Source organism: Aeromonas sp. SER (genome assembly GCF_038739615.1).
GTDB classification, from domain to species: Bacteria; Pseudomonadota; Gammaproteobacteria; order Enterobacterales; family Aeromonadaceae; genus Aeromonas; species Aeromonas jandaei.
Window position 1 is genome coordinate 115,107 of record NZ_JBCGFC010000009.1, and the last position, 55,153, is coordinate 170,259.

The 55,153-nt window shown below is 59.2% G+C and carries 57 protein-coding genes, 6 tRNA genes and 1 pseudogene (1 of these 64 running past the window's edge); 36 read left to right on the forward strand and 28 right to left on the reverse strand.

The features are described 5' to 3' along the window. Window positions 1-161 precede the first annotated feature (161 nt). On the forward strand, window positions 162-911 hold the full coding sequence (locus AAHA41_RS14605) for a transporter substrate-binding domain-containing protein (protein ID WP_323070678.1): 750 nt from the start codon (window positions 162-164) through the stop codon (window positions 909-911). Between the two features lie 91 nt (window positions 912-1,002). Here AAHA41_RS14605 and aroC read toward each other — a convergent pair whose 3' ends face one another. Then, complete coding sequence (gene aroC, locus AAHA41_RS14610) at window positions 1,003-2,091, reverse strand: chorismate synthase (RefSeq protein ID WP_181224134.1); 1,089 nt, start codon at window positions 2,089-2,091, stop codon at window positions 1,003-1,005. Window positions 2,092-2,103: 12 nt separating this feature from the next. After that, window positions 2,104-3,039 (reverse strand): 50S ribosomal protein L3 N(5)-glutamine methyltransferase, encoded by a 936-nt coding sequence (prmB, locus tag AAHA41_RS14615; protein WP_104015044.1) that lies wholly within the window; start codon window positions 3,037-3,039, stop codon window positions 2,104-2,106. Between the two features lie 65 nt (window positions 3,040-3,104). Between prmB and smrB the strand changes: the two genes are divergently transcribed. Together smrB and AAHA41_RS14625 are read left to right on the forward strand one after the other, a co-directional pair. Next, complete coding sequence (gene smrB, locus AAHA41_RS14620; RefSeq protein ID WP_041207861.1) at window positions 3,105-3,629, forward strand: endonuclease SmrB; 525 nt, start codon at window positions 3,105-3,107, stop codon at window positions 3,627-3,629. Between the two features lie 57 nt (window positions 3,630-3,686). After that, window positions 3,687-4,982 carry a diguanylate cyclase gene (locus AAHA41_RS14625; protein ID WP_323070660.1) on the forward strand — a complete coding sequence of 432 codons (1,296 nt, stop codon included), beginning with the start codon at window positions 3,687-3,689 and terminating at the stop codon, window positions 4,980-4,982. Window positions 4,983-5,343: 361 nt separating this feature from the next. Here AAHA41_RS14625 and AAHA41_RS14630 read toward each other — a convergent pair whose 3' ends face one another. The 4 genes from AAHA41_RS14630 to AAHA41_RS14645 form a co-directional block, all read right to left on the reverse strand. After that, complete coding sequence (locus AAHA41_RS14630) at window positions 5,344-5,961, reverse strand: histidine phosphatase family protein (protein ID WP_323070659.1); 618 nt, start codon at window positions 5,959-5,961, stop codon at window positions 5,344-5,346. Window positions 5,962-5,992: 31 nt separating this feature from the next. Next, entirely contained in the window at window positions 5,993-6,379 is a 387-nt protein-coding gene (locus AAHA41_RS14635; RefSeq protein WP_323070658.1) for a GFA family protein, read from the reverse strand. Between the two features lie 463 nt (window positions 6,380-6,842). Next, entirely contained in the window at window positions 6,843-8,306 is a 1,464-nt protein-coding gene (locus AAHA41_RS14640) for a chitinase (RefSeq protein ID WP_323070657.1), read from the reverse strand. A 304-nt stretch (window positions 8,307-8,610) separates the two neighbouring features. Beyond that, a complete protein-coding gene (locus AAHA41_RS14645) occupies window positions 8,611-9,801 on the reverse strand; it encodes a methyltransferase (RefSeq protein ID WP_323070656.1) in 1,191 nt (396 codons plus the stop codon). A 216-nt stretch (window positions 9,802-10,017) separates the two neighbouring features. Between AAHA41_RS14645 and AAHA41_RS14650 the strand changes: the two genes are divergently transcribed. Continuing rightward, window positions 10,018-10,596: an alkylphosphonate utilization protein gene (locus tag AAHA41_RS14650; protein WP_041207866.1), complete on the forward strand. Its 579-nt coding sequence runs from the start codon at window positions 10,018-10,020 to the stop codon at window positions 10,594-10,596. Here AAHA41_RS14650 and AAHA41_RS14655 read toward each other — a convergent pair. Together AAHA41_RS14655 and AAHA41_RS14660 are read right to left on the reverse strand one after the other, a co-directional pair. Next, a complete protein-coding gene (locus AAHA41_RS14655; protein WP_143241659.1) occupies window positions 10,578-10,763 on the reverse strand; it encodes a hypothetical protein in 186 nt (61 codons plus the stop codon). The genes AAHA41_RS14650 and AAHA41_RS14655 overlap by 19 nt on opposite strands. 727 nt (window positions 10,764-11,490) lie before the next feature. Further along, a complete protein-coding gene (locus AAHA41_RS14660; protein ID WP_043850455.1) occupies window positions 11,491-11,769 on the reverse strand; it encodes a YcgL domain-containing protein in 279 nt (92 codons plus the stop codon). A gap of 107 nt (window positions 11,770-11,876) precedes the next feature. Between AAHA41_RS14660 and minC the strand changes: the two genes are divergently transcribed. From minC to mtgA, 5 genes are all read left to right on the forward strand, one after another. Then, window positions 11,877-12,602, forward strand: a complete 726-nt coding sequence (minC, locus tag AAHA41_RS14665; RefSeq protein WP_033112498.1) for a septum site-determining protein MinC — start codon at window positions 11,877-11,879, stop codon at window positions 12,600-12,602. An 18-nt stretch (window positions 12,603-12,620) separates the two neighbouring features. After that, a complete protein-coding gene (minD, locus tag AAHA41_RS14670) occupies window positions 12,621-13,433 on the forward strand; it encodes a septum site-determining protein MinD (RefSeq protein WP_033112499.1) in 813 nt (270 codons plus the stop codon). Window positions 13,434-13,435: 2 nt separating this feature from the next. Further along, the gene (gene minE, locus AAHA41_RS14675; protein ID WP_033112500.1) at window positions 13,436-13,705 is read left to right on the forward strand and encodes a cell division topological specificity factor MinE; all 270 of its coding nucleotides are present in this window, start codon (window positions 13,436-13,438) and stop codon (window positions 13,703-13,705) included. Between the two features lie 191 nt (window positions 13,706-13,896). Beyond that, the gene (locus tag AAHA41_RS14680) at window positions 13,897-14,223 is read left to right on the forward strand and encodes an HI1450 family dsDNA-mimic protein (protein ID WP_033112501.1); all 327 of its coding nucleotides are present in this window, start codon (window positions 13,897-13,899) and stop codon (window positions 14,221-14,223) included. Continuing rightward, window positions 14,208-15,005: a monofunctional biosynthetic peptidoglycan transglycosylase gene (mtgA, locus tag AAHA41_RS14685; protein ID WP_185227187.1), complete on the forward strand. Its 798-nt coding sequence runs from the start codon at window positions 14,208-14,210 to the stop codon at window positions 15,003-15,005. Before AAHA41_RS14680 ends, mtgA begins: the two co-directional genes overlap by 16 nt. Window positions 15,006-15,008: 3 nt before the next feature. On the opposite strand, the gene AAHA41_RS14690 is transcribed toward mtgA, so the two are convergent. After that, the gene (locus AAHA41_RS14690) at window positions 15,009-15,137 is read right to left on the reverse strand and encodes a hypothetical protein (protein ID WP_255933624.1); all 129 of its coding nucleotides are present in this window, start codon (window positions 15,135-15,137) and stop codon (window positions 15,009-15,011) included. Window positions 15,138-15,283: 146 nt separating this feature from the next. On the opposite strand from AAHA41_RS14690, the gene AAHA41_RS14695 reads away from it, so the two are divergent. After that, window positions 15,284-15,607, forward strand: a complete 324-nt coding sequence (locus tag AAHA41_RS14695; protein ID WP_041207870.1) for an HI1450 family dsDNA-mimic protein — start codon at window positions 15,284-15,286, stop codon at window positions 15,605-15,607. 43 nt (window positions 15,608-15,650) lie between these two features. Here AAHA41_RS14695 and AAHA41_RS14700 read toward each other — a convergent pair whose 3' ends face one another. Further along, the gene (locus tag AAHA41_RS14700; RefSeq protein WP_182927893.1) at window positions 15,651-15,962 is read right to left on the reverse strand and encodes a DUF1289 domain-containing protein; all 312 of its coding nucleotides are present in this window, start codon (window positions 15,960-15,962) and stop codon (window positions 15,651-15,653) included. After that, on the reverse strand, window positions 15,963-16,844 hold the full coding sequence (locus tag AAHA41_RS14705; protein ID WP_071909991.1) for a S1-like domain-containing RNA-binding protein: 882 nt from the start codon (window positions 16,842-16,844) through the stop codon (window positions 15,963-15,965). Window positions 16,845-17,037: 193 nt separating this feature from the next. Between AAHA41_RS14705 and AAHA41_RS14710 the strand changes: the two genes are divergently transcribed. The 4 genes from AAHA41_RS14710 (at window position 17,038) to AAHA41_RS14725 (ending at window position 19,406) form a co-directional block, all read left to right on the forward strand. After that, window positions 17,038-18,252, forward strand: coding sequence for a UPF0149 family protein (locus AAHA41_RS14710; protein ID WP_268017247.1), 1,215 nt, complete (start codon window positions 17,038-17,040; stop codon window positions 18,250-18,252). Between the two features lie 170 nt (window positions 18,253-18,422). After that, window positions 18,423-18,887, forward strand: a complete 465-nt coding sequence (locus AAHA41_RS14715) for a MarR family transcriptional regulator (RefSeq protein WP_033112507.1) — start codon at window positions 18,423-18,425, stop codon at window positions 18,885-18,887. A gap of 1 nt (window position 18,888) precedes the next feature. Then, window positions 18,889-19,077: a DUF4250 domain-containing protein gene (locus tag AAHA41_RS14720; RefSeq protein WP_041207874.1), complete on the forward strand. Its 189-nt coding sequence runs from the start codon at window positions 18,889-18,891 to the stop codon at window positions 19,075-19,077. Between the two features lie 152 nt (window positions 19,078-19,229). Further along, window positions 19,230-19,406, forward strand: coding sequence for a hypothetical protein (locus AAHA41_RS14725; protein WP_323069496.1), 177 nt, complete (start codon window positions 19,230-19,232; stop codon window positions 19,404-19,406). A gap of 111 nt (window positions 19,407-19,517) precedes the next feature. Here the strand turns inward: AAHA41_RS14725 and AAHA41_RS14730 are convergent, their stop codons facing one another. After that, on the reverse strand, window positions 19,518-20,105 hold the full coding sequence (locus tag AAHA41_RS14730; protein WP_042030597.1) for an FMN-dependent NADH-azoreductase: 588 nt from the start codon (window positions 20,103-20,105) through the stop codon (window positions 19,518-19,520). A gap of 213 nt (window positions 20,106-20,318) precedes the next feature. Between AAHA41_RS14730 and AAHA41_RS14735 the strand changes: the two genes are divergently transcribed. From AAHA41_RS14735 to AAHA41_RS14755, 5 genes and pseudogenes are all read left to right on the forward strand, one after another. After that, window positions 20,319-21,209: a DMT family transporter gene (locus tag AAHA41_RS14735; protein ID WP_042030652.1), complete on the forward strand. Its 891-nt coding sequence runs from the start codon at window positions 20,319-20,321 to the stop codon at window positions 21,207-21,209. Window positions 21,210-21,306: 97 nt separating this feature from the next. Then, entirely contained in the window at window positions 21,307-22,485 is a 1,179-nt protein-coding gene (gene purT / locus AAHA41_RS14740; RefSeq protein ID WP_323069499.1) for a formate-dependent phosphoribosylglycinamide formyltransferase, read from the forward strand. 129 nt (window positions 22,486-22,614) lie between these two features. Next, the gene (gene hxpB, locus AAHA41_RS14745) at window positions 22,615-23,274 is read left to right on the forward strand and encodes a hexitol phosphatase HxpB (protein ID WP_323069501.1); all 660 of its coding nucleotides are present in this window, start codon (window positions 22,615-22,617) and stop codon (window positions 23,272-23,274) included. An 11-nt stretch (window positions 23,275-23,285) separates the two neighbouring features. Further along, window positions 23,286-23,405, forward strand: a pseudogene (locus AAHA41_RS14750) (hexitol phosphatase HxpB); the annotation flags it as partial. Window positions 23,406-23,824: 419 nt separating this feature from the next. After that, complete coding sequence (locus AAHA41_RS14755) at window positions 23,825-24,028, forward strand: CPXCG motif-containing cysteine-rich protein (protein WP_033112514.1); 204 nt, start codon at window positions 23,825-23,827, stop codon at window positions 24,026-24,028. 61 nt (window positions 24,029-24,089) lie between these two features. Here AAHA41_RS14755 and AAHA41_RS14760 read toward each other — a convergent pair whose 3' ends face one another. The 3 genes from AAHA41_RS14760 to AAHA41_RS14770 all read right to left on the reverse strand — a co-directional run bounded on the left by AAHA41_RS14760 (window position 24,090) and on the right by AAHA41_RS14770 (window position 26,111). Beyond that, window positions 24,090-24,473 (reverse strand): hypothetical protein, encoded by a 384-nt coding sequence (locus AAHA41_RS14760; RefSeq protein WP_201909679.1) that lies wholly within the window; start codon window positions 24,471-24,473, stop codon window positions 24,090-24,092. 18 nt (window positions 24,474-24,491) lie between these two features. Beyond that, window positions 24,492-25,106, reverse strand: coding sequence for a riboflavin synthase (locus AAHA41_RS14765; protein WP_041207881.1), 615 nt, complete (start codon window positions 25,104-25,106; stop codon window positions 24,492-24,494). 102 nt (window positions 25,107-25,208) lie between these two features. Further along, the gene (locus AAHA41_RS14770) at window positions 25,209-26,111 is read right to left on the reverse strand and encodes a DMT family transporter (protein WP_323069507.1); all 903 of its coding nucleotides are present in this window, start codon (window positions 26,109-26,111) and stop codon (window positions 25,209-25,211) included. A 130-nt stretch (window positions 26,112-26,241) separates the two neighbouring features. On the opposite strand from AAHA41_RS14770, the gene AAHA41_RS14775 reads away from it, so the two are divergent. The 7 genes from AAHA41_RS14775 (at window position 26,242) to AAHA41_RS14805 (ending at window position 28,600) form a co-directional block, all read left to right on the forward strand. Then, a complete protein-coding gene (locus AAHA41_RS14775; protein WP_005352334.1) occupies window positions 26,242-26,448 on the forward strand; it encodes a YaeP family protein in 207 nt (68 codons plus the stop codon). Window positions 26,449-26,595: 147 nt separating this feature from the next. Beyond that, window positions 26,596-27,975 (forward strand): MATE family efflux transporter, encoded by a 1,380-nt coding sequence (locus AAHA41_RS14780; RefSeq protein WP_071909972.1) that lies wholly within the window; start codon window positions 26,596-26,598, stop codon window positions 27,973-27,975. Between the two features lie 138 nt (window positions 27,976-28,113). Next, window positions 28,114-28,190 (forward strand) — tRNA-Val (locus tag AAHA41_RS14785). A gap of 12 nt (window positions 28,191-28,202) precedes the next feature. Further along, window positions 28,203-28,279, forward strand: a tRNA-Val gene (locus AAHA41_RS14790). Window positions 28,280-28,296: 17 nt separating this feature from the next. Next, window positions 28,297-28,373: transfer RNA gene (locus tag AAHA41_RS14795), tRNA-Val, on the forward strand. 37 nt (window positions 28,374-28,410) lie between these two features. Then, window positions 28,411-28,487: transfer RNA gene (locus AAHA41_RS14800), tRNA-Val, on the forward strand. Window positions 28,488-28,523: 36 nt separating this feature from the next. Next, window positions 28,524-28,600: transfer RNA gene (locus tag AAHA41_RS14805), tRNA-Val, on the forward strand. A 133-nt stretch (window positions 28,601-28,733) separates the two neighbouring features. Here AAHA41_RS14805 and AAHA41_RS14810 read toward each other — a convergent pair. From AAHA41_RS14810 to fadR, 5 genes are all read right to left on the reverse strand, one after another. Then, window positions 28,734-30,575, reverse strand: coding sequence for a sigma 54-interacting transcriptional regulator (locus AAHA41_RS14810; RefSeq protein ID WP_323069510.1), 1,842 nt, complete (start codon window positions 30,573-30,575; stop codon window positions 28,734-28,736). Window positions 30,576-30,761: 186 nt separating this feature from the next. Then, window positions 30,762-31,646 (reverse strand): AEC family transporter, encoded by an 885-nt coding sequence (locus AAHA41_RS14815; RefSeq protein WP_201931271.1) that lies wholly within the window; start codon window positions 31,644-31,646, stop codon window positions 30,762-30,764. Window positions 31,647-31,658: 12 nt separating this feature from the next. Beyond that, complete coding sequence (locus AAHA41_RS14820; RefSeq protein ID WP_042030612.1) at window positions 31,659-32,216, reverse strand: YaeQ family protein; 558 nt, start codon at window positions 32,214-32,216, stop codon at window positions 31,659-31,661. Between the two features lie 175 nt (window positions 32,217-32,391). Next, complete coding sequence (locus AAHA41_RS14825) at window positions 32,392-32,532, reverse strand: TIGR02808 family protein (protein WP_071909966.1); 141 nt, start codon at window positions 32,530-32,532, stop codon at window positions 32,392-32,394. A 303-nt stretch (window positions 32,533-32,835) separates the two neighbouring features. Then, entirely contained in the window at window positions 32,836-33,549 is a 714-nt protein-coding gene (fadR, locus tag AAHA41_RS14830) for a fatty acid metabolism transcriptional regulator FadR (RefSeq protein ID WP_033115828.1), read from the reverse strand. A gap of 334 nt (window positions 33,550-33,883) precedes the next feature. Here fadR and nhaB point away from each other — a divergent pair, with 334 nt between their 5' ends. Together nhaB and dsbB are read left to right on the forward strand one after the other, a co-directional pair. Beyond that, window positions 33,884-35,464, forward strand: a complete 1,581-nt coding sequence (gene nhaB / locus AAHA41_RS14835; protein ID WP_323069515.1) for a sodium/proton antiporter NhaB — start codon at window positions 33,884-33,886, stop codon at window positions 35,462-35,464. Window positions 35,465-35,564: 100 nt separating this feature from the next. Continuing rightward, the gene (dsbB, locus tag AAHA41_RS14840; RefSeq protein ID WP_033115823.1) at window positions 35,565-36,086 is read left to right on the forward strand and encodes a disulfide bond formation protein DsbB; all 522 of its coding nucleotides are present in this window, start codon (window positions 35,565-35,567) and stop codon (window positions 36,084-36,086) included. A gap of 83 nt (window positions 36,087-36,169) precedes the next feature. Here the strand turns inward: dsbB and AAHA41_RS14845 are convergent, their stop codons facing one another. From AAHA41_RS14845 to uvrB, 3 genes are all read right to left on the reverse strand, one after another. Beyond that, complete coding sequence (locus AAHA41_RS14845) at window positions 36,170-36,817, reverse strand: DedA family protein (protein WP_033115822.1); 648 nt, start codon at window positions 36,815-36,817, stop codon at window positions 36,170-36,172. A gap of 179 nt (window positions 36,818-36,996) precedes the next feature. Continuing rightward, window positions 36,997-37,254 carry a DUF1232 domain-containing protein gene (locus AAHA41_RS14850; RefSeq protein ID WP_323069518.1) on the reverse strand — a complete coding sequence of 86 codons (258 nt, stop codon included), beginning with the start codon at window positions 37,252-37,254 and terminating at the stop codon, window positions 36,997-36,999. Then, a complete protein-coding gene (uvrB, locus tag AAHA41_RS14855; protein WP_042030616.1) occupies window positions 37,251-39,263 on the reverse strand; it encodes an excinuclease ABC subunit UvrB in 2,013 nt (670 codons plus the stop codon). The genes AAHA41_RS14850 and uvrB overlap by 4 nt, the downstream gene beginning before the upstream one ends. A gap of 133 nt (window positions 39,264-39,396) precedes the next feature. Between uvrB and AAHA41_RS14860 the strand changes: the two genes are divergently transcribed. After that, window positions 39,397-39,472: transfer RNA gene (locus AAHA41_RS14860), tRNA-Asn, on the forward strand. Window positions 39,473-40,234: 762 nt separating this feature from the next. After that, complete coding sequence (locus AAHA41_RS14865) at window positions 40,235-41,920, forward strand: aspartate:alanine antiporter (RefSeq protein ID WP_033115819.1); 1,686 nt, start codon at window positions 40,235-40,237, stop codon at window positions 41,918-41,920. Window positions 41,921-42,261: 341 nt separating this feature from the next. Here the strand turns inward: AAHA41_RS14865 and fabB are convergent, their stop codons facing one another. Beyond that, entirely contained in the window at window positions 42,262-43,473 is a 1,212-nt protein-coding gene (gene fabB / locus AAHA41_RS14870) for a beta-ketoacyl-ACP synthase I (RefSeq protein ID WP_323069521.1), read from the reverse strand. 90 nt (window positions 43,474-43,563) lie between these two features. Between fabB and mnmC the strand changes: the two genes are divergently transcribed. Beyond that, window positions 43,564-45,582 carry a bifunctional tRNA (5-methylaminomethyl-2-thiouridine)(34)-methyltransferase MnmD/FAD-dependent 5-carboxymethylaminomethyl-2-thiouridine(34) oxidoreductase MnmC gene (gene mnmC / locus AAHA41_RS14875; RefSeq protein WP_323069523.1) on the forward strand — a complete coding sequence of 673 codons (2,019 nt, stop codon included), beginning with the start codon at window positions 43,564-43,566 and terminating at the stop codon, window positions 45,580-45,582. A gap of 78 nt (window positions 45,583-45,660) precedes the next feature. Here mnmC and AAHA41_RS14880 read toward each other — a convergent pair whose 3' ends face one another. Then, complete coding sequence (locus AAHA41_RS14880) at window positions 45,661-46,281, reverse strand: DUF922 domain-containing protein (protein ID WP_323069526.1); 621 nt, start codon at window positions 46,279-46,281, stop codon at window positions 45,661-45,663. Window positions 46,282-46,463: 182 nt separating this feature from the next. Beyond that, entirely contained in the window at window positions 46,464-46,874 is a 411-nt protein-coding gene (locus tag AAHA41_RS14885; protein ID WP_232097909.1) for a hypothetical protein, read from the reverse strand. Window positions 46,875-47,124: 250 nt separating this feature from the next. Here AAHA41_RS14885 and dcuC point away from each other — a divergent pair, with 250 nt between their 5' ends. From dcuC to AAHA41_RS14910, 5 genes are all read left to right on the forward strand, one after another. Beyond that, on the forward strand, window positions 47,125-48,477 hold the full coding sequence (gene dcuC / locus AAHA41_RS14890; RefSeq protein WP_033115719.1) for an anaerobic C4-dicarboxylate transporter DcuC: 1,353 nt from the start codon (window positions 47,125-47,127) through the stop codon (window positions 48,475-48,477). An 89-nt stretch (window positions 48,478-48,566) separates the two neighbouring features. Then, a complete protein-coding gene (locus AAHA41_RS14895) occupies window positions 48,567-50,213 on the forward strand; it encodes a bifunctional UDP-sugar hydrolase/5'-nucleotidase (RefSeq protein WP_323069528.1) in 1,647 nt (548 codons plus the stop codon). 174 nt (window positions 50,214-50,387) lie between these two features. Beyond that, the gene (locus AAHA41_RS14900; RefSeq protein ID WP_323069529.1) at window positions 50,388-52,031 is read left to right on the forward strand and encodes a hypothetical protein; all 1,644 of its coding nucleotides are present in this window, start codon (window positions 50,388-50,390) and stop codon (window positions 52,029-52,031) included. A gap of 125 nt (window positions 52,032-52,156) precedes the next feature. Then, window positions 52,157-52,660 carry a M48 family metallopeptidase gene (locus AAHA41_RS14905; protein WP_156852895.1) on the forward strand — a complete coding sequence of 168 codons (504 nt, stop codon included), beginning with the start codon at window positions 52,157-52,159 and terminating at the stop codon, window positions 52,658-52,660. A 26-nt stretch (window positions 52,661-52,686) separates the two neighbouring features. Further along, window positions 52,687-53,550: a DUF2927 domain-containing protein gene (locus tag AAHA41_RS14910; protein WP_323069531.1), complete on the forward strand. Its 864-nt coding sequence runs from the start codon at window positions 52,687-52,689 to the stop codon at window positions 53,548-53,550. Window positions 53,551-53,677: 127 nt separating this feature from the next. Here AAHA41_RS14910 and AAHA41_RS14915 read toward each other — a convergent pair whose 3' ends face one another. Both AAHA41_RS14915 and AAHA41_RS14920 read right to left on the reverse strand, forming a co-directional pair. Then, window positions 53,678-53,929: a DinI family protein gene (locus tag AAHA41_RS14915; protein WP_033115714.1), complete on the reverse strand. Its 252-nt coding sequence runs from the start codon at window positions 53,927-53,929 to the stop codon at window positions 53,678-53,680. Window positions 53,930-54,016: 87 nt separating this feature from the next. After that, window positions 54,017-55,153: the 3' end of a DNA polymerase II gene (locus AAHA41_RS14920; RefSeq protein ID WP_323069532.1), read on the reverse strand. 1,293 nt of this gene lie beyond the right edge of the window; only the last 1,137 of its 2,430 coding nucleotides appear in the window; its start codon lies beyond the right edge, outside the window; the stop codon is at window positions 54,017-54,019.

Here is a 55,153-nt window from a genome sequence, read left to right on the forward strand (position 1 = left end):
CTTTTACTACTGCCCTATTAACATCAGACACAATAAAAACACTCTGTTGTCAGCAAGGCACGGAGATCAAAAAGATCAGGGATGATGAGGTTTATATGAAGAGGCAATCAGGCTTTCCCATCAGATGGCCACTCTGGCTTGCCCTGCTGCTGTTGTGGGCGATGCCGGCACAAGCCGACAAGCAGGTTTTCACCGTGGCCTGGAGCCACTGGCCCCCCTTCAGTCAGCTCAACAATAAAGGGGAACTGGCAGGGCTCGATATCAGCCTGACCCGCCAGATCCTCACCAAGGCGGGTTTCACCCCCAAATTTCGTGAAATTCCCTGGGCCCGGGCACTCCATCTGGTAGAGCATGGCCAGCTGGATGTGGCGATGGGCGCGCTGGCGCTGCCGGAGCGCGAGCAATACGCCCGCTTCTCCGCCCCCTATCGCCACAGCGCCTACGTGCTGCTCAGCAACGATCCCATTCCCGGCCAGCAGGATCGCTGGGCCGGTTACCCGACCCTCTCTGCGCTGTGCAACGCCAAGGGGCTCAAGATCGGCAAGCTGCGCGGCACCCGCCCGATGCAGCAGTTGGAAAACTGCCCGGCACTCAAGGAGGTAACCGAGTACAACGCCGACGACCGGCTGATCGATCTGCTGCTCGCCCGCCGCCTCGACGGTGTCATCATGGAGTGGCAATACGCCCGTTATCGCCTCGATCAGCTCGGCGCCACCGGCTTTATCAGCTGCCAGTTGCTGCTCCACCACCAGCCGGTCAGCCTGATGTTTGCCAAAGAGAGCATCAGCGATGAGCAGCTCGTCAGCATCGACAAGGCGATCGCTACCCTGCCCAAAACCGATCGCAACTTTCCGCCCCCCACATGCCGCCTGAGCGCAGCCCCCGCTGGCGATGAACCCCCGCTGCATTAACCCGAACAGACAAAACAAAAAGGCGACCCAAAGGTCGCCTTTTTCATGCTGGCCAATCAAGCGTTGATCAGCCAGTTGGTCGTTATGCCGATCAGCGCAGCTGCGGGGTATGGGTCAATACCCCCTGATTCTGGGCGCGGTGACGCAGCAGATGATCCATCAGCACCAGCGCCAGCATCGCCTCGGCGATGGGCACGGCGCGGATGCCGACGCAAGGATCGTGGCGCCCCTTGGTGATCATCTCGGTAGCCTCACCCTCGGTGGTGATGGTCTTGCCCGGTACCGTGATGCTGGAGGTAGGCTTTAAGCCTAAGCTCACCACGATATCCTGACCGGATGAGATGCCGCCCAGAATGCCGCCCGCATGGTTGCTGGCAAACCCGGCCGGGGTCATCTCGTCACGGTGCTCGGAGCCTTTTTGCTCCACCACCGCAAAGCCGTCACCGATCTCCACCCCTTTCACCGCATTGATGCCCATCATAGCGTGGGCGATGTCGGCATCGAGGCGGTCAAACACCGGCTCACCGAGGCCCACCGGCACATTGCGCGCGATGACCTGCACCTTGGCGCCAATACTGTTGCCCTCTTTCTTCAGGTCACGCATGTATTGATCGAGCGCTTCCAGCTTGCCCGCATCGGGGAAGAAGAAGGGATTCTGCTCGATCTGCGCGGCATCAAACGCCTCGGCCTTGATAGGGCCAAGCTGGGAGAGAAAACCGGTGATCTCGATACCGTGCACTTGTTTGAGGTACTTCTTGGCAATGGCTCCCGCCGCTACCCGCATCGCGGTTTCGCGGGCGGAGGAGCGACCGCCGCCACGATAGTCGCGCTGACCATACTTCTGGTGGTAGGTGTAGTCAGCATGGCCCGGGCGGAACAGATCCTTGATATCGGAGTAGTCCTTGGAGCGCTGATCGGTGTTCTCGATCAAGAGCCCGATGGACGTACCGGTGGTCCTCCCCTCAAACACCCCGGAGAGGATCTTCACCTCGTCCGGTTCGCGGCGTGGCGTGGTGTAGCGGGAGGTGCCGGGCTTGCGCCGATCGAGATCTCCCTGCAGATCCGCTTCGCTGATCTCCAGCCCCGGCGGGCAGCCATCGACCACGGCGCCCAGCGCCAGACCGTGGCTCTCGCCGAAGGTGGTTACCCGAAAGAGTTGGCCAAAACTGTTCCCTGCCATAGGCGCTCCTGCTTAGTTCTTGTAGATGGCAAAATGATCCTGATACTGCACCAGCTCGTCACGCGTCATCACGAACACGCCGTGGCCGCCGTTCTCGAACTCTACCCAGGTAAAGGGGATCTCGGGGAACTGGGATTCCAGATGGATCATGCTGTTGCCCACCTCGACCACCAGCACGCCATCATCCTTGAGGAAGTCGGCAGCATTGGCCAGCAGGCGCTTGGTGAGCTTGAGACCATCGCTGCCGGAGGCGAGCGCCAGCTCCGGCTCGTGACGGAACTCGTCCGGCAGATCCGACATATCTTCGGAATCCACGTAGGGCGGGTTGGAGACGATGAGATCGTACTTGTCGCCCGCCGGCAGATCGCGGAACAGATCGGAGCGGATCGGGATAACCTGCTGCTCCAGCCCGTGATCGTTGATGTTGCGCTCGGCCACATTCAGGGCATCGACGCTGATGTCGATGGCGTCAACTTCGGCGTCCGGGAACTCGTGAGCCATGATGATGGCGATGCAACCGGAGCCGGTGCAAAGATCCATGATCCGGGTCGGCTCCTGCTTGAGGAACGGTGCAAAGCGGTTGGCCACCATCTCGGCGATGGGAGAACGGGGAATGAGTACCCGCTCGTCAACGTAGAACTCCCAACCGGCATACCAGGCCTTGTTGGTGAGATAGGGCGCGGGAACACGCTCCTGCACGCGGCGCACGATCAGTTCGGCAATCCGGTGACGCTCGCTGCTGGTGAGACGGGAGTGGCGCATCGCCGGATCCACGTCCGGCGGCAGATGCAACGCGGGCAGTACCAGCTGCACAGCCTCATCCCAGGCGTTGTCGGTACCATGTCCGTAGAAGATACCGGCGTCGTTGAAACGACTCATGGCCCAGCGCAACATGTCCTGGATGGTGTGCATCTCGGCAACCACCTCATCGATAAATATCTTGTCCAAATCCACCTCCAAGTCGAGTAATATCCGGCCCGAGAATTTTATACAGCGAGCAAGACGAGTACCTGATGAAAAAAACGCCCTCACCGACAGACGAGGAAACCCAGCTGTTCCGCGATGCGATAAAAGGTACCCGGAAAATCAAGCAAGATACCATAAGGGCCGAGTTACGCCCGGTCAAGCAGAAACGCGAAATGCGCGAAAGCCGCGAATCCCTTGGGGTTGACCACTATTTCAGCGATGAGTATCAGCCCCATCTCGAGGACGATGGCCCGACCCGTTACGTGCGCGAAGATGTGTCGAAATTCGAGCTGAAAAAGCTCAAGCGGGGCAGTTATCCGCCGGAGATCTACCTCGATCTGCACGGCATGAACCAGCATCAGGCCAAACAGGAGCTGGCCGCCCTGCTCACCCTCTGCCAGAAAGAGAACATTCACGTCGCCTCGGTGATGCACGGCATCGGCAAACATATCCTCAAACAGCGCATTCCGAGCTGGCTGGCCCAGCACCCCAACGTGCGTGCCTTCCATCAGGCACCACGTGAATGGGGCGGCGACAGCGCCATTCTGGTCTTGCTGGATATCGAGGAGTAGCTCGTAAAATCGGCAACCTATACTGAATATCAATACGTTATTGACAGTGGAGGTTGCATGTTTACACGAGGCTCCCATGCCGACATCAAGTCATCCCTCGACGCCATCGGTGCCGCCGTGGCGGTATTCAGCCTCGACAAGGATGACCACTTTGTTCTGGTATCAGCCAACGACACCTTCGCCAAGGCCTTCGAGATCGAGGTGCTTGGCTGCATTGGCAAACAGCTCAACGAAATGTTTCCCCGCTACATCACCAGCAGCATCGAGCAGCCGATGCACGAGTGCGTGAGTCAGCAGACCGGGGTAGAGAGCGAACTGCCCATCGATAGCCTGTCCCGCACCAGCTGGTGGCGCTTTGTCCTCTCCCCCATCATTCCCGAACAGGCACGGATCAACCGGATCATCGTCACCGCCATCGACATCACCGCCAAGAAGCAGCTGGAAGATGCGCTCACCACCAGTCGCCGCCGCTTTGAAGCGGTCGTCAACTCCGCCTATGACGGCATCATCAGCGTCAGCAGCGAATCGCGGATCGAACTTATCAATACCGCCGCCTGCGAGATGTTCGGCATCGACGAGAGCTATCTTGGCAAACGGCTGGAGACCCTGCTGCCGCAACGGTTTCGCGCCAATCACGACAGTTACTTCAAGGCGTTCAGCAACTCCCCCATCAATTCACGCCCGATGCATGCCCGCGCCTCCGTGGTAGGGCTGCGCCGCGATGGCAGCGAATTTCCGCTGGAGGTAACCATCGCCAAGATCAATATGGGTCAGACCACCGAGATGACCGCCATCCTGCGCGACATCTCCGAACGGGCGCGGCTGGTGGAAGAGCTGAAGGTCGCCGCCACCACGGATCCCCTGACTGGTATTGCCAACCGGCGCCGTTTCGATGAGCTGGTCAACGCCGAGATGCAGCGCTGCCAGCGCTTTGGTCACACCATGAGCCTGCTGCTGATCGACATCGATCACTTCAAGGAGGTCAACGACAACTTTGGCCACCAGCAGGGGGATCAGGCGATCCTGAGTCTGGTCAACCGGATCGGCAAACAGCTGCGCGAGGTGGACATGCTGGGACGCTGGGGCGGCGAGGAGTTTATCGTGCTGCTGCCGGAGACCTCGCTGGAGCTGGCCTGGGCCAGCGCCGAGCGGATCAGACTGGCGGTGGAGTCGGCCCGCCATGCGCTATCCGGGGCGCTTGAGGTCTCACTCACCATCAGCATCGGGATCAGCGCCAGCAAAGGCCCCCTCGACAGCGTGGAGAAGATGGTCAGACGGGCCGACACCGCCCTCTATATGGCCAAGAAACAGGGGCGCAACTGCTGTCGCAAGGAGGAGCCGGAGCCGACCTGATGGCTCGGCCCCTCCTTCGGTCACGGCGGCTTGCCCCTCGGCCAGCCACAAAGAACCATTCATTCGTTATCGCAACCAGTTCGGAGCCACGCCACCTTGAGTGGCGTGATGCTTTTTACCCGCCCCCATACATAGATTGTTTCACTGGCGTAACAGAGTTAACCATCGCTTTTGCACAGATGAAATAATGGAGCTCGGCCACCGCGGCAGGTCTCTTATTGCGACAGCGCTTTGCCGCGACATTGCCCCCCTCCGATCACCCTCAGATAGCGGTCAAGCAGACTCCGAATGACCAGCAAACACGATGCAAAGTGAGCACAACCGGATTAAGGATGATCGGGAGTCACAAAGGTCGTTTCACTCATAGTCCACCGGTTGAGGGTGGTCGGCAAAATGGCAGAGGTTTATCCGGTGTCAAAGGTACCGGAAAATGCACCGTCAGCATGCCGCCGTTGGCCAACTGCCAATCGAAAAAGTCATCAAATCCGGCACTTGTCACGGCACGGATCACCTTGGCGACGACCCCATGTGCAACCAGCAGCACCCGCTCCCCTTGCGCGTTCGAGGTCAGTTCGAGCAGCCCTTGCGACACTCGGGCAACTACCTCATCCAGCGTTTCACCACCGGGTGGTGCCTCTGCCCAACGCCGGGTAATATTGCGCGCCCACAGCTCGGGATAACGCGATTTCGCCTCTGCCTGTGTCACCCCCTCAAACAGGCCGACATGCCGCTCACGAAAGGCTGGCGCAAGCTCCACTGGCAAATCCAACTGGCGAGCGAAGATCGCAGCACTCTCTCTGGTTCGCAGCAGCGGCGAAGCCAGCAGCCGATCGAACGGGGCCTGAGTGGCCGCTATCTCGTCAGCCAATCGGGCAATGTGCCTCTGGCCACTCTCATTAAGCCCGATATCCAGCGCGCCCTGATACCGTCCTTCCGCATTGGCTTGCGTCTCGCCATGGCGGATAACAACCAGCTCCATACCAACCTCCTTTGTTGGGGTTACCCTGGTTTTACTTCCCTTTGGGATAACGGGGATGCTCGTCCTGGATCGGCAACCATGGCAGCTGGCTGTCGGTATGGATGTGGTAGGTTGGCGCAACAGCATCCGGATTATCGAGGGAGGCGATGGCCAACGTGAGATATTCAGGGTACTGGATGCTGCGATACGTGAGGGTGGAGCCACACTCGGTGCAAAATCCCCGGCGGATAAAGTCTGAAGACGCATACTCGGTCGGTTTGCCGCATAACCACTGCACCTGTTCGGCGTGAAAGTCCATCCAGGCCCCGACCGGTGCCCCCGTGGTACGCTGGCAATCCCGACAGTGACAAAAATCGGCCGCAAAAGGTGCAGTCAGCACCTCATAGCGGATCACCCCGCAATGACAACCGCCCTTCATCTTGCCCCCTTTGTTGCAATTTTGCACAAGCCAAAGAGCTTACCAATATAAACCGATCGTTCACATCAATTTTCTCAATGGAATAAGCGAAAAAGTGCCGAGATAAAAATGCGCTATATAGCAAGACCTCACCATGTTGGTGATAAATGATAGTTTACCAATAGGGGGATTACTCCCCTCGCGTGCAATGAGAGGATTCATTTAATGATGAAGAATGAATTAGCCCGCAGTGTGTAAAAATTATCAGTTGACGCCAATTTATGGAGCTAACCAATCGACATGTAAAACGGCTACCCCTCACTTCTCCCAACACCATTTTATTTCAATTTTCAGATAAAAATCGTTCTATAAACCAAGACTAAAGCACCATTGAAAATACAAGATAATATTCGGCGATATAATTTTTGAATTAACGAGGAGAGGGAGCCCCCCTCTCCTCTCTAATTGTCAATATCACGCCACCTTATTTGGCAGGCACCACAACCCAGGGGCTACCTTTGGCGGGATCATCCCCCTGCGTCCACCATTTGGCCTGATAGACAACACCTTTGTAGCTCACCTTGCTACCGGCGGTATAGACCTTGGTCGCTTCCCAGGCCGGGTTGCCGCCGATGGGCGGTTCGCTCGGATCGACCGGCGGCGGGGTCAGTTTGTCCACGACCCGTACTTTCGGCCAATTGGCGTGGGAGCCGTAGAAGTTGGTCACGCACTTCTGGTAATCGCCCGGCACCAGCGCCGAGTAGGCGGTCTGGAAGCCAACCAGCTCACACTCGAAGGAGTAGCCGCCCGGACGATCCGGGTAGTATTTCCAGTTGCCATCCCAGTTGGTGTAGAGCACGTCGGTGGCACCGTTGAGGTTGAGGCTGCCATAAGGCGTCTGCTGCCAGCAGGTATTCTTCTCATCGGCCTTGACCGGGATCTGGTAGTGATTGGCCAGCCCTTCCCAGTAACGAATACGGTTGACCGGCTGCCCCTTGTCCTTGTTCTGTTCGCCACACTCGATGCCGCCATTGATGACGTTGATGGTGGTGCCAAAGCCATAGCCGATACCGGCATCCACTTCCCGTTTGGAGGGTACCCAGGTGCGGTCAATCACGTGCAGCATGGCCGGCTTGGGCGCCTGTGGCGTCAGGAAGAACCAGATGGCCGAGGCGAGGTTGAGCCAGGAGTCGGCCACCAGCCCCGGGTTGTTGAGCAGCACGGAGGCATCGCCATCGAACATCGCCTCGGAGAAGGCGCCGTAGTTGAAGTGGTAGGAGAGCTGCTTGGCACCGCGGCCAAAGTAGCCTTGTCCGGTACTGCAGGGCCACTTCTTGTTTTGCCAGTCGTTCTGACCGCAGCCGGTGGTGTAGCCGGTCTGTCCCTCTGACCAGCCCATCTCGCGCACATGCACCAGCGCCTGCTGCCACTCTTCCAGCCCCAGCGGGTTGTCGGAGACATTGTCCTTGGAGATATGCCCCCCCGTCTCCTGAGAGAAGTGGGCAAAGGCGGTCACGATGGATTTTTTACAGATCGCATCGGAATCGCGCCCGTCAGTATATTCGCCACAAAAAGCCGGGAATTTACCGATAGCACGCAAGAACCGGACATAGGTGTATTCCGGCGCTGCCATCTGGGTTAAATAATCCCATTCCGACTGGGGAAATACCCGTTCAACCCGTTTTACGTTGTCAGGGTTGCTTGCCAACCCGGGTTCAATGGCATCGACTATTTTATTGGATCGGGTCGCCAACGCCTTGGCCCAAATTGCATACATGGGATTGGCTGTCTTGGCTTTTTCCACGGCAGCCACATCAGAGGCAGCAATAACATATCCACCGGGGTTCTGCGGATCGGGTTGAATATTCATGGCTGCGCTCATTGCACTATAACTTGGCAATGCGCAGGCAGCCGCAATCAACCAGGCACAACGCTTGGGTTTGAACATAAATCACAGTCCTTGTTTGAATATAGGGCGCTACAAGAGTAGGTGTTTTATTAACTAAATTCACGATGAGAATTAAGAAATAAAACAGATTTGTGAGCCATTTCACCTTGTCAGGAAAATTAGCAACGAACCGACATAAAGAACTCATACGAAACAATTTTTGACAAGGTGGCACCAGTAAAACTGGATCCGCGCGAGTGGATGGAGTGGCTACCACCCGTACATTTTTTTAGACGCAAAAAATGGCTGACAAGAGGAGCTTGTCAGCCATTTGAAACTATCAAGCAGCAGGGAGGCTAGCGACTCAGGATTCTGCTTTCACCGCGCGGATCAGAATGTTGCGCGGCGTCATCGGTTTGGCGCAGAACTCCCCCACCTCGACCCGATAACCCTGCTCTTGCAGGAACAAGGCTCTATCGAGGGCAAGCCAGATCTCGAGGGGACGACGAAACAGGTGACGCACCAACTCCATCCGGGCGACAGCACCAAAACGCGCCTCCCCTTTGGCCACAAAGGCGTCGTAGTCCAGTCCGCTCGGCAACGCGATCCCCTTGCGCTCGGCAGCCCAGTCGCAAAATGCCGCGAAACTGCCGGTCAGCAGGCTCTTTTGCATATTGGGCACCGGCAGATACTCATCGATCCCGCGCACTTCCCGTTGCAGGCAATCAAAGGCGAGCCGCCACACCACCTCCTGCTCACGCAAGCGGGTGATCCGCGCGCCGCCGGTCACCGTCTCCTGCAACGGCAGTTTGAGATCGGCCTTGGCCAGACGCAGCGCACTGCCCTGAGCGGCTTGAGAGAGAGGACGGTAATCCGGGGTGCGGATCAGATGGTAACAGCAGGGGGAGATGGTCACCCCGCGGGCACTGCGCTCGGCCACTTGCGCCAACAGATGGGTGTGCAACTCGCCACAGGCATGCAGTGCCATGGCGTGGTGCTCGGGCGCAATAAGCTCGGCAGACTCGGGAGCAAAGGCATCGGCGCAGCAGAAGGTCATGGTGGCGCCATCACGCTCAGCCAGCTGACGACCCTCTTCACAGAGCTGCTCTTGCAATTCGAGGCTCAAGACCGACGCGTGACGGTGACGTGACACCAGTCGCCCAAGATGCCCCTTGCCGGCACACCACTCCAGATAAGGTCCCTGATGTGCGGGCAGGCTGGCAGTGAAGGCCTCGATTTGAGCCTGCTTGCGCCCCGGCATATGCAGCGCCATTTCCTTGCTGCAACTGATAGGCTCGGGGGTAAAAGGCTCAAGCTGACTGAGTTGCAGCAATGCCTCGCCATCGGCAATCCAGGGGGAGAGCAACGAACCAAGGGCCGCCATGTCGCCATCAAGCTCAGCCAGTTGCTCCAGCGTGAGAGCATCGAGCTGTGCCGCCAGCTCCGGCGCCTTGTTGGCAAAGGGCATGGTCAGGTGATGATAGGGCTGATATTGCCACCAGCGCCGATGGCGGATCAGCAGCTGATCCAGTTGTTGAAAGCGTTGCGCCAGCACAGGAGCCTCTATCCGGCAGTCAAAAGGAGGCTCATTCTAGCGATCCCGCTTCAAATTGCACTCCTGCTGCGCAGTAAAGTACCGTTCAGGGGTGTAGCCTGACCCGGCTTGCTACCCGACCTGACAAAATGCGGGGTTTTATGCTATATTCCGCCCCCTCTTTGATGCGCCCCGCCCGATGCGGGTCGTTTTACTACCAACCAGGGGATCAATAACATGACCATCAACGCCATCCTGCAAGCGCGCGCAGGCGCCAAGTGTGAACTGTGCGGCGCCGAGCAGGCACTGACCGCTTTCGTGGTACCCCACTCCCCCGCCAGCGATGATGATCACAGCGTGGCCATCTGCGATACCTGCCGCGGCCAGCTGGAGCAGCCGGAGACCGTGGTTGTCAACCACTGGCGCTGCCTGGGCGACAGCATGTGGAGCCAGGTACCGGCCGTTCAGGTCATGGCATGGCGCCAGCTGAAAGCCCTCTCCGCCCAAGGCGAAGTGTGGGCTCAGGACATGCTGGACATGATGTATATGGAAGAAGAGACCAAGGCCTGGGCCGAAGCGGGCATGGCTTCCGAAGATGACGACAGCGTGCCGACCGTTGACTCCAACGGCGCCGTGCTGCAAGAGGGCGACTCCGTTACCCTGATCAAGGATCTGGACGTCAAGGGCGCCGGCTTTACCGCCAAGCGCGGCACTCTGGTCAAGGGCATCCGCCTGACCAACAACCCGCTGCATATCGAAGGCAAGGTCAACGGTGTGCAGATCGTGCTGGTCGCCGCCTACCTGAAAAAGGCGTAATACCGCTCGGCAACTTGTGCCGACGACAATAAAAGGATGGCCAGCCGCCATCCTTTTTTATTTGCCGCCGCTTTATGGGCCGCGCAGTTATCAGCTGTACAGAAGTAATTTTCAGCCATCGCCAAACCGCCTATTTTCGCCAATACCACATGTTGCAAACCAGCCATACACCTGACCCATATTTGTACGTTGTGGTGTGCAGCTATGTGGCTCTCTCCCCTTTTATCCTGAAGCACACCTCCCCAGAGCCCGCTGTTGCGCCGGTTTGATTACGCCAACCTAGTCACACTTACTGTCACGCTTGCCTTGACCACTATTGGCTGATAACAGCAAGGCTTTGCTCGCCTGCCCGTATAGGCTCACAAGCGGAACGCTCTCGTCCAACAGGACTCTTATCAGATGGCGGTAATATATTGGTGGCCAAGCTCTTTTTCCTCGATGGCTGGCAAGCTCGTCTCGCAAGGCTGCTCGCGCGGGAAATTGGCTAGAAACAGCTGGGCTATTTTGTGAGCAAGGACAAAAATTGACTAAAAGCAGGTCATGAATGCTTGACTTTATATTTTAAAAAAGAAGGAGAAACGAGGTAAGGCGATAAGAAAATAACGGTGTAAATAACCCCTCCCCCAATCGATGGAACAGCTCGAAAAAATTGGTGCAAGTGTTGTGCTCGCTGTTGTGCTCGCTAAAAGTAACCCCGTGGACGGGTCGGCAATATATCGGGCAGATGACCAATATTGTCCGGTTAAACACCCCCGTTAATTTGTCATCAGTTGTTCAGGCACTGAACATAAGCGATGAATCGCAAGGTAGAAAATGGCGATAACCGGATAAAAAACAGCCCCGTCACACGCTCTGTTGCGACGGGGCCGTCTTGATGGTTTCAGGCGGGAGAGGTCACGCCCCCTTTTTCTGGCGGGCCTTGTGCTCTTCCAGCAGGTTCTCCGGCGGGGGCGGCACCTGCAGGTAGAATCCCTGCATGGTCAACGCCTCCATCACCTTGCCGACCTCGGCCAGCCCGAGGGGTTTGGCCGGGTCCAGTTTGGTCATCAGCACCAGCTCGGGACGACCAAAAACCGCCATCAAGGGGGCCGGTACGCGGGAAAAGTCCTCTCTTCTTTCAACAAAAAGGTAGGTCTCGGCTTTTTTGCGACTTTTATAGACTGCACACAACATGGAAATTGATATAATCCGACGAGTTTATTGCCTCTGATGGGGGCAAACTATAACATCAGGAATTGAATAACAATAACGGATTAGCATCTCTGCCTCGGGGAAGATTCATGGTTGAGCGCGATAACGAATTGAAAGGGACCACCTTCACTATTTCTGTGTTGCATATCAGCGATGGCGAGCCAGAGCGGATCCGTCAGTTGTTGGCGGAAAAAGTGGCTCAGGCGCCCTACTTCTTTAATTGCGCACCGCTGGTGATCAATGTTTCCCGACTGGAACAGATCCCCGACTTCGAACAGCTCAAGGAGCTGGTGGAGTCGGAAGAGTTTGTGCTGGTCGGCATCACGGGCGCGCGAAGTGAAGAGATGAAGACGGCGGCCAAGGCGGTGGGCCTTGCCGTAATGGCCTCGGGCAAGAGTCGCAAGAGCGATCCCCAACCTGAGCCAGAGCCGGTGGTGGCACCTGCCGCCCCCGTTACGCCCCCTGAGCCGGAGCCGGCCCCCCTCATCCCGACCCGGGTGCATGTGGGCCCGGTGCGCTCCGGCCAGCAGATTTATGCTGCCGGCACCTCGCTTGTGGTGCTGGGCTCAGTCAGTCCGGGGGCCGAAGTGCTCGCCGATGACAGCATTCATATATATGGCACCCTGCGTGGCAGAGCCATAGCCGGAGCCCGCGGCAATACCCGGGCCCGGATCTATTGCCAGCAATTACAGGCCGAGCTGCTCTCCATCGCTGGCACATTCCAGCTTAGCGATGCATTGCCGGCAGGCCTCATCCAGCAACCGGTCCATATCCGGCTGGATAATGAACAACTCCGTATAGACCGTATCAAATAGAGTTACAAGGAAGCGAGAATGGCGCGAATCATAGTCGTTACATCGGGTAAAGGTGGCGTTGGCAAGACCACAACCAGCGCGGCCCTGAGTACCGGTTTAGCCCAGCGTGGCCACAAAACTGTGGTCATCGATTTTGACATCGGTCTGCGAAACCTGGACCTCATCATGGGCTGCGAGCGCCGCGTGGTGTATGACTTCGTCAACGTCATCAACGGTGAGGCCAACCTCAATCAGGCCCTCATCAAGGACAAGCGCAGCGAGAACCTCTATATCCTGCCGGCATCCCAGACCCGTGACAAAGATGCCCTGACCAAAGAGGGTGTCGAGAAGGTGCTGGAGCAACTGGCCGAGATGAAGTTTGACTACATCGTCTGCGACTCTCCGGCGGGGATCGAAGCGGGCGCCCTGATGGCCCTCTACTTTGCCGACGAGGCGATCGTCACCACCAACCCGGAAGTCTCTTCCGTGCGTGACTCCGACCGGATCCTCGGCATCCTCTCCTCCAAATCCCGTCGTGCCGAGCGCGGTGAAGACCCTATCAAGGAGCACCTGTTGCTGACTCGCTACTGCCCGACCCGCGTCAATCGCGGCGACATGCTGAGCGTGCAGGACGTGCAGGAAATCCTGGCCATCCCGCTGCTCGGGGTGATCCCGGAGTCACAGGCTGTGCTGCGTGCCTCCAACTCGGGCGAGCCGGTCATTCTGGACAAGGAGTCCGATGCCGGTCAGGCCTATGATGATGCGGTTTCCCGTCTGCTCGGTGATACCAAGGAATTTCGTTTTCTGGAAGAAGAAAAGAAGGGCTTCTTTAGCCGACTGTTCGGGAGTTAAACATGTCATTATTGGATTATTTTCGTTCCAACAAGAAACAGAACACCGCACAACTGGCCAAGGAGCGGTTGCAGATCATCGTTGCTCACGAGCGTTCATCCAGGGGGGGGCCGGATTACCTGCCCCAGCTCAAGCAGGATATCCTCGACGTGATCCGTAAATACGTCAACATCGATCCGGACAAGATCACCGTCCAGATGGATCAGAAGAGTGACGAGCTCTCCGTTCTCGAGCTCAACATCACCTTCGCCGATGACAACAAGAAGGGATGAGCTGACGCCATATGCGTGACCCCTTCCCTCAATGAAGACCGGATCCCCTGGCTGGATCCGGTTTTTTATTGCCTCAACCTGGCGAAGTGCCTGCAACCGGCTCGCCAAGGGGTCTGGCGACAGCTAGAATAGCGCCGCCTTCGCTTGCATCGGCCAGCGAGGTTTCTTCTCTTTTTTCTGGAACAGAACTTATGTCCTTGAATGACGAAATGCACAGCGTCGAAGAGCTGCTCGACACCGCCCTTGAACTCTTTATGGAGCTGGCCTCCGACAACCTGCCGGAGCAGGAGATCATCCGCTTCAATCAGGAGTTCAACGATCGCGGCCTGCTGGCAGAAACCGATCCGGCCGACGACTGGGAAGCGGATGTGGGTTTTGCCGTGAGCGATGCCGAGTACGCCGAGATCTGGGTTGGCCTTGGCAACGAGCAAGAAGAGTACGAGCACCTGTTTGCCCGCATGCTGCTCTCCCGCCGTGTTGACGAGAAGTTCTGCCACATCGAATGGCTGCCCCAATAATTCCGGATCCCGATGATCCGAGCCAGTATGTCTGGGAGTCTGACTCTGACGCCCGGCAGATGGCGCCTGAAACCCCGGCCCCCTCATTGGGGCGCCGTGTGTTGAAGTGGGTTGGCAAGGCCTTGCTGGCCGGGCTTGTCTGCTCGGTCGTCTCCGTCTTGCTGCTGCGCTTTATCGATCCCCCCATGTGGAGCTGGCGCATCGAGCGAGCCCTCTTTCCGCCTGCCAAAGTGGCACAAGTGCGCCACGAGTGGGTGGATCTGGAGTCCATCTCCAAAGAGCTGCAACTGGCGGTGATTGCCGCCGAAGATCAGCGCTTTGCCGACCACAACGGCTTTGACATGGATGCCATCAATGCAGCGCTCAAGCACAACCAGCACAGTGAACGGGTACGGGGTGCCAGCACGCTGAGCCAGCAGACCGCCAAGAATCTCTTTATGTGGAGTGATCGCAGCTTCCTGCGCAAAGGGCTGGAAGCCTGGTTTACCCTGCTGATGGAGCTGGGCTGGGACAAATCCCGCATCCTCGAGATGTATCTGAACATTGTGGAGTTTGGCCCGGGTATCTATGGCGCTGAAGCCGCAGCCAACTACTACTTCGGCAAACCGGCCAGCCGGCTGACTCGCTACGAGGCCTCCCTGCTGGCCGCCGCCCTGCCCAATCCCTGGCGCTATCGGGTCAAGCCCCCTTCGCCCTATGTGCAAAAGCGGGCGGTCTGGATCCGCCGTCAGATGGGGCAACTGGGTCAGGTGACCCTCAACCGGGTCTATCAGGCCAATTGATCATCAGGCGCCACCGGATTTTACCGGTGGCTCCTGCCCCGCCTCTGCCGGCTCCTGATTGAGGGGCAGAGAGTGCCACCACCAGCTCTCCCGTCGTCGCTTGATCTGCTGTCGTCTTGTCCGTAACCGCATCGCGTCGCCCCCACGCCTATTCACCCGCCACTTAACCATACCCCCGATATGACCGATTGGACAGGTCGTACCCCGCGGCGTACTGGTCTGGCCGCCACGGCCAATAATTGTTACAGTAGCGGCCTCGATGTATCTGGAGTGATTTCATGGAACAGCGTACCCCGGATCAGCTGGTCGAATGGGCCTATGATCAGTTTCTTGAGCAGGCCGCCGACATGCTTGCCCCCGAACAAATCGTCGATATCACCCTGGAGTTTGAACAGCGTGGCGCCGTGGAGGCGACCCTGCCCAATGCCGACTGGTCGGCAGAGCTGGGTGAGCCGGTTGATATGGAGCGCTGGGTCGAAGTGTGGGTGGGTCTGCTGGATCATCAGGAGGAGTTCGAGGTGATCTTCGCCACCTTCCTCCTGCCCCGCCTGATCACGGAAAATCAGGTTTATGTGCGCTGGCACCGCCAGCAACAGGCATAAAAAAGGCGCCATCGGCGCCTTTCTTTTTTCTGGCTTCCCATGCTCAGGGCTGCGCTGCGATGGCCTTGGCCAGACAGCGACGGCACCAGCAGGCACTGGCCGCCGTCATCGGCAAAGTCGGCAACTGACTGCACCAGCACTGCTCGATGGTCATCCCGGCAGAGACGGCGCAATAGGCCGGTTCACCACAGCCCGGACAACAGTGGGTGCTCCTGGTGCCATCCAGCTCGGCCATCACTGCCAGCTGGGCATCGCTCTCCATCGCCGACCAGTGACCGATCTCGGTCAGGGTGCGACCGCAGCCAAGGCAGAGGCCATCCTTTGCCTTGCACAGCCCGATGCAGGGACTCGGCACTTACTCCTGCTCCCCGCTCTGGGCAGCAGACCCCGCCTCGGTCAGGGTGATGGCATTGTCTTCAATGACGATCTTGCCCTGCTTGTAAAGGCCGCCGATCGCCTTCTTGAAAGTGCCTTTGCTCATGGCAAAAAGCTTGTAGATGAGCTCGGGTTCGCTCTTGTCACCCACTGCCAGACTGCCACCCTGCTTTTTCATCCGGGCCAGAATGCGCTCGCCGGCATCGTCCACCTTGGCCATACCCGGCTTTTGCAGGGTCAGATCCAGCTTGCCATCGTCGCGCACCTGCTTGACCCAGGCGGTCTGCGGACGGCCCGTCATCACCCGGCCGAACACTTCGTTGCGAAACAGCATACCGGGGTACTGGCCGTTGACGATCACCTTGATGCCGAGGGGAGAGTGTTCACCGGGCAGAGCGGTCACCTCGTCTCCCGCCTTGAAGGGGGGCTTGGCGGTGCTCAGGAAGCGCTCGAGGCGGCTGGTACCCACCATGCGCCCCTCGTTGTCCAGCATCAGACGCACCAGATAGACGTGACCCACCTGCATCGGCTTGTTCTGCTCGCGGCTTGGCACGAACAGATCCTTTTTCATGCCCCAGTCGAGGAAGGCACCGATCTTGTTGGCGTTGACCACCTTCAGACCGGCAAACTCGTCCACCATGGCAAAAGGCTTGTCGGTGGTGATGACCGGCTCGCAGTCGGCATCCAGATAGAGGAATACCTGTACGCTCTCCCCCTCCTTGATCCCCTCGGGAAGCTGGCGCTTGGGCAGCAGCAGCTCGCCGTATTCGTCGGCTGCCAGCCAGGCGCCGCGATCTTCGAGTTCAACGACGGTGAGGGTGTTCATCTTGCCAATCTGTATCATGGTGCTCTCTTTTTTCATTACCCGGACGGGCCGGCTGGATCACGGCCCCTATGGCCGCGCATGTTACCCCAAGAGGGGTGATCCGGCCTAGTCCCCTCGCCTCACTCTGACCGGCCGATGGCGATATAATCGCCATTCAACCGTCCCTTTGCTGCAAATACCCCCACATTTAGGTAGACTTCGCGGCTGCTCAAATCCAGAGGAACTGTCGATGAACCCATCCACTCGTACCCGTCATCTCAATCAATGGATCCAGACCCACAGCCAGCAGGCGATGACTTATCCCGCTCTGCACGGCTTTTTGTGTGCCCGTCTGGTCGGGCCGGATGCCCCTGACTGGCAGGCCCCGCTGGCCGGTCTGTTGCCCCATGACGCCGAGCTGGATGAAAAGAGTGGCGAGGCCCTCACCCATCTGATCGCCGAGCTGGAAGCGCAGGCAGATGAAGCCCAGCTGGCCCTGCCGAGCCAGTGCCGCCTCCCCACCGACAACCCGCAGCAGGTCTTTGAACAGAGCCACCCGCTCGGGCAGTGGTGCTACGGCTTCAGTCAGGGCTTTGCCACCTGGCCCAAGCCAAAGGATTTGAATGACCCGACTACCCAGTATCGTTTCAGTCTGGCCGCCGAGCTGAGCCTGTTTCGCGACAAACAGATGGCGCAGATGCTCTATAGCGCCGCCGCCAGCGAACTCCCCTTTGTCGAGTTCTGCAAACGCCAGCGCCAGAACATGAAGACAGCCCTCAACCAGCTGCTCCAGCTCGATCAGTATCAGGCCGCGCCGAGCGCCGATGTAGCCCTCGACAGCGAGCAGGCCCAGCAGTGGCAACGCTGGTTCGAGCTGGCGGATAACTGCCGGGACCACCAGGCCCGCCTCGGCTGGTTCGAGAAGATCATCGCCGATGCCAACCCGCTGTTTGATGCCAGTTTCTGGCAGCAGCTGGGTGGCCACGGCTGGAGCGCGCCGGAAGTCCGCCCCTTGCTGGCAGCCCGCGCCGGTCGTGCCGACTGCCTGCTGCGCCTTGGCAAGCTGGACGAAGCCAGGGAGGAGTATCTGGCACTGCTGGCCATCTGTATTCCCGACGAGCTGGGTTGCCGCTACAACCTCTCCTCCCTCTATGCCCTGCAGGGCGACTGGCAGGCGCTGGCCGAGCTGCTGGTACGTTTCGACGAGGCCTCCAGCTGGTTGCTCTACAACCGCGCACTGATGATCTTTGCCTGCGAAGGGGCGGATGCCGCCCGACCCCATCTGCTGGCCGCCATCAATGCCAACCCGCACGTTCCGGCCTGTCTGCTCGGTCAGCGCAAGCTGCCAAAGCAGGAGCCGATGAGCTGGCAGGCGGGCAGCCGCGATGAGGCAGCCCTCTACACCATGCACACCCGCGAGGCCTGGCTCAAGCAGAGCGCCCTGCTCTGGCTGCGCAAGGGCTGACCACTTCCGGATTAAAATCCCGGCGAACTGACCCGGTTTTTGTCTGATGGCGTGCGTCACCGCACATTTCATCGCAACCGGGTCAGACAAACTCGCTTGAGTTTCGTATCATCAATGTCAAAGTATCAAAAGAAACTGCATCTGATGCAGCCGTCACAGCAGGGTGTAATATGTCAAAAATCATAGCGTTACTCGCTCACTACCCGCCCTATCAGTTGGTACATGCCGCCGAAATGCTACGGGATACCTTCGAGCAGTTTTACGAACAGCGTTACCAGCTGACCGTCCCCCAGTGGCGTCTGATGATGGTGCTCGGCCCCAACTACCCCATCAGCCAGAAAGAGCTGGTCGAGGCGAGCGGCATGGACAAGGTGCGCATCTCCCGCGAGATCCGCCGTCTGGCCGAAAAAGGCATCATCTTCACCGAAAACAGCGAGCAGGATAAGCGCATCAGCCTGGTCTCCCTGACCGATAGCGGCCTCGCCCTGTTCCAGCAGCTCAAGAGCGAAGCGGGCAGCTGGCAGCATACCCTGACCGACTACCTGCCCAGTGAATCCCGCGAGGCAATCCGCCAGCATCTGCACAGCGTCAGCGCGGCCATCGAACAGCTGCACTCCCTCGACAAGGAGAAATAGGATGGATCTGAAGAAATTTGCCACCATGGACGTCAACATGCTGCTGAGCCTGATCAATATGCAGCTGCGTGATCGTTACGATGATCTGGAAGACCTCTGCAAGGCGCAGGATCTCGATCAGGCGGCACTGGAAGCACGGCTGGCCAGCGGTGATTTTCACTACCAGCCAGAGCAAAAACAGTTCAGATAGGGATCGGGATCACAACGTCAGCAGCCACAGTGGCACCGGGGCCAAAACCTGATATGGTCACTCAAGCCTCGGCAGTGCGATGAACGGATACATCACACTGTCATACGAGGGCACTACTCTTGCTGCCAGTGAGCAAACCCAAGGATGATCCCATGACGTTGAACCGCGAACATTTCCTGATCATGCTCTGCATGCTGCTGATGATCAGCCTCTTCACCCCGCAGATCCCGCAAAGCGTCGAACAGTGGCTCACTGCGCTGATGGTTGGCTCCCTCGCGGCTGTGGTGTTGATGCTGATACGGGGTTGCCGCCGCTTTATGCTGGAGTAGTCTCTGCACCTGCCAGCGGTTCCCGCACGCAACAAGCGTGAAAAAACAAACGCAGCCTGATGGCTGCGTTGTTGTTTATGGCGGAGCGGATCGTCCTTGCTGGCAAACGGTTTAGATAGCCAGCGTCTCGAGCTGCGCCTTGGCGGCTTCAATCCCCTTGCTCTGGGCATCCGGGCCCATGCCCATCCCCTCGGCGTAGATGAAATCCACCTCCTTGATACCGATGAAGCCCAGCACGGTGCGCATGTAGGGGGTCACCAGATCGGTGGCACTGCCAACGTGCATGCCGCCGCGGGGGCTGATAACCAACGCACGGGTGTTCTCAACCAGGCCGACCGGGCCGGTTTCGGTGTAACGGAAGGTGACGCCGGCACGAGCAACCAGATCGATCCAGTTTTTCAGCTGGGTCGGGATGTTGAAGTTGTACATGGGGGCGGCAATCACCACCAGATCGCTCGCCTTGAGCTCTGCGATCAGCTCGTCGGACTGGGCGATCACCGCCAGTTGACGTTCATTGAGGTTGTCACCACCGCGCAGGCCGGAGGCCAGCTCGCCATCCAGCACCGGCAGGTTGAGGGCCGCCAGATCACGCACGGTGACGGCATCATCCTGATGGTCAGCCAGGAAGCCGTCGATCAGGGCGTTGGATTGGGAATATTGACCCAGGATGCTGGATTTGAGAACGAGGATATTGGCCATGGTGAAACTCCATTTGGTTGTCGGTTGAACAGCTGCGCTGTCGATAGAGGTCACTCTAAACATTGCGCTTCTTTGCTGATAGCGAAAATAGATGCTCAACTTGTTCAAAAATTTTGATATTGGTTGATTGCGCGGCAACGGGCGCATCAACCCTTGGCAGAACAAACGATTGCCGCTATGATCCGCCGCACTTTTTTCAGTGACCCGGATCCCATGGCCCACTCGCGCAGCCACTCCCCTTTCGCCGGTGCAGTCTGGATGATGGTGGCAGGCCTCTGTTTCGCCGCCGTCAACAGCCTGAGCCAGTATGTCAGTTTCAAGCTTGGCCTCCCCTCGACCCAGGTTGCCTTTCACCAGTACCTGATCGCCCTGATCTGCCTGCTGCCCTGGCTGATCCGCCACGGTTTGCGCCAATCCCTGATGACCAACCAGCTGCGCCTGCATCTGTTGCGGGTCGCTCTGGCAGTGATCGGCATCCAGTTCTGGCTCTGGGCGCTGGCCGAACCCGTTCCCATCTGGCAGGGTATCGCCCTGCTGATGACGTCACCGCTGTTTGCCACTCTGGGCTCCGCTCTCTTTCTCAAAGAGCAGGTGAGCCGCGCCCGCATCGTGGCTACTCTCTCCGGCTTTGTCGGCGCCATGCTGATCCTCGCCCCCTGGAATGATGATTTCAGCTGGGCCTCTCTGCTGCCGGTGGCAGCGGCGCTGTTCTGGGCAGGCTACTCCTTGCTGGTGCGCTATCAGGCGGCGAGCGAATCGTCCCACACCATCGTCGTCTACCTGCTTATTTTCAGTACCCCGTTCAACGCCATGCTGGCGCTGCCGGAGTGGCAATGGCCAACGGAAAGCCAGTGGTTGCTGGTAGCCGCATCCGGCGTGTTGTCGGCTCTGGCCCAGATGTCCATCGCCCGCGCCTACAGCGTGGCGGAGGCCTCCTTCATCCAGCCCTTTGATTTTGCCAAGCTGCCGATGAACGTACTGGCAGGCTGGCTGGTGTTTGGCTGGGCGCCGCCCGGCCGACTGTGGCTTGGCGCCGCCATCATCATTGGCGCCATCACGTTGCTGACCCATCTGGAGCAGCGCGCCCGACCATCCGTTTCCTGAGGTACGCCATGCGTGCCTCTTTTTTTGCCCGCTATTCCCGCAATCACGTGTGCGATAGCGATCATCAACAATGACCAACGACATCAGGAGAGATCGTATGTTTGGAACCGCAACCCGCCCCGGCGCCACCCGCGCCCTGCTGCTGGGCTCCGGCGAACTCGGCAAGGAAGTGGCCATCGAGTTGCAGCGCTTCGGCATCGAAGTGATCGCCGCCGACCGCTATGCCAACGCCCCCGCCATGCAGGTGGCCCATGCCGCCCGGGTGCTGGATATGCTCGATGGCGCCGCCCTGCGCGAGCTGGTCGCCGAGATCAAACCCGACCTCATCATCCCCGAGATCGAGGCCATCGCCACCGATACGCTGGCAGCCCTTGAGAAGGAGGGAGTCAAGGTAGTACCCAATGCCCGCGCCACCCAGCTCACCATGAATCGGGAAGGGATCCGCCGTCTCGCCGCCGAGACCCTGGGCCTGCCCACCTCCCCCTACCGCTTTGCCCAAAGCAAGGAGGAGTTTGTCGCCGCCGTCGAGGCCATCGGCATGCCCTGCGTGGTGAAGCCGGTGATGAGCTCGTCCGGCAAGGGACAGAGCGTGCTGCGCGATCTCGCCAGGCTCGATGAGAGCTGGACCTACGCCCAGGAGGGTGGCCGCGCCGGTCGTGGCAAGGTGATCGTCGAGGGCTTCGTTCCTTTCGAGTACGAGATCACCCTGCTCACGGTACGCGCCGTCGATGGCATTCACTTCTGCGAGCCTATCGGCCACCGGCAGGAAGATGGCGACTACCGCGAATCCTGGCAGCCACAGGTGATGAGCGAACTGGCGCTGGCCCGTTCCAAAGAGGTAGCGGCCAAGGTGGTTGAGGCCCTCGGTGGTTACGGCCTGTTCGGGGTCGAGCTCTTCATCAAGGGCGACGAGGTGTGGTTCAGCGAAGTTTCGCCGCGCCCCCACGACACCGGCATGGTGACCCTGATCTCGCAGGATCTCTCCGAGTTCGCGCTGCACGTGCGCGCCATTCTGGGGCTGCCGGTCGGCACCATCACCCAGTGTGGGCCGAGCGCCTCTGCCGTGGTGCTGCGCGAAGGGCACAGTCAGGATATCCGCTATCAGGGGATTGGCGAGGCGCTTGCCAAGGTGCCGGGTGCCCAGCTGCGACTGTTTGGCAAACCGGAGATCGCCGGTCGCCGCCGTCTCGGTGTGGCACTGGCCCGGGGTGAAGATTGCCGCGAGGCGGTCGAGCAGGCCAAAGCCGTTGCCGCCAGCGTCGAGGTCATTTTCTAAACGCTGTTTTTTCACCGCACCGAAACAAACGTTTGCCGATGTGATCGGGCGCAAGGGGCATGGCAATGCCCCTTTTGCATTTGCTCGTCAGGCTTATAATCCCCTCTTCAAATTTGTCAGGAGTACAAGATGTTAGCTGCCGTGATCTTCGATATGGATGGTGTTCTGATCGACTCGGAACCCTTTTGGCAACGGGCCCAGCTCGCCGTGTTCTCCGAACTGGGCCACCCCCACACCGTCGAGGATTGTGAGTCGACCATCGGCGTGCGCATCGATCAGCTGGTCGCCCACTGGTATCGCCTGCGCCCGTGGAGCGGCCCGAGCCAGGACGAGGTGGTGCAGCGCATTCTGGATCGGGTCAACGCCCTGATCCTCTCCGAAGGTCAGGCCAAGGCCGGCGTGCTGGAGGCGCTCGACCTTATCGAAGCGCGCGGCCTGAGAGTGGGTCTGGCGACCTCCTCCCCCTTTGCCATGGTGGAAGCGGTGCTCGGCAAGCTCGGCATCCGCGATCGCTTTATGGCGGTTCACTCCGCCGAGGTGGAGCGCTTCGGCAAACCGCACCCGGATGTCTACATCCACGCCGCCGAGAAGCTGGGGGTGGAACCGGTACACTGTCTGGCCATTGAAGACAGCTTCACTGGTCTGCTGGCGGCCAAGGCAGCCTCGATGAAGGCGCTGATCGTGCCGGATCCGGCTTTAGTGGGAGACCCGCGTCTGGCCATCGCCAACTACCAGCTGAGCTCGCTGGCCGAACTCAATAGTGAAATGCTGGCCAGCTGGGTCAAGTAAAGGACAAGCTGGCGCTGATCGTTCCCATGTACCCGGCATTGGTGGGTGACCCACGCTTGGCCATCGCCAACTACCAGCTAAGCTCGCTGGCCGAGCTCAATAGTGAAATGCTGGCCAGCTGGGCCAAATAATTCGCCCGCACCAGCTGTTCGCATCCTTCACGGTGCCACAGGCATACCTGCCTGCGGCACCGTTTTTATACGTGAATAGGTGCCAAAGGATGGATATCCACCCTGCGGCGAAAAGGGGTAAACCGGCCGGATGTGCAGCCCCCCTCCCGGATGGCCAAATGGCCTGTTTGGCCAGTAAAAACCGCCGTTCAGCCCCCTTTATTACCAACCAGCAGTTGGCAATAACAGCTACAAATCACCGATTACAAACCAACATTCGGGCCATTTTTGCCCCGGCAGCGCCTGCTGATCCCCTTTTCCGATCCGGGTTTGATCCCTGTCATACCACCTTCATAAACGTGCGCTTGCTCGCGGTTAGCCCGCGCCTGCGCAGCTAGAATCAAGGGAGACAGGCGGCCCGCGGGCCCGAGGAGGTTATCATGATCGAGTACACCAGCAAGCGCATCGTCTGCCCCCACTGCGGTCACCATACCCGAGTCGAGCTGGATGCCAGTCAGGGGGATCAGGAGTTCTATGAAGATTGCATGGCCTGCTGCAATCCGATCCACCTGCGACTGCATCGGGATGAGGAGCGCGACCGTCTGCAACTCTTCGTGGATGCTGACGACGAGCAGATGTTTTAAAAGCGGCCGGATAGCAAAAGGGGCGTGACTCGCGAGAGTGGCGCCCCTTTTCGTTTCGTGGTCAGCGGTAGATGCTGCCCTGCCGCGATTTCGCTCTGGCCCAGAGCGTCTCGTCATCGAGAGCGGTCTGGATCAGCTCGATAGGCACCCCGGCATCATTGATCACCGCCACCCGATAATCGTCGATCGGCTCGTAGGGCCCCAGGATTACCTCTTCCCCCTCAATGGCGGCCGCCAGATCATCCACCTTGAATGCGACGTGAGGCACGGTTCTCAGCAGATCGTGCAGCGGCGAATCATCGGTAAAGTAGTGCCACTGAACCCGAAACCGCCCCGGGTTATCCTCGGTATACATCCCCACCTTTTCGCTGTGGATGCCATGGGGCAAGGGCACGGCGCTGGGGATGCCAAAGTGGTGAAAGGTATAGTTCAGACCCGGTTTCATCTGCGCTTTTTCCTGACATCAGGCCATTCGGCTGGCCAGTACCCGCTCCACCGTATCGACGATGGCCTGGGTCTGGGGATCGATCTCGATATTGGTCGGCCAGCCGGCGCGCACCCAGCCGAGGTTGGTGCGGGCCAGCGTCTCGGGGATCAGGTGAACGCAAAACTCCCGCTCGCGCACCTCGCCGATGGTCAGGCTGATACCGTCTATGCCGATATACCCCTTGGTCAGCACATATTTCATCAACTCGGGGGCGAGGCGATACCACACCTGACGGTTGTTGGGGGTGTCGATCACCGAGGTCACTTCCGCCATCCCGATAATGTGGCCGGACATGGCGTGACCGCCGATCTCGTCACCAAAGCGGGCGGCACGCTCCACGTTGACCTTGTCCCCCACCTGCAGCTTGCCGAGGTTGGTCAGGCGCAGGGTCTCCTGCATCAGATCGAAGCTGACCAGATCCCCTGCAATCCGGGTCACGGTGAGACAGCAGCCGTTGTGAGCCACCGAGGCACCAAGAGCCAATCCCTCGCCCCACTCCCGGCTGGGCATGCGGATCACGTGGGTACGAAATGAAGCACTCTCTTCGATGGCGACCAGCTCGGCCACACCTTGCACAATTCCGGTAAACATCATCACCTCTTTGTTTCTGCTAACACGCTCTGTTTTTATCGCGGCCTGTGGCCGCTTCTTTTACACAATCCGTTTTTTACACAATTCGTTTCATACACACTGTCACACCTGCTCCGCCGCCTCAGACCGCGCCAGCACACTCGCCCGGCGCTGGGAATGGATGACCACTATGCCAGCCAGCACGATGAGCAGACACCCCGCCATACTACTGAGGGTCGGCATTTCACCAAACATCAAATAGCCGCAGAGGGTTGAAAAAAAGATCTGGAAATAGAAGAAAGGCGCCAGAGTAGAGGCCTGCGCATACTGCATCGCCTTGATAAGGCAATATTGGGAGAGCAGGGTCACCACCGGCAGCGCCAGCAGATAGGGCCAGTCGGCAAGTGCCGGAAAGCGCCACAGTGCAGGCTGCCAGCAGAGCGTCACCATTGCCACCATCCCCAGCATGAAGCAGGTGACGATCAGGATATCGAGGGTGGTCAGACGTGGATCCACCAGCTTGGTGATGAGGTTGTAGCCGGTGTTGGCCAGCACGATGACCAGTGGCAGCAGGTAGTAGAGGTTCGCGTCGCTCCCGTCGGGATGAGTCACCACCAGCACGCCAAACAGCCCCAGCAACACGGCCGCCACCTTGGCCCGGGTCAGACGCTCCCTGAAAAAGATGACACCGGCCACCACAAAGGCCAGCGAACCAAGCTGGCAGATGATGGTGTAGACATTGAGCGGCACATGGGCCAGCGCAATCACCGAGACCAGCGCACAGACCAGAAACAGCAGCGAGCGCAGCAATAGCCAGCGATCCACCGCCAGCAGCGCCGACACGGTGCGCCTTGGCAACAACAGCAGCAGACCGAGGAAAGGAACAAAAAAGCGAAACCAGACCATCTCCATTACGGAGTAGCCATGGAGTACCAGATATTTGTCCGCGCCATCCTTGAGCGTCAGGGCGAGAAGTGCAAACAGCGTCAGGAAGATCGCCAGTGAGTTGCGCGAAGAGAGCAGCATCAAAGAGGCCGAAACAGGAAAAGGGGGTAACCAAACTAACGGGCTTGCCGCAAATTACAACCGCGAGACTGACAAAATGGGAGCAAAACCGCTATATTTGCTCGCCTTTTTACTTTCAAGGAAGCAAATCATGATGGTTTATGAGTGCTGTGAAGCGATCCGTATCGCCTATAACCAGATTGGCTCCGGCGAGCAGGGCTACGTGCCGAAGGCCATCGCCGCCACTATCCGCGCCCTCAACGCGGTCGCCGCCGATGAGCGGGTGCCCGCCGAACTGCGTGAACAGGCCGCCTATGCGGCAGCCAACCTGCTGATCAGCGATCACGAAGACGCCTGATCCCGCAGCCGGGGCGGCAACTATTTCGTCCTGGATGAATTTCAGGCTAAAATGCCTCCCCCACCCTTTGCATGCCCGCCCGGGTGTGCAAAGGCTCTTCCCGATTTCCGCTCTTTCTCTATCTATCTGATCCACTCGGAGGTGTCAGTGCAACGTTATTGGTCCGAGGCGAAGCAGCTCGTCCGTCTAGCCAGCCCCATACTGGTCGCCCAGGTCGCCCAGGTCGCCATGAACTTCGTCGATACCGTGATGGCGGGACAGGTGAGTGCGGTCGATCTGGCCGCCGTGTCGGTGGCCTCCAGCTTCTGGCTACCGGTGATCCTGCTGGTGCAGGGGATCATCATGGCGCTCACCCCCATCGTTTCCCAGCTCAACGGCGCCCGCAAGCGGGATCAAATCCGACCGGCCGTCCATCAGGGCTTCTGGCTGGCACTGATCGTCACCCCGCTGGCGATGATTGCGCTCTATTACAGCCCGCTGGCGCTGCAGTTCATGGATGTGGAGCCGGTGATGGCGGCCAAAACCACCGGCTACCTGCACGCCATCCTGTGGGGTCTGCCCGCCTTCGTGATGTTCCAGGTGCTGCGCAACTTCAGCGAGGGGCTCTCCCACACCATGCCCACCATGGTGATCGGCTTTGTCGGGCTGGCGGTCAATATTCCCGCCAACTACATCTTCATCCACGGTCACTTCGGCATGCCAAAACTCGGCGGGGTCGGCTGTGGCGTCGCTACCGCCATCGTGCTGTGGGCCATGCTGCTGGCGATGATCCTCTACGTGAAGCTCTCCTCTCATTTCAAGGAGATCAACCTCTTCTCCCGACTCGCACGCCCCAACGGCAGCCGGATCTGGCGCCTGTTTCGCTTGGGGTTCCCCATCGCCATGGCGATCTTCTGCGAGGTGACCCTGTTTACCGTGGTGGCCCTGATGCTGGCCCCCTTCGGTGCCGAGACGGTGGCGAGCCACCAGATTGCGCTGAACTTCTCCAGTCTGGTCTTTATGCTGCCCCTCTCCATCGGGGTAGGCGTGACCATCCGGGTCGGCCACAGCATCGGCGAAGGACAACCTCATCATGCCCGAGTGGCAGCCCGCACCGGCCTGCTGCTGGGAATGGGCATTGCCGCCCTCACCGCAGCGCTGACGGTACTGCTGCGCGAGCAGATTGCCTCCATCTATACCGATGATCAGCAGGTGATTGCGCTGGCCGCCCTGCTGCTCTTCTTTGCCGCTGTATACCAGATCTCCGACTCGGTGCAGGTGGTCGCGGCGGCTGCACTGCGCGGTTACAAAGATACCCAGGCGATCTTCTACGTCACCATCGTCGCCTACTGGGGGCTGGGACTGCCGACCGGCATGATCCTGGGTCTCACCGACTGGGTGGTACCGCGGATGGGGCCGCAAGGCTTCTGGATTGGCTTTATCGTCGGACTCACCAGTGCCGCGCTGATGCTGGGGGCTCGCCTGCGCCATATCTATGGCCGCTTCGCGACGCCGGAGGCATGCACCACCCTGTCGCGGGCCCAGTAAAAGTGGCAACTCGCCTGCAAAATCAACAGGCTGCGCAAGAACTGGGCAAACAGTCTCCTTTGTGCGTATGGCCTGTTGACAGCCTTGGGGGGCATGGGTAGTATGCCGACCACGCCAGCAATGCTGGCGTAGTGAAGTGGGTTTATAGCTCAGTTGGTTAGAGCACTACCTTGACATGGTAGGGGTCGTTGGTTCGAATCCAATTAAACCCACCACTTTTCTGTGATGCGTCCTTAGCTCAGCTGGTTAGAGCACCACCTTGACATGGTGGGGGTCGGTGGTTCGAATCCACTAGGACGCACCATCACAGATTGCTGTTATGCGTCCTTAGCTCAGCTGGTTAGAGCATCACCTTGACATGGTGGGGGTCGGTGGTTCGAATCCACTAGGACGCACCATAACAGTTTGAATGTATTGCAGATGTAAGTTTGATGTGGGTTTATAGCTCAGTTGGTTAGAGCACTACCTTGACATGGTAGGGGTCGTTGGTTCGAATCCAATTAAACCCACCACTATCCTGCAGAACAGCAAGTCGCATTGCGCACCCTGCGTCCTTAGCTCAGCTGGTTAGAGCATCACCTTGACATGGTGGGGGTCGGTGGTTCGAATCCACTAGGACGCACCAGATTTGAAAAGCCCGCTCATCGAGCGGGCTTTTTGCATTCTCTCCCCTGCCTTCTCGCACTTTTTTTGCTGCGCCAACAAAAAGCCCGCATCACCATTTGCATGACACGGGCTGAATCGATACCGCCAAACCATCAGGCCTGCACGGCAATATCGTACTTCTTTATCTTGCGATAGAGGGTGGCAATCCCGATCCCCAATGCCTGCGCCGCCAGCTTCTTGTTGCCAAGCCGCTGCAGAGTCTCCTCGATCATCTGTTTCTCCATGCTCTCAAGACCGCTCTCTCCCGGAGCAGGATCCTGCAACTTCTCCGGCATCACCGCCATTGGGCCTTGCGCTGCCACCGGTTCGCCCGGGATGGCGCTCAGGGGCACGATGGGGATGATCTGGGTGACCACCGGATGGGGATCCTGATTGCGGATGATGTTGGGCGGCAGCAGGCTGCTGTCGATCACCTCACCCGCCTGGCTGACGTTGACCAGATATTCGATGAGGTTGCTCAGTTCGCGCACGTTGCCCGGCCAGCGATATCCCTTGAGCAGCGCCATCACCTCCGGTGTCAGGCCGGGGTAGACAGTGCCGATCCGGCTGGTGTGCTGGTTGAGGAAGTAGTGGGTCAGCAGCTCCACATCCCCTTCCCGCTCGCGCAGCGGCGGCAGGTTGAGAGGGATGACGTTGATGCGATAGAAGAGATCCTCGCGAAACTTCCCTTCGGCGATGTACTGGTCTAGATGCTGATGGGTCGCAGCGATGATGCGAATATCTACCGGCACCGGCCGGCTGGCGCCGATGGGGGTCACTTCCCGCAGCTCCAGCACCCGCAGCAACTTGGCCTGCATGGTGAGCGGCATATCGCCGATCTCGTCGAGGAACAGGGTGCCCTGATGGGCTGCCTGAATAAGCCCCTGCTTGCCACCGCTGGAGGCGCCGGTGAAGGAGCCCTTCACATAGCCAAACAGCTCGCTCTCCAGCAGCTGCTCGGGGATGGCGGCACAGTTGATGGCGATAAAGGGTTTGTCATGGCGCGGGCTCAGGCGATGAACCGCGCGGGCCACCACCTCCTTGCCGGTGCCGCTCTCGCCACAAATGAGCACGCTCGACGGGCTCTGGGCAATGCGCTGCAACAGCCGCTTGAGGTTGCGCATCGGCTTGCTCTCGCCGATCAGCAGGTCGATGCGCACATCGGGGTCAGGCTCGCGTACCTGCCCGGAGTGGGACTGGTGAAAGGCCATCAGGAAGAGCTGCTGCCCCTGCACATGGTGCAGCTGACCGATGATCAGCTCCTGGCGATCGCCCAGGGTGAAAATGTGCTGGATATGGCCGCTGATCTCCTGCCGGGCAAAGGTGAGCGGGCGGATCCCCACCTCACGCCCCTGCAGCTGCTCCGGCTGGCAGCCCAGATGATGCAGCGCCGCTTCGTTGGCAAAGCGCACCTGATTTTTCTCGTCGAGCAGCAGGCAGCCCTGATCCATATGGGTCATCAGATCGAGGAACACCTTGTTGACCCCGTCCGACAGGCCGCGCGAGTCGAGCAGCTTGGCTACGAAAATGGTGGAAATGTGGCGCACATAGTCACACACATCCTGCAGATTGTTGTTGAGACGGGCCTGCTGCTCGGCGCTGAAGGCGACCAAGCTGATCACCCCGATGCACCCCTCGTCCACCATGATGGGCACCCCGAGGAAGGCGCGCTCGCGACAGCTCTCCTTGCAGCTGCACCCCTCGCAGACCGGATCATCGCTGGTGTGGGTAACGATCTTTTCCCGCTGATTGTCGATGACATAGCGCAGCAGGCGGGAGTCACCCTCCAACTGGCGGCCGAAAAACTTGCCATAGGGGCCAGTGCCCGCCACCCGCACCATATCGGCATCGACGATCTCGACCTCAAGTTGCAGCACACTCGCCAGCATCTTGGCAAAACGCAAGATGGTGGGCTGGATCTGCATCAACAGACACTGGTTGCTCACGGATCTCATCCATCATTCCTTTTTGTTCTTGTTGTTCTCCCTCTAAAGGGAGCCATGCTGGCCAGATACTAAGGGATATCCGTCAGCACAACTTCGGGGGGGATCACGAAAAGGGAAAATGAATGACGGGGAGAATGAGCACAAAGATGAAGATAAAAACCAACAAAAACAAAAATATAGAAGATGTGAGCAAGATCAGGTCGGCAGGTGAAGCGCCAGCCAGACTGACAGCGGGATCACCACCACCGAGAGAGCATTGCCGCCGAGCACGATACTCGCCACCTTCTCCGGCTGACAGTGGTACTGCTCGCAAAGCATGTAATTAAGCACCGCAGGTGGCAGAGAGACCGACAACATCAGGAGCGGGATCCACTCCCCCTTGAGAGGCAACAACCATATCGCGAGCAGCAACGACAAGCCGCCCGCCAGCAGATAGAGCAGGTTGCATTTCAGCGCCAGCCCCAAATGATCCAGCTCCCCTTCCGTCAATCTAATTCCCAGCGCAAAAAGCATCAGCGGCACCGAGATCTGCCCGACCAGCGAGGCGGTGGTCACCACATACTCCGGCAGCGCGATATGCAGATTGGCCACCAGCAATCCGGCCAGCGCGGCCCACAGCACCGGACTGCGCAGCCAGAGCCAGCGGGAGGTGTTGGCCGAGAGGATAAACATGCCGACTGAGAAGTGCAGCAGGTTGGAGAGCACAAAGAGGATAACGATGGCCCCCAGCTGCTGCTCGCCAAAGGCCAGCACCATCAGGGGAATGCCGAGGTTGCCGGTATTGCGAAACATGGCGGGCAAAATGAGCGCCGCCCGTTCAATCCCCTTGAGCCTGAGTAACGCGAGCAGCAGACCGGGTAACAGGATCACCAGCGCCCCGGCCGCGATGAGCGGCAGATGCTCCCCCAGCGCAAGCGGATATTTGACCAGGGCGGAGAAGACCAGCGCCGGGGTAAACAGCTCGATATTGGCCCGATTGACATAACCGAGCGCCGCCTCTGGCCGCAATCGGCCATAAAGAGCACCAAGCCCGACCACCGCAAACACGGGGATGACAATATTGAGCAGGGCGCCGAGCACAGGGAGGTCCCGTTACAGTTCGCGGGCAGGCTTGCCCATCAACAGCTGCGGATCGAGGGTGACCTCTTTGCTGCCGTTACTGATCCAGAGCTGTCCTTCCGAGATGGTGCAGGTGAGCTGCATGGTGCGCTCCACCATCTCGGTAAGCGGCAGGGTCTGGCTCTCGGAGAGCTCGATGATGCTGAGGTTGTCGTGCAGGCCAAGCTTGCCCTGATTCTGCTTCCACCAGACGCTGGTGCCGCGACCGCCATAGAGATAGAGCACCACTTCGCGGGCGCGGTTGCAGGCCTTTTTCAGCCGCTTCTCGTCGGGCTGGCCCAGCTCAATCCAGAGCTCGATCTCGTCCGAGTAGTTCTTGCGCCAGAGCTCGGGTTCGTCATCGGCGCTGAGCCCCTTGGTGAACTCCAACCGCTCGGCCGCATGCCAGGCAAAGGCCGCCAACCGGATCATCATCCGTTCGTCGGTTTCGGAGGGGTGGCGCGCCAGCGTGAGGGAGAAATCCTGATAGAGGTTGCGATCCATATCAGACAAGCTGATCTGGGCCTTGAATACGGTTGCCTTGAGAGCCATAGAAAACCTTGAATACCCTGTGACAAGTGGGGGTAGAAAATATGGCCGTCAGTGTAATCAAAATCAGTGGCAGGTTCGAACCTTTCTGCCCCCAGGCCTGGATTTAAGTGCTTTAAAAGACAGAAAAAACAAATGCCAGTCCGAAGACTGGCATTTGGCGGTGTCAAGAAGCGACTCACTTCTCGGCGGACTGGACTCCGAACGCATTGAGCAGCGCACAGCAGGTGACTGCCACGGCTACGAATCCGCTCAGAAAGATAAAGGGCATGGCCCCGTATCCCAGCACAGTCCAGATGGTGTGTTCAAGAAGACTCATTGTGTGTCCTTCATCCAGTGAAAGGTGTGTTCCTTTTGGCGGATGTAGGCTCCGCTCTCGTGAGGCCATTTGACCTCAATGTGAGTATGAGTCCAATGCCACCAAAGTAATAAATGCAGGGTGCATTTGAGCTGGATCAACTTTTTTGGCTGAATATCCATCCAGATCAAGCGATTAGATGGCCATTATCGGGCCAGACCAGCCCTGTCTCAGCACGCCTTGTGACGTCAAACGACCGGCAGCGTGACTCAATGGCATAAAAAAACGCGCCCGGTGGCGCGTTTTTGAATGTCCGGCTGACGATCAGTTGTCACACAGATCGTTGGGCATATCCTGACGCAAGCGGGTCCAGAGTTTGCCTGACTCGATACCGTACTGACGCACTGTCATAAAGACGGCTTCATGGTTTTTGGTCTCGGCCAGACCAAGCAGCGTCTTGTAGTAGGCATCTGCGGTCTCGCGGGCCTGCTTGTCGGAGAAATAGTAGCTACCGACCCGGCTATACAACCCTTTAAAACCGTTCAGGATCAGCGCGTAGATCGGATTGCCGGAAGCAAATGCCAGCTGGTGATGCAGGCGATAATCGAACTCGGCATAAGCCTGCGGGTTGTTCTCGACCCCATCAGCACCACGCAGGATCTCGGCGGCCTGCTCCGGATTGTGACGGATCGCCCCGCGAATAAAGATGGTGCAGATGTGGGTACGGGCAGAGAGCAACTGGGCAATCAGATCCGGCACCTTGTCCTGATCGAGACGAGCCAGCGTCTCCAGAATATTGAGACCCGAGGTTTCCCAGAAGTTATTCACCTTGGTCGGTTTGCCATGCTGGATGGTCAGCCAGCCATCACGGGCCAGTCGCTGCAGCACTTCACGCAAGGTCGTCCGCGTCACCCCGATCAACTCGGACAACTCACGCTCGGCGGGCAGAATGGATCCGGGAGGAAAGCGATTGTTCCAGATGGACTCGATGATGTATTCCTCGGCAAACCCTGCTGGGCTCTGCGCTTTTATAACCATGAATTGACTCTGTTGTAATGCGTAAAAAGGCTGACGAATGATATCAAAGCGATGATGGCTGGCAAGCAGAAGGTCAGTCCTCTGCTCACATCGGGACAAATATTGTTGATAACTTGTATTCAATCACATCCCTTGTAGTGGGAAGCCGCTCAATGTGTGGTTATTAAACCACCATCAAGACTGCTTCCGGCCTGCTCTTATTTATAATCGGCCCGCTTTTTGATTAAAATCACGTGACATTAACTCGTGAAAGGTCAACATCCGGACGTACTGGTCGCTCCATCATTGACTGCATGGATGCAAGATCCCAACAACAACCCAGAGACCCAACATCATGCCAATAAGCCTCGGGCAGGCATTTGCCAAGAACTTCCTCGGCAATGCCCCACACTGGTATAAAAGCGCCATTCTGCTGTTTCTGGTGATCAATCCGATCGCCTTCTATCTCGACCCCTTCAGCGCGGGCTGGTTACTGGTGGTGGAATTTATCTTTACCCTCGCCATGGCCCTCAAGTGCTATCCCCTGCAACCAGGCGGTCTGCTGGCCATCGAGGCAGTGCTCATCGGCATGACCTCTGCCGAACAGGTCAAACACGAGCTGGTCGCCAACATCGAAGTGCTGCTGTTGCTGGTCTTTATGGTGGCCGGCATCTACTTCATGAAGCAGTTGTTGCTTTTCGTCTTTACCAAGCTGCTGATCGGGGTGCGCTCCAAGATCCTGCTCTCCCTCTCCTTCTGTCTGGTTTCCGCCTTCCTGTCGGCGTTTCTTGACGCCCTGACCGTGATTGCGGTGGTGATCAGCGTGGCGACCGGCTTCTACGCCATCTACCACAAGGTCTCCTCCGGCAAGGAGTTTGGCAATCCCCACGACCATACCCAGGATCAGGAGGTGCCCGAGCTCAACCGTCAGGATCTCGACAACTTCCGCGCCTTTTTGCGCAGCCTGATGATGCATGCCGCCATCGGTACCGCCCTGGGTGGCGTCTGTACCCTGGTGGGCGAACCGCAGAACCTCATCATCGGCGAGCAGGCTGGCTGGCACTTTGGCGAGTTTGCGGTGCGCATGGCTCCCGTCACCCTCCCCGTCTTTATCTGTGGTCTGCTGACCTGCGTGGTAGTGGAGCGGTTCCGCTGGTTTGGTTACGGCACCCTGCTGCCGGACAACGTGCGCGCCATCATGGAGGAGTACAACCGCTACGAAGAGGCGAAGCGCAGCCCGCAGGACAAGGCCAAGCTGATTGTCCAGGCGCTGATCGCCGTCTGGCTCATCATCGGCCTCGCCCTTCATCTGGCGGCAGTGGGCCTCATCGGTCTTTCGGTCATCGTGCTGGCCACCTCGCTCACCGGCATCACCGAAGAGCATGCACTGGGCAAGGCATTTGAAGAGGCACTGCCCTTCACCGCGCTGCTGGCGGTCTTCTTCAGCGTGGTGGCGGTGATCATCGATCAGCAGCTGTTCAAACCGGTGATCCAGTGGGTGCTCTCGGCCGAACCCGAGCAGCAGCTGGCCCTCTTCTATATGGCCAACGGTCTGCTCTCCATGGTCAGTGACAACGTCTTTGTCGGCACCGTCTATATCAACGAGGTGAAGACCGCCCTGCTCAACGGCGCCATCAGTCGCGAGCAGTTCGATCTGCTGGCCGTGGCCATCAACACCGGCACCAACCTGCCGTCAGTCGCCACCCCTAACGGTCAGGCGGCCTTCCTCTTCATGCTGACCTCGGCGCTGGCGCCACTGCTGCGCCTCTCCTATGGCCGCATGGTGTGGATGGCGCTGCCCTACACCCTGGTACTGGGACTGGTCGGCTTCTTTGCGGTCGAGCTGCTGCTCGGCACCGCCACCCAGTGGTTCTATCAGCAGGGATGGCTGGTGCTGTCAGAGGGTGCCGCCGCCATGGCGCCCGCACTCCACTGAACTCATTGTGCCTAATCGAGAAGGGTCCCTGCGGACCCTTTTCTTTTGCTGTCCGCTCTGCTCTAATTCAGCCACTATTTTTTTCAGAGAGATCAATCAGATGATCGAATTTCTGCGCCGTTTGGCAGCCAATCGACTGGCGTGGGGGCTGCTCGCTGCCTCCGCCCTGTTCCTTGAGCTGTGTGCCCTCTTCTTCCAGCATGTGCTCGGGCTTCACCCCTGCGTCATGTGCGTCTACGAACGGCTCGCCACCCTGGGTGTGCTCACGGCCGGTCTTGTTGGTCTCATCGCTCCGCAGAAGTGGTATCTGCGCTGGAGCGCCATGCTGCTGTGGGGATACAGCGCCTTCCGTGGCTTCCAGCTGGCCCTCAAGCACGTCGACTATCAGATGAACCCCTCCCCGTTCAACGTCTGCAGCCCGTTTGCCGACTTCCCGAGCTGGGCCCCCCTCGATCAGTGGATCCCCTGGCTCTTCTTCCCGGATGGCGATTGCGCCGAGATCAGCTGGCGTTTCTTCGATTTCTCCATGCCCCAGTGGCTGGTCGCCATCTTCGCCGCCTACCTGCTGGTCTTCGTGGTGGTAGCCATCGGAAATCTGGTGAAAGGACGCTGCTGCAACTGACGTTTGCATGGGCGTAGAAATCGTTAACAACAAAAAGGGGGAGCCATGATGGCTCCCCCTTTCTCATGCTTTCTGACCGCTGGTTACGCCTTGGCGGCGCCCATTTTGGCCTTGATCGCCCCGATGACCATCGGCAGCAGCGAGATGCCGATGATGCCGAAGATAAGCAGGGTAAAGTTCTGGCGCACCACCGGCAGATTGCCGAAGAAGTGGCCCGCATAGACGAACGACAGCACCCACAGCAGACCACCAACCAGATTGAAGGCGAGGAAGCGCGGATAGGTCATGGCGCCCATGCCGGCCACGAAGGGGGCGAAGGTACGCACGATGGGCAGGAAGCGGGTAATGATGATGGTCTTGCCACCATGTTTGGCATAGAAGGCGTGGGTCTTCTCCAGATAGTCGCGGCGGAAGATTTTTGAATCCGGGTTGCGGAACAGCTGCTCGCCAAAGAAGTGACCTATGGTGTAGTTGACCACGTTGCCCAGCACAGCCGCGATGATCAGCACGGCCGCCAGGGTATGGACATCCAGCACGCTGCCCACGGTGAGCGCACCGGCGGCAAACAGCAGGGAGTCACCCGGCAGGAAGGGGGTCACCACCAGTCCGGTCTCGCAGAAGATGATGAGAAACAGGATGGCGTAAACCCAGATGCCGTAGTTTTCAAACAGCTCTTTCAAATGCACGTCAACGTGCAGAATAAAGTCGATTGCAAAGAGGATCAGATCCATTTTTCCATACTCGTAAAGTGAACGGCGTGGAGTCTACGCCAATGCCAGTCGGCCCACAATCGCTGGGCCGGCCTCTTTTTAAGCCCGCGACCCCCTCAGCCAAATGAAACCGTTTTTCCTGCTGATTCGCTCACACGGGCTTATCCAGCAAGCGGGAAAATGGTGACAGAGAGTGTGACTTACTGCTTTAACTCCAGCTCGTGGCGCACCTGCTGCGGCAAGCAACGCTCCCAACCCCACAGCAGAATAAGCAGCAGGGTCGCATCGTCGAGCCAGCCAAAGAGCGGGATCATGTCCGGCACCAGATCTACCGGACTGATGCCGTAAAGCAGGATAAGGATCACCAGCCCCCTGGCCCACCAGGGGGTACCGGGATGGCGAAAGCCCTGATAGAGGCGGCGTACTCGCCGCCAGAGCAATCCGCGTCTGGTGCTCATGACTCGATCAGCTCGCTGCGCAGCCGCTGGATCTGATCACGCAGTGCGGCCGCCTGCTCGAACTCCAGATCCCGCGCATGCTGGAACATCTGCTCCTCCATCCGTTTGATCTCTTTGGCAATCTCGCTGGCAGAGCGGGCATGGTACTCCCCTTGCGGCTCGGCGGCCTTGCGGCTCCCTTTGCCCGGTTTGCCGGTAGGGCGACTGCCCCCCATGTCCATCACATCCCCCACCGACTTGTTGAGCCCCTTGGGTACGATGCCGTGCTTGAGGTTGTGGGCATGCTGCAGGGCACGGCGTCGCTCGGTCTCTTCAATCGCCACCTGCATGGAGTTGGTGATGGTATCGCCGTAGAGGATGACCTTGCCGTTGAGGTTGCGCGCTGCCCGGCCTATGGTCTGGATCAGCGAACGGGTGGAGCGCAGGAAGCCCTCTTTATCCGCATCGAGAATCGCCACCAGCGACACCTCCGGCATGTCGAGACCTTCCCGCAACAGGTTGATCCCCACCAGTACGTCAAACTTGCCGAGACGCAGATCGCGGATGATCTCCACCCGCTCCACGGTATCGATGTCGGAGTGGAGATAGCGCACCTTGACCCCGTGCTCCGCCAGATATTCGGTCAGATCCTCAGCCATCCGCTTGGTCAGGGTGGTGACCAGTACCCGCTCCTCCACCGCGACCCGCTTGCGGATCTCGGAGAGCAGATCGTCCACCTGGGTGCTGACTGGCCGTACTTCCACCTCGGGATCGAGCAGGCCGGTGGGACGCACCACCTGCTGCACCACATCGCCGCCGGACTTCTCCAGCTCGTAGGGGCCGGGGGTCGCCGAGACAAACACCGTCTGCGGCATCAGCGCCTCAAATTCGTCGAACTTGAGCGGCCGGTTGTCGAGCGCCGAGGGGAGCCGGAAACCGTACTCAACCAGAGTCTCCTTGCGGGAGCGGTCCCCTTTGAACATGGCACCGATCTGCGGCACCGTGACGTGGGACTCGTCGATGATGAGCAGGCCATCCCCCGGCAGGTAGTCAAACAGGGTGGGCGGTGGCTCCCCTGGCGCGCGGCCGGAAAGGTAACGACTGTAGTTCTCGATGCCGGAGCAGTAGCCCAGCTCCTGCATCATCTCCATGTCGAACTGGGTACGCTGGCTGATGCGCTGCTCCTCCACCAGCTTGTTAAGCGACATCAGCTGTTCGCGACGCCCTCTGAGCTCCTCCTTGATGTGCTCGATGGCGCCGAGAATGGTCTCGCGCGGGGTGGCATAGTGGGTCTTGGGATAGATGGTGTAGCGCACCACCGTCTGCTCAATGGCGCCGGTCAGCGGGTCGAAGAGGGAGAGGCGCTCCACCTCCTCGTCAAACAGCTCCACCCGCAGGGCCAGCTTGTCCGATTCGGCGGGGTAGATGTCGATCACCTCCCCCCGCACCCGGAAGGTGCCGCGCTGGAAGGCCATGTCGTTGCGGGTGTACTGCAGCTCGGCGAGCCGGCGCAGGATATCCCGCTGGTTGATCACATCCCCCACTTTGAGATGCAGCATCATGCTAAGGTAGGCCTGCGGATCCCCCAGGCCATAGATAGCCGACACCGAGGCGACGATCACCACGTCGCGCCGCTCCAGCAACGCCTTGGTGGCCGACAATCGCATCTGCTCGATGTGATCGTTGATGGAGGCATCCTTCTCGATGAAGGTATCGGTGGTCGGCACATAGGCTTCGGGCTGGTAGTAGTCGTAGTAAGAGACGAAATACTCCACCGCATTGTCGGGAAAGAACTCCTTCATCTCGCCATAGAGCTGGGCGGCCAGGGTCTTGTTGGGGGCCAAAATCATGGTCGGGCGATTGAGGGTGGCGATGACGTTGGCCATGGTGAAGGTCTTGCCTGAACCGGTCACCCCGAGCAGGGTCTGGTGGGCCAGCCCTGACTCGATGCCATCGAGCAGCCTGGCTATTGCAGCGGGCTGATCCCCGGCGGGTTGAAACTGGCTGGCTAGTTTGAACAGTTTGCTCATGAAGACTCCCGACACAAAACAGCAAGTAGCGCAGTGTAACCGAGTGCTCCCCGGCGGTACACTCGCTTGCGGTGGCGCGAACGGCTTGACCCTCTCCGGCGCCTTCTGTATGATGCCCCTCCTTGCCTGATGTTCCCCCGTAGTTCAGTCGGTAGAACGGCGGACTGTTAATCCGTATGTCACTGGTTCAAGTCCAGTCGGGGGAGCCAATTCCTCACCATATCGGTGCAAGTTATCCACTTTAGTGCCCTCCCCAGCTTTTTTTAATGCACAAGATCCCGTTTGCGGATCCGTTTCCCTTTTCCTCCCGCGCGCCCCCTAGCAGAGTTTTCTTCTGCCATATCTAACTATTTGATTTTTATAGCAAGTTTTTTTCTGCGGTATTTTTTGAACAGCACTTGCAGCCCAGTCGTGACGCGGCTTTCCGGCCGATGAACAAGATTCATAAACAGGGTTATCCACAGATTCTGTGGGTAACTGCCGCAATCCCTGTCGGGACGCGGGATAGCTGGCAACCCCGGCTTTTCAGGAGCGGTTTTGCAGCGAAACCTGATTTTATGCTGTTTTTACGCATCTCTGGTCAGTGGCGCAAAAGGGGTCTTTTGAACCTTTCTCGAGATATCTTTTTGCCAGGCCAGTCGGGCTGGGCGAACGGGCAAATCATCCCCTGTTTCACCTCGTGCCCACCCTCTGATCCCGCTGGTTGAATCTTCTGAAACTGATCTCGATCAAGCGTTGTGGCAGCAGAATCTAAAGTTTTTACCTCTGCCATCCCCCAAGCGAGGCCACCAGCATTTTTCACTAATTGACACTGGGGGGCACAGCAATAAGCTCCCTCTTTTTCCCCCTTGCCCCCCTATCGCCTCGAAATAGTGCGAGATCCCTTTCGATTAATCGGCCCCTTGCGCTTCTTTATTGGGGATAGATCCGGCACAATATCGGCCCCACTTTTTTCCTCGGTTATTCCGGGCATGACCATAGACTTTGTGACACTGCTACATCAAAGCGACTCCCTGCTGCTCTTCGTGGTGCTGGCTTTTGGCCTGCTGCTTGGCAAGGTACGGATTGGCAACTTTCAGATTGGCAACACCATAGGTGTGCTGTTTACCGCCCTGCTGTTTGGCCAGATGGGCTTCGAGTTCACCGCCACGACCGAGAACGTCGGCTTCATGCTCTTCATCTTCTGCGTGGGGATCGAAGCCGGGCCCCACTTCTTCAGCGTCTTCCTGCGCGATGGCATCCACTACATCACCCTAACTCTGGTGATCCTGCTGACCGCCCTCTTCCTGACGGTAGGGCTGGCCAAGTTCTTCAATCTGGGGCCCGGGATGGCGGCCGGCATTCTGGCGGGGTCGCTCACCTCGACTCCTGCGCTGGTCGGTGCTCAGGATGCCCTGCGCAGTGGCCTGCTCAACCTGCCCCATCAGACTGATATGCAGGCGGTGCTCGACAATATGGGTATCGGCTACGCCCTGACCTATCTGGTGGGTCTGGTTGGCCTGATGCTGGTCGTGCGATACCTCCCTTCGCTGGCACGGCTCGATCTCAACACCGAGGCGCAAAAAATTGCCCGTGAGCGGGGTCTCTCCGACAGCGACAGTCGCAAGACCTACCTGCCCATCATCCGCGCCTATCGGGTTGGCCCCGAGCTAGCAGCCTGGATCGGTGGCCGCACCCTGCGTGAAACTGGCATCTATCCCCACACCGGCTGCTATGTGGAGCGGATCCGCCGCAACGGCATTCTCGCCAGTCCCGATGGCGATGCCGTCATTCAGGAAGGGGACGAGATCGCGCTGGTGGGCTATCCCGAAAGCCACGAGAAGCTGGACGTCAACTACCGCAACGGTAAAGAGGTGTTTGATCGCAACCTGCTCGACCTGCAGATCGTCACCGAAGAGATCGTGGTAAAGAACGACTCCGTGGTGGGTCGTCATCTGGTGGAACTCAACCTGACCGAGAAGGGGTGCTTCCTCAACCGGGTGGTGCGTTCCCAAATCGAGATGCCGTTCGATCGCAACATCATGCTGCAAAAAGGCGACGTGCTGCAGATCAGCGGCGAAAAACAGCGGGTCAAACTGCTGGCCAACAAGATAGGCTTTATCAGTATCCACAGCCAGACCACGGATCTGGTGGCCTTCACCACCTTCTTCGTGCTGGGGCTGCTGATCGGTTCCGTCTCGCTGGTGTTCGGCCAGATTGAATTTGGCCTCGGCAACGCAGTCGGTCTGCTGCTGGCAGGCATTCTGATGGGGTATCTGCGGGCCAACCACCCGACGGTCGGCTACGTGCCCCCGGGCGCCCTGCGACTGGCCAAAGATCTTGGTTTGGCGGTCTTTATGGTGAGCACCGGTCTCAAGGCGGGTGGCGGCATTCTGGATCACCTGAGCGAAGTGGGTGCCGTGGTGCTCTTCTCCGGTATGCTGGTCACGACGCTGCCGGTGCTGGTCGGCTACCTGTTCGGGGTCTGGGTATTGAAGATGAACCCGGCCCTGCTGCTTGGCGCCATCACAGGTGCCCGTACCTGCGCCCCCGCCATGGATGTGGTTAACGAGGCCGCCAACAGCTCCATTCCGGCGCTTGGCTACGCAGGGACCTATGCGGTGGCCAACGTGATGCTGACGCTGGCAGGCTCCTTTATCATCGGCTTCTGGTTCTAGCAGCCATCAAGTTACCGCTAACAAAGAAGGGAGCCTCCTGCTCCCTTCTTGCTATCTGATTTTCTCCCAAGACGCGGAGCAGGCTCATTGGTGTGATCTCACCTGACACCAACCATCTGCGCTGTCAGCCCCCTACCCACAATAGTTGATGCTCTGCTCTGCTCTGCTCTGCTCTGCTCTGCTCTGCTCTGCTCTGCTCTGCTCTGCTCTGCTCTGCTCTGCTCTGCTCTGCTCTGCTCTGCTCTGCTCTGCTCTGCTCTGCTCTGCTCTGCAATCAGTGATGGCAGATCACGGAAACAAAAAAAGCGCCCTGAGGCGCTTTTTTCATATCAACCGGATGATCAGACTTTGAACTTGCTGAACACCAGGGAGGCGTTGGTACCGCCAAAGCCGAAGCTGTTGGACATGACGGTGTTGAGCTCGGCCTCTTCGTACTCGCGCACGATGGGCAGACCTTCCGCTTTCTCGTCCAGAGTCTCGATGTTGATGCTGGGGGCGATAAAGCCGTGCTCCATCATCAGCAGGGAGTAGACAGCCTCATGCACGCCGGCAGCGCCCAGCGCATGACCGGTCATCGCCTTGGTGGCGGAGATCTTGGGACCGTTGGCGCCAAACAGAGTCTGGATGGCTTCCAGCTCCTTGGTATCGCCCACCGGGGTGGAGGTACCGTGGGTGTTGATGTAATCAACCTTGCCGACACCCTGCATTGCCATCTTCATGCAACGCACAGCGCCTTCGCCACTCGGGGCGACCATGTCGTAGCCATCAGAAGTAGCACCGTATCCGGTCAGCTCGGCATAGATGTGAGCACCACGGGCCAGAGCATGTTCCAGCTCCTCAACCACCAGGATGCCGCCGCCACCGGAGATAACAAAACCATCGCGGTTCGCATCATAGGTACGGGACGCTTTTTCCGGCGTGTCGTTGTACTTGGTAGAGAGTGCGCCCATGGCGTCAAACTGGATGGTAGAGGACCAGTCCAGCTCCTCGCCGCCACCAGCGAAGACCACATCCTGTTTGCCAAGCTGGATCAGCTCCAGCGCGTGACCGATGCAGTGGGCAGAGGTTGCGCAGGCGGAGCTGATGGAGTAGTTGACCCCCTTGATCTGGAACGGAGTCGCCAGACAGGCAGAGGTGGTGGAAGACATGGTGCGCGGCACCATGTAAGGGCCCACACGCTTGACCCCTTTCTCACGGGCGATGTCCACAGACTCCGAGGTGTTCTTGCCGGAAGCACCACCTGAACCGACCACCAGACCGGTACGCTCGTTGGAGACCTGCTCTTGCGCCAAACCGGCATCTTCAATGGCCTGCTGCATGGAGATGTAGGCGTAGGCCGCAGCGTCACCCATGAAACGCATGACTTTACGGTCGATCAGTTCAGACGGCTCGAGTTTGATATTACCCCAGACACGGCTGCGCAGGTTGTGCTGCTCGAACTGCTCGGAATAGGTGATGCCGGATTTACCTGCTTTCAGGGAGGCCAGCACTTCTTCCTTGTTGTTGCCGATACTGGAGATGACGCCGATACCGGTGATCACTGCTCTTCTCATTAATTCATCTCGTCTGGAAAAACTGGCGCCAAGTCTACCCGCTTTCGGCTGCCAAACTGGTCTGCTTTCACGTAGAATGCCCGCGTTCTTGTGACGCGAGCCGAGGAAAACGTGAGTCAAACATCCTTACATCATGCCCGATTGGACTGGAACGAGGCGGGAACTCCAGTCTCCAGTGAGTTCGGGGATGTGTACTTTTCCAATGATAACGGTCTAGCTGAAACGCGCTATGTCTTTTTGCAGCAAAACCGGCTGCCAGCGCGATTTTTGCACCACGATCGTGACACTTTCGTGATAGGTGAGACAGGTTTCGGCACAGGTCTTAACTTTCTGGCGACAATGGCAGCCTTTCTTGAACAGGCGCCCCAAACCGGCAACGGCTCTCGCCTTCACTTCATCAGTTTCGAAAAATACCCCCTGACCCAGAGCGATCTGCGCAAGGCGTTGGCCGCCTGGCCCGAACTCTCTTCCTTGAGCCAGGATCTCATCGAACAGTGGCCCATCCCGGTGTCCGGCTGTCATCGCCTTATCTTTGCCGATGGCCGGATCCGGCTAGATCTCTGGTTGGGAGATATCAAGGATATGATGCCGCAACTGCCCCACCACGCAGATGGATTGGTGGATGCCTGGTATCTGGATGGCTTTTCCCCCGCCAAAAATCCCGAGATGTGGACGCAAGCGTTGTTCGACGGCTTGGCTCGCCTCGCCCGTCCTGCCGCCACCATCGCCACCTTCACCTGTGCCGGCTTCGTGCGCCGTGGCCTGATTGAAGCAGGCTTTGCCATGAAGAAGGTGAAAGGGCACGGTAGCAAGCGGGAGATGCTGGCGGGGGATCGCACCGACAAACAGCCGCAACAGACCATTGCCCCCTGGTATGCACGCCCGGCAGGCAGGGATGGCGAGGTGCTAATCATTGGCGGCGGCATCGCCTCGGCCATGACGGCGCTCTCGTTGGTAGAGCGTGGCCGCAAGGTGACCCTGCTCTGTGAAGATGACGAGCCAGCCAACGGCGCCTCAGGCAACCGCCAGGGAGCCCTCTATCCACTGCTCAATGGCGAGCACGATGCGCTGTCGCGTTTCTATTCGCTTGCCTTTGGCTATGCCCGCCACCGCCTGCTGGCACTGGCCGAGCGCCATCCCGTCGCCTTTGCCCTGTGCGGGGTAACCCAGCTCGGTTATGACGACAAATCGGCCGCCAAGCTGGCGAAAATGAGTCTGGGCCCCTTCCCGCTCGAGCTGATACAACCCCTCTCGACCGCGGAAGTAGAACAGGTCGTCGGCCTGCCCTGCGGCCACAGCGGCGTCAGCTACCCGCTGGGCGGCTGGCTCTGCCCGGCAGATCTCACGCGCGCCGCGATCAAAGAAGCCCAGGCCAGCGGCCTGCTTGAGGTGGTGTTCAATACCGAGGTGGTTGCCATTACCGAACAGGTGGATGGCTGGCAGGTCGAGAGCCGTGACGGACACCGCTGGCAAGCCCCCAATCTGGTAGTTGCCGCCGGACACAAGCTGCCTGAGCTCATCCCCTTTGCCGAGCTGCCGCTCTATCCGGTGCGCGGTCAGGTGAGCCATGTGCCGACCTCAGCCAGCCTGAGCCGGCTCAAGACCGTGCTCTGCTACGATGGCTACCTCACTCCAGCCCATAACGATCACCACTGCATCGGCGCCAGCTATGGCCGCAACCAGACCGATCTTGCGTTTCGCGCTGAGGAGCAGCTCCAGAACCAGGCGCGGCTGCAAGCCAGCCTGCCACAGCAAAGCTGGCCCGGCGAAGTGGATGTCAGCGGCAATGAGGCTCGGGTAGGCGTGCGCTGCGCCAGTCGGGATCACCTGCCGGTGGTGGGGCCAGTCGCCAGATTGGCAAGCCTGGCGGATCACTACGCCGGGCTGCACACCGATCAGCAAGGTGCCGCCCCCCTACCGTGCCACCCCGGCCTCTATGTGCTGGGGGCGCTGGGCTCACGGGGTCTCTGCTCGGCGCCGCTTTGTGGCGAGCTGCTTGCCAGCGAGATCTGCGGTGATCCGCAGCCGCTGGCAGCCGATCTGCTGGAAGCGCTCCACCCGGCCCGCTACTGGGTACGCAAGCTGCTCAAGGGCAAAGCGCTGGCATAAGACCAACACCCCGAAACGACAAGGCCGCCCACAGGGGCGGCCTTTCTCTATGTGATGCGCATATATCGATTAGCCGGACTACTTGGGCCAGTGGACTCCAAGTTGCTCGCCATAACGGGTTTGTCGCTGAAAATCGGCAATCCGGCTGCGGATCTTCACCAACTCTCCCTGCCCCGCCGCCCAGGCTGCATAACGCAGTGCCTGACAGTCGCTGTGCGCAGGCAAATCAGCAATGGCGCCGCCAACCTGATTGGCACCTTGCTGAACCATCTCCTTGAAGCGGGACTCATAGTCGAACATGCTGGCCAGCAAGCGAGCCCAGCGCTGGCGCGCCGGATCGGCCGCGTTGTTTTTCCCTTCACCACTCTTTTCACTCTGGCGCCAGCGGGGCAATTCAACCGTCGCACGGGTGGTGACGGTGACTCTGCTCAGCTGACAAAGCCCCTGCAACTGATCAGTCTCCAGTTGCCAATCGAGCTGATAACTCGCCTTGCCAAGCACGGGTTTGCCATTCACCTTGGGGGCACTCTGGGCAATAGCTTGGGCCAGTTGATCTGGCTGAGTTGCACTGACCTCATAAAAACGAACATTGATACGGGACTCGGGGACCACTTGCGGCCTGATTGGCTGCGCCTGACTCGCCAGGGGCAACAGCAGCGCCGCAACCCCCACTACCACTCCATAGAACTTGCTGACCATGCCAGACTACCTTCCTTGATTGCACGGGCGAAGTACCGACCTTGGGGAAACGCGCCGCCACACAGATAACGTCTATAGCCTATGTGTGCCAAAGATATGGCGCAACACAATGATGGACCAGAAATCAGAGCCCGCTCACAGGTTCCGTGAGCAGAGTATGGCACAAGGCCAAATCTGTATTTTTATTGGGCAGAGCGACTGATGCGCAGCCAGTTGAGGTGGTAGTTTTTCACATTGATGTCGTGACCATCTATCTGAATGAACTGATCATTTTTAAGACGGTTGGCAAAAAAGTCCTGATCTGCCCCCTCTTTCAGCCACAGCTCGCAAAGCCCCCGTTTTCCCTCCCCGGGATAGAACCGGGGGATCACCAGCACCGCCACACCGTCCACCCGGATGCCATTGCGATTCATGCACTCCCCCTCACTCATGCGCGATGCCAGCGCGGCATAACGGGGAATCTGCCCTTTGGCCACCACCACTACACCGTAGGAGTGGGCTGCCATCAATCGCCGCATGGCGACCGCCTGGTGGGGGCCGGTCTGATGAAATCCATCGTTCTTCATGGCAACGGCCGGCAGCGGCAGCAACATCCAGCAAAGGAGCCATATCCAGCGTTTAACACCTGACAAACGACGAAAAACCATACAAAAGCCTCAAAAGAAAACCTGAGGGCGGCAAGGCTATTACGTCAAAAATTCAGGGTAAAGCACCTTTACCCTTCTTTAATTCTGCAAAACTGGCCAAACGTTGATTAGGTTCACACTGCATCGAGTTTCATATCGCCAAATTACCTCTATAGGAATAGACTCCGAACCCCTCTTGTTTAATGGAATGGAATAGATGCTGGAACTCATCATCGGCACCCTGGTCACTCTGGTGGTCGGGCGCGCCATCTTCAAAGGATACTCAGCGACCGGCGTGTTGCTGAGCGGCGGCTTGCTGCTGCTGGTCGTCACGGCCCTGATGGGCAAGCCGGTGCTGCCGAGCAAGGTGACAAGCACCGGTTATATCGCCACCGATATCTTCGAATATGTCCGCTTCCTGCTCAACGATCGTGGCGGTGGACTGGGGATGCTGATCATGGTGCTGTGCGGCTTCGCCGGCTACATGAGCCACATCGGTGCCAACACCATTCTGGTCAAGCTGGCCAGCAAACCGCTCGGCATCATCAAATCCCCCTATATCCTGCTGGTTGCCGCCTATCTGGTGGCCTGTGCCATGTCGCTGGCGGTCAGCTCCGCCACCGGTCTGGGCGTGCTGCTGATGGCAACCCTGTTCCCGCTGATGGTCAACATGGGGATCTCCCGTGGTGCCGCAGCCGCCGTGTGCGCCTCGCCGGCCGCCATCATTCTGGCACCTACCTCGGGTGACGTGGTGATGGCAGCCCAGGCTGCCAACATGCCGCTGCTGGACTTTGCCTTCAAGCTAACCCTGCCCATCTCGCTGGTCGCCATCGCCTGCATGGCGGTGACCCACTTCTTCTGGCAGCGCTACCTCGACCAGAAGTCCGGCGAGCACAACGAGCCGGTGGCGCCGAGCGACCTCATCACCACGGCGCCCGGCTTCTACGCCATTCTCCCCTTCACCCCCATCATCGGGGTGCTGGTGTTTGACGGCAAATGGGGCCCGCAGCTCGATATCGTCACCATCATCGTCATGTGCATGGTACTGGCCAGCCTGCTGGAGCTGGTACGCCTGCGCAACGGCAAGGAGCTGCTGGATGGTCTGCAGGTCTGCTGGCGCAACATGGCCGACGCCTTTGCCGGCGTGGTGATGCTGCTGGTCGGTGCTGGTGTCTTCGCTCAGGGTCTGATGACCATCGGCTTTATCGACACCCTGCTGGCCCACGCCCAGGATCTGGGCTCGGGCGGCATGATCATGATGCTGTCACTGGTGGTGATCACCACCCTGGCCGCCTTCACGACCGGCTCGGGCAACGCCCCCTTCTACGCCTTCGTGGAGCTGATCCCCAATCTGGCCACCAGCCTTGGCATCAACCCGGCCTATCTGGTGATCCCCATGCTGCAAGCCTCCAACCTGGGCCGCACCATTTCACCGGTCTCTGGTGTCGTGGTCGCCTGTGCGGGGATGGGCAAACTCTCGCCATTTGAAGTGGTCAAACGCACTTCGCTGCCAGTGGCCGTCGGCCTGCTGGTGGTGATCGTCGCCACCCAGATCATGGTTCCGGCCTGATCGCTCACCAGCCCGGTCTGCGCCGGGCTGGTATCTCTCCCCCCCTTTGCAGTAGACTCTGTGCTCTTTTTCCCCAAAGGAGGACCGAGATGAGTATTACGGTTCAACTTGCCCACTTCAGTGACTGCCACTCCCATTTCGATGGTGCGCCGATAAGCTTCACCCCCGCCGGAGAGTCCCAGTGGCGCACCCAGTGTGGCGGTTATGCCCGGATCCTGACCCGCCTGACCCAACTGCGCACGCAAGCGGCTGCAGCAGGTCGCGGCTGCCTCTTTCTGCACGGCGGCGACTCCTTTCAGGGCTCCCTCTATTTCAACCGGTTCAAGGGGCGGGCCAATGCCGACCTGCTCGCCATGCTGGCCCCCGATGCCATGGTGATCGGCAACCATGAATTCGATCTGGGCAATGGCCAGCTGGTGGAGTTTCTGCGCCAGCTCGATTTTCCGGTGCTCGCGGCCAATCTGGACAACAGTCAGGAGCCGGCCGATACGCCTCTTCGTCTGTGGGATATTCCCCACCTCTACGACGCTCATCAGCCCTGGCATCGTCGGGTCATCGATGGCGTCCCCTTTGCCCTGCTCGGGATCACGCTGGCCCAGATGGCGGCCATCGCCAATCCGGATCCCCACACCCGCTTCCACGGGGTGAACGAGACCCTGACCCGAATAATTCGCGAGATCAAGGGCGAAGGGATCCACCATATCGTGCTGCTGAGCCACCTCGGGCTGGATCAGGACAAGCTGCTGGCCGAACGCTTCCCCGAGATCAGTCTCATTGTTGGCGGTCATACCCACAGCCTGCTGGGGGATCTTGCGCCGCTGGGCCTGCCAAGCGAAGGGGATTATCCCCTGATGCACAATGGCGTAGCCATCATGCACGCGGGCCACAGTGCTCTCTGCCTTGGCGTCTGCGAGCTCACCTTCGATGAAGCTGGCCGCGTGGCAGATAGCCACGGCCAGCTGGAGTGGCTCCCCTGGCAACCCTGGCCGTTCGGCTCCACGCCGCCAGCCGGACTCACTTTCTGCGAACCGGATGCCAGGCTGGAGCAGCATCTGGCCAAACGCTACCGGCCGGAGATCGAGACCATGACCCAGCGCATCGTCACCAGACTCGATACCCCGCTCCCCCATCAGCGCCTGCCGGATGCCAACCTGCCTCACGGCAGCCATGTCGCACCGCTGGTGGCCCATGCCATGCTGATGGCGGCCCGGGAACAGGTGGGCGAGGTCGATTTTGCCCTGCACAACGCTGGTGGCGTGCGCTGCTCGCTGGAGCCGGGCCCCTTGAGCGAGGCCGATATCGCCGGTCGCCTGCTCCCCTTTGCCATTCCCCTCACCCTCTATCGGGTACACGGCCACGAGTTGGCGGAAGCGCTAGAGAATGCCATCGACAACGCCACCAATAATGGCGTGGTCGGCAATGGCAACGGCAGCTTCCCCTACACCGCCGGGGTGCGCTTCACCTACCAGGCCGATCAGCCCAAAGGTCAGCGTATTACCCGTCTGGAGTGGGAGCCTGCGCCAGACTGCTGGCAACCGGTTAAATCCGACCAGGTTTATCGCGGGGTATCGAGCGCCTATACCGCCTCCGGCAAGGAGGGCTACACCGCGCTGACTCGCACCCTGACCCAGCACAATCAGGAGCTTGGCATCACGCTAGCCGATGCCTTTATCCGCTGGGCCCGCCATCAACCCGCCCTGCGGGCCATGCCGCCGCGGGTCGAGTACCTGCCATAAAGGCCCATCGATGTGCCTGTCTGCACTCACACCGGGCAGACAGGCACTTTTCGTCTCTGAAACCGCTCTTTTTCGACAATATTTGCCCCGGATGGGCCTGTACCATTGCATCATCTGCGCGGGCTCGGCAAGATAGGCCCGCTTTCAAGACCAGCTGCAGGAACAGGCTACTTCATGAATCACTCCATCCGTTTCACTCCCCCCCGCGTCAATCCGGCCATCAAGCCCACCGCCATCTTGCTGACCGGTCTGCTGGCGCTGCTCTTCTGCCTGCGCAACCCGCTCGTTCATGCCATGGCGCCGGGGTTTGACGCCTCGCTCTTTGCCGTCATGGGCAAAATGTGGAGTGAAGGAGGCGTGCTCTATCGCGACATGATCGATATCAAGGGGCCGATGATCTTCGCCCTCGATGCGCTGGGGTATGGTCTGGGTGGATTTGTCGGGATCTGGGCGCTGGAGTGGGTGCTCTGCTGGCTCGGGCTGATGGCCAGCTGGCAGGCTTTCTCCCAGCTTGGCCTCTCGGTCAGGGCGCGCCTTGGCGCCATGCTGGCACTGCTGGCCCTCTATGGCACCCGCTACTACTACGGCAACATGACCGAGGACTGGACCTTCCACCTCGCCCTCATCGCCCAGTGGGCCTTCATTACCCTGTTGCTGGACAAAGGCTTTCGCTGGTGGCCGGCGCTGGTGGCGGCCCTCACCTTTGCTATCGTCGCCTGGATGCGCACCAACAACGGCGCCTTCTGGGGGGCATGGTATCTGGTGCTGTTCTGCCACTGGTGCCTGCACGAGAAGTGGCGTGATGCCATCCTGCTGCTCGTCTCCAGCCTGCTCGGTCTGGCGCTGATTGGCGGCCCCCTCTACGGCTACTTCCAGCAGCACGACCTGCTGGCGGCCTTCAAATACTACGCCTTCGACATCTTCTTCGAGGGGAGCTACGGCAACGGTTTCTCCCCCATGGTGGGTGCTGTCGGCTTGCTGCGCACCGGTCTGGTGATGCTGCTGCCCCCCTTCATCCTGCTGATGCTGAGCCGCCGTCAGGAGTGGTATCTGCCCGCCCTGCTGGCAACCCTCTTTGGCGTGCTGTTTACCCTGATCGCCAACTCGGTCTCCGGCCATGTGTTCGATCACTACGATGTGCTCTATCTGCAGCTGGCTCTGCTGCCGCTGGCGGTACTGCTGGATCGCAGCGAGCAGAAGGCCGATGCCCTCGGCCTGCTCTGCATCTCGCTGGTGGTGCTGACCGCCAGCTGGCTGCTGGCCCAGCAGTTGGTCTTCGGCTGGAGCACCAAGGAGTGGTCCCTCGATCGGGTTAACGAGGTGCTCGGCACCAGTTTGCTGTGGGCCCTGCCGGTACTCATTCTGGTGCCCCTGTGGCGCGCCTGGGATGTGCGCAGCGCCACCCCCTGGCTCGCCACCCTGGCCATGCTGCTGCTGATGATCAACAACGCTTGGGAAGGAACGATCAAGGGGCGCCCCTTCAACCCGGCGGCGCAGGTGCGGGTCGATCGCATCAAGGCCGAGACCAGCCCGAGCGACAAGATCTGGGTCGATGGTATCCAGCCGCAATATTATCTCTGGACCGATCGTCAGCCGGCCTCTGCCTATCTCTTCTTTGCCAACGTCAACCCGCCCTATGACGTGCGGGCTCGTGTGCTGGCGGACATCCAGCGCCAGAACCCCAAATTCATCATCGCCAAGCCGGATCGGGTCAGCGAGGAGCTGAAAAAGCCGAGCTCGCCCTCCCATCTCGCTTTCTATCAATACCTGACCAGCCACTATGAAGAGGTGGATCCGGGTCTCTATCGTCGCCGATAACCAGTGCTGAGACGCAAAGGGCGGCCATTTGGCCGCCTTTTTTCCATCCCCTCACTCCTCACCGGTAGGCAAGCAGGCCAGCGATGACTACAATGGCCCACTTTTGGATGTGACGGGTGACAGACATGGCGGAACTGACCTATCTCGGGGGCTATCCCGAAGCGCTCAAGGCACAAGTGCAACAGCTGATCGCGGCTGGCAAACTTGGCGACATGCTGGCCAAGCGCTATCCGGAGAGTCACCAGATCCAGAGCGACAAGGCGCTGCTCGCCTACACCATGGAGCTGAAAAACCGCTACCTCAAAAGCTCTGCACCCCTGTCAAAGGTGGTGTTTGACGGCAAGATCAACGTCATCAAGGATGCCCTCGGCCTGCATACCTACATCAGCCGGGTACAGGGCAACAAGCTCAAGGCCAAGAACGAGATCCGCATCGCCGCCCTGTTCAAGGAGGCCCCCGCCCCCTTTCTCAAGATGATCGTCGCGCACGAGCTGGCTCATATCAAAGAGAAGGATCACAACAAGAGCTTCTATCAGCTCTGCCAGCATATGGAGCCCGACTATCATCAACTGGAGTTTGATCTGAGGCTATGGCTCACCTGGCGCGATATCGACAAGGCCAATCGCTAGGTTGACGGTGGTTTCAAGGAGGAAACATGTCATTTGCCGCTATCCCCTTTAGCGCCCCGCACGTTATTGCCAATGTGGTCATTGCCAATTTGTGCCGCGCAGCCCGGCGTCCCTGGCGTGTATCACACGGGCTGCTGACCCTGCTCACGCTCTGCTCTTTCTTTTCACACGGGGCAGAGCGCTGGCAGAGCGACAGCTATCTCACCGAGAGTTTTATGGCCATCGCCATGGAGCGGGAGTATCACGAAACCGCTCACCCGCGCTTCACCCGCTGGCAGCAACCGGTGCGCTTGCAGCTCATCAACGAGTCAGGGGACAAGCCGCTGCAGGCGGAGGTGGTCAAGGTACAAGCCGCCCACCTCGCCCGCATCACCGGCCACCCTATCAGCATGGTGACCAGCAAACCCAACCTCACCCTCATCATGACCGACTACCAGCGGATGAAAAGCTGGGCCAAGCGCACCATGGGCAATGCACCTTCGGTCAATGCCGCGCTCAAGGAGGGGCTCTGCATCGGCCACTTTGCGACCAACAAGCAGCACGAGATCAGCAGTGCCACCATCATCATTCCGGTTGATTACAGCCGCGCCAAGGGGCGCTTTCTCGACTGCGTAGTGGAGGAGTTTACCCAGGTGATGGGGCTGCCCAACGACTCGGACAAGGTGTTTCCCTCCATCTTCAATGACAACAGCATCGACAGCTTCCTGACCGGCCTCGACTATGTGCTGCTCAAGCTCGCCTACCACCCTGCCCTCAAGGCGGGGATGAGCAGCGACGAGGTTCGAGCAGCCCTGCCGCTTGCCATCAAGGATCTGCGCGCCAAAGGCGAGATCAGCGAGGCAGACCGCCGCGTTCAGCAGCAGAGCCTAAAAAGCTGGGCCGGGCTCTGAGTTTCAGCCTGCGTCAAGCATCAACTCTGAAAGCATCCGCTTCGGCTCGCCCTTCGTCCGGCACCAAAGCAAAAACGCAGCCAATAGGCTGCGTTTTTGCTGTCAAATCCACCAGTCATAAGCCTTTTCAGGAAGCCAGACTCTCTTCCGGCATCCAGCTGTCTGCGTTTTCCCACACCTCCTGCACCATAGCCTCGGCAAGCTCCTTGTCCTCCTTGCTGGCGCGGCTGACAGTCAGGGACATGCTGCTGCCCGGGGCGACGCGGACATGGAGATCGGGGAATTTCTCGCCCAGCTGCTTGAGCAGCTCCTGGCGCAGCGCTTCCATGGTGGAGGTCGGGATCTGATGTTTTTTGTCGATGATGATTTCCAGACGCATAGGATACTTCTCCATGATGAACGACTGTATTTTTATACAGTATTTTTGGAAAGTAAAGTACCCGACATAAAAAGAGGCAAATGACCCCTAAAAAAGATCGAGCTGCTGGCCGCAGATCCGCTCGAACGACTCGCCGACAAAGGGGAGGATCGCATCGGCAATGGGTTTGAGCTGCTTGTCGATATAGTGCTCGTAATCGATGGGGGTGCGCCGGTACTCCAACGGTTCTGGGCCATTAAGGGTCATCAGATAGGCGATGGAGCCCCTGTGCTGGTAGCGCTGGGGCAAACCGCGGCGCAGGTTCTCCTCATCCGCCAGACGCGCCGCCCGCACATGAGGTGGCACGTTCTTCTGGTACTCCTCGAGCTTCTGGCGCAGCCGCTTGCGATAGACCAGCAGCTCGTCGTGCAGGCCGGCCCGGGTCTCGTCCACCATGGTACGCACATAGCTGCCGGGATCCTGGTCGTGAAACACCATTTCGTAGAGACGGGTCTGAAATGCCTTGGCAAGGGGCGTCCAGTCGGTGCGCACCGATTCGAGCCCCTTGAACACCAGCTGCTCCTCTGCCCCCGCCTCCTTGCCAGCCACCAGCCCCGCGTAGCGTTTCTTGCTCCCCTTCTCCAGCCCGCGGATGGTAGGCATCAGGAAGCGGCGATAGTGGGTCTCGTACTGGATCTCCAGATAGCTCGGCAGGTTGAACTCGCGCTTGATCAGCGCAGCCCAGTTGTCGTTGATCATCTTCGCCAGCCGCCGGCCAATCTCGTCCGCCTCATCCGGGCTGGTCTCGCGCCCCAGATGGACAAAGGTAGAGTCGGTGTCGCCATAGATCACCTCGAAGCCCTCCCCTTCGATCCACTCCCGGGTCTGCTGCATGATGCCGTGACCGCGCAAGGTAATGGAGGAAGCAAGCCTCGGGTCATAGAAACGGCAGCCCCCCGAGCCCAATACCCCGTAGAAGGAGTTCATGATGATCTTGATGGCCTGGGATAGCGCCTTGTTGCTGGCAGCCTTGGCCCGATCCCGCGCCGCCCACAGAGTGGCGATGAGATCCGGCAGGAAGTGCCGCTCGCGGGAGAACAGGGCGCCGCGAAAGCCGGGAATGGCGTGGTCGGGATGCTGCAGCCCCTCGATGAGCCCCATGGGGTCGATGCAGAAGGTGCGGATGATGCTGGGATAGAGGCTCTTGAAATCGAGCACCAGCACGTGGCGATAGAGGCCGGGTTT

Coding starts and splice junctions, on each gene's coding strand:
- AAHA41_RS14720 (WP_041207874.1), top strand. CDS start 18,889: ATGGATCTGAAGAAATTTGCCACCATGGACGTCAACATGCTGCTGAGC.
- AAHA41_RS14910 (WP_323069531.1), top strand. CDS start 52,687: ATGTCATTTGCCGCTATCCCCTTTAGCGCCCCGCACGTTATTGCCAAT.
- AAHA41_RS14865 (WP_033115819.1), top strand. CDS start 40,235: ATGACCATAGACTTTGTGACACTGCTACATCAAAGCGACTCCCTGCTG.
- dcuC (WP_033115719.1), top strand. CDS start 47,125: ATGCTGGAACTCATCATCGGCACCCTGGTCACTCTGGTGGTCGGGCGC.
- AAHA41_RS14850 (WP_323069518.1), bottom strand. CDS start 37,254: ATGAGCACCAGACGCGGATTGCTCTGGCGGCGAGTACGCCGCCTCTAT.
- AAHA41_RS14605 (WP_323070678.1), top strand. CDS start 162: ATGCCGGCACAAGCCGACAAGCAGGTTTTCACCGTGGCCTGGAGCCAC.
- AAHA41_RS14660 (WP_043850455.1), bottom strand. CDS start 11,769: ATGTTGTGTGCAGTCTATAAAAGTCGCAAAAAAGCCGAGACCTACCTT.
- AAHA41_RS14710 (WP_268017247.1), top strand. CDS start 17,038: ATGAACCCATCCACTCGTACCCGTCATCTCAATCAATGGATCCAGACC.
- AAHA41_RS14895 (WP_323069528.1), top strand. CDS start 48,567: ATGAGTATTACGGTTCAACTTGCCCACTTCAGTGACTGCCACTCCCAT.
- minE (WP_033112500.1), top strand. CDS start 13,436: ATGTCATTATTGGATTATTTTCGTTCCAACAAGAAACAGAACACCGCA.
- AAHA41_RS14915 (WP_033115714.1), bottom strand. CDS start 53,929: ATGCGTCTGGAAATCATCATCGACAAAAAACATCAGATCCCGACCTCC.
- uvrB (WP_042030616.1), bottom strand. CDS start 39,263: ATGAGCAAACTGTTCAAACTAGCCAGCCAGTTTCAACCCGCCGGGGAT.
- AAHA41_RS14755 (WP_033112514.1), top strand. CDS start 23,825: ATGATCGAGTACACCAGCAAGCGCATCGTCTGCCCCCACTGCGGTCAC.
- aroC (WP_181224134.1), bottom strand. CDS start 2,091: ATGGCAGGGAACAGTTTTGGCCAACTCTTTCGGGTAACCACCTTCGGC.
- AAHA41_RS14650 (WP_041207866.1), top strand. CDS start 10,018: ATGACCATCAACGCCATCCTGCAAGCGCGCGCAGGCGCCAAGTGTGAA.
- AAHA41_RS14810 (WP_323069510.1), bottom strand. CDS start 30,575: ATGAGATCCGTGAGCAACCAGTGTCTGTTGATGCAGATCCAGCCCACC.
- AAHA41_RS14765 (WP_041207881.1), bottom strand. CDS start 25,106: ATGTTTACCGGAATTGTGCAAGGTGTGGCCGAGCTGGTCGCCATCGAA.
- AAHA41_RS14820 (WP_042030612.1), bottom strand. CDS start 32,216: ATGGCTCTCAAGGCAACCGTATTCAAGGCCCAGATCAGCTTGTCTGAT.
- purT (WP_323069499.1), top strand. CDS start 21,307: ATGTTTGGAACCGCAACCCGCCCCGGCGCCACCCGCGCCCTGCTGCTG.
- AAHA41_RS14880 (WP_323069526.1), bottom strand. CDS start 46,281: ATGGTCAGCAAGTTCTATGGAGTGGTAGTGGGGGTTGCGGCGCTGCTG.
- AAHA41_RS14845 (WP_033115822.1), bottom strand. CDS start 36,817: ATGGATCTGATCCTCTTTGCAATCGACTTTATTCTGCACGTTGACGTG.
- AAHA41_RS14640 (WP_323070657.1), bottom strand. CDS start 8,306: ATGTTCAAACCCAAGCGTTGTGCCTGGTTGATTGCGGCTGCCTGCGCA.
- hxpB (WP_323069501.1), top strand. CDS start 22,615: ATGTTAGCTGCCGTGATCTTCGATATGGATGGTGTTCTGATCGACTCG.
- AAHA41_RS14825 (WP_071909966.1), bottom strand. CDS start 32,532: ATGAGTCTTCTTGAACACACCATCTGGACTGTGCTGGGATACGGGGCC.
- AAHA41_RS14905 (WP_156852895.1), top strand. CDS start 52,157: ATGGCGGAACTGACCTATCTCGGGGGCTATCCCGAAGCGCTCAAGGCA.
- AAHA41_RS14725 (WP_323069496.1), top strand. CDS start 19,230: ATGACGTTGAACCGCGAACATTTCCTGATCATGCTCTGCATGCTGCTG.
- AAHA41_RS14680 (WP_033112501.1), top strand. CDS start 13,897: ATGTCCTTGAATGACGAAATGCACAGCGTCGAAGAGCTGCTCGACACC.
- AAHA41_RS14695 (WP_041207870.1), top strand. CDS start 15,284: ATGGAACAGCGTACCCCGGATCAGCTGGTCGAATGGGCCTATGATCAG.
- AAHA41_RS14715 (WP_033112507.1), top strand. CDS start 18,423: ATGTCAAAAATCATAGCGTTACTCGCTCACTACCCGCCCTATCAGTTG.
- fabB (WP_323069521.1), bottom strand. CDS start 43,473: ATGAGAAGAGCAGTGATCACCGGTATCGGCGTCATCTCCAGTATCGGC.
- AAHA41_RS14625 (WP_323070660.1), top strand. CDS start 3,687: ATGTTTACACGAGGCTCCCATGCCGACATCAAGTCATCCCTCGACGCC.
- AAHA41_RS14760 (WP_201909679.1), bottom strand. CDS start 24,473: ATGAAACCGGGTCTGAACTATACCTTTCACCACTTTGGCATCCCCAGC.
- AAHA41_RS14635 (WP_323070658.1), bottom strand. CDS start 6,379: ATGAAGGGCGGTTGTCATTGCGGGGTGATCCGCTATGAGGTGCTGACT.
- AAHA41_RS14900 (WP_323069529.1), top strand. CDS start 50,388: ATGAATCACTCCATCCGTTTCACTCCCCCCCGCGTCAATCCGGCCATC.
- AAHA41_RS14690 (WP_255933624.1), bottom strand. CDS start 15,137: ATGCGGTTACGGACAAGACGACAGCAGATCAAGCGACGACGGGAGAGC.
- mtgA (WP_185227187.1), top strand. CDS start 14,208: ATGGCTGCCCCAATAATTCCGGATCCCGATGATCCGAGCCAGTATGTC.
- AAHA41_RS14735 (WP_042030652.1), top strand. CDS start 20,319: ATGGCCCACTCGCGCAGCCACTCCCCTTTCGCCGGTGCAGTCTGGATG.
- minC (WP_033112498.1), top strand. CDS start 11,877: ATGGTTGAGCGCGATAACGAATTGAAAGGGACCACCTTCACTATTTCT.
- fadR (WP_033115828.1), bottom strand. CDS start 33,549: ATGGTTATAAAAGCGCAGAGCCCAGCAGGGTTTGCCGAGGAATACATC.
- AAHA41_RS14775 (WP_005352334.1), top strand. CDS start 26,242: ATGATGGTTTATGAGTGCTGTGAAGCGATCCGTATCGCCTATAACCAG.
- AAHA41_RS14705 (WP_071909991.1), bottom strand. CDS start 16,844: ATGAAAAAAGAGAGCACCATGATACAGATTGGCAAGATGAACACCCTC.
- AAHA41_RS14730 (WP_042030597.1), bottom strand. CDS start 20,105: ATGGCCAATATCCTCGTTCTCAAATCCAGCATCCTGGGTCAATATTCC.
- AAHA41_RS14770 (WP_323069507.1), bottom strand. CDS start 26,111: ATGCTGCTCTCTTCGCGCAACTCACTGGCGATCTTCCTGACGCTGTTT.
- AAHA41_RS14885 (WP_232097909.1), bottom strand. CDS start 46,874: ATGTTGCTGCCGCTGCCGGCCGTTGCCATGAAGAACGATGGATTTCAT.
- AAHA41_RS14655 (WP_143241659.1), bottom strand. CDS start 10,763: ATGGCTGGTTTGCAACATGTGGTATTGGCGAAAATAGGCGGTTTGGCG.
- smrB (WP_041207861.1), top strand. CDS start 3,105: ATGAAAAAAACGCCCTCACCGACAGACGAGGAAACCCAGCTGTTCCGC.
- AAHA41_RS14630 (WP_323070659.1), bottom strand. CDS start 5,961: ATGGAGCTGGTTGTTATCCGCCATGGCGAGACGCAAGCCAATGCGGAA.
- dsbB (WP_033115823.1), top strand. CDS start 35,565: ATGATCGAATTTCTGCGCCGTTTGGCAGCCAATCGACTGGCGTGGGGG.
- minD (WP_033112499.1), top strand. CDS start 12,621: ATGGCGCGAATCATAGTCGTTACATCGGGTAAAGGTGGCGTTGGCAAG.
- nhaB (WP_323069515.1), top strand. CDS start 33,884: ATGCCAATAAGCCTCGGGCAGGCATTTGCCAAGAACTTCCTCGGCAAT.